Genomic DNA, 56,973 nt, shown 5'->3' with positions numbered 1-56,973 from the left:
CTGGGTGACCCGCTCGGCCATGCTCTTCTCGGCCACCTTGCCCCAGCTGCGCGGGTCGTAGGTCTTCTTGTTGCCGACCTCGCCGTCGACCTTCAGCACACCGTCGTAGTTGCGGAACATGTGGTCCGCGATCGGCCGGGTGAAGGCGTACTGGGTGTCGGTGTCGAGGTTCATCTTCACCACGCCGTTCTCCAGCGCCGTGAGGATCTCCTGCTCCGTGGAGCCGGAGCCGCCGTGGAAGACGAAGTCGAACGGGTCGGTCTTGCCGGACTTCGCGGCGATGCCGTCCTGGAGCTGACGCAGCAGCTCCGGGCGCAGCACGACGTTGCCCGGCTTGTAGACGCCGTGGACGTTGCCGAAGGAGGCGGCCAGCAGGTAGCGGCCCTTCTCACCCAGGCCCAGCGCCTCGGCCGTGCGCTCGACGTCCGCGACGGTGGTGTACAGCTCGTCGTTGATCTCGTGCGAGACGCCGTCCTCCTCGCCACCGGTCGGGGTGATCTCGACCTCAAGGATGATCTTCGCCTTGACGGCCTCGGCCAGCAGCTCCTGCGCGATGCGCAGGTTGTCGTCCAGCGTCTCGGCGGAGCCGTCCCACATGTGGGACTGGAACAGCGGGTTCTGGCCGCTCGCGACGCGCTCCTGGGAGACCGCGAGCAGCGGACGCACGTAGCCGTCCAGCTTGTCCTTCGGGCAGTGGTCGGTGTGCAGCGCGATGTTGACCGGGTACTTCTTGGCGACGACGTGCGCGAACTCGGCGAGCGCGACCGCGCCGGACACCATGTCCTTGTCGTACTGGCCACCCAGGAACTCGGCACCACCGGTGGAGATCTGGACGATGCCGTCGCTTTCCGCCTCGGCGAAGCCCCGCAGCGCGGCGTGCAGCGTCTGCGTCGAGGTCACATTGATCGCCGGGTAGGCGAACTTGCCTGCCTTCGCCCGGTCGAGCATCTCGTTGTAGATCTCAGGGGATGCGATGGGCATCTGTCCGCTCCTTGTGATGTGCGGGTGAGGTTCTTGGCCCTGACCTAGGGGGAGTCCTGCGGCGACGACATCGTCGCGGCCATCTTCCCAGACTCCGTCGATTGCTCCACACGGCGCACGCGAGGACCACACGGACGGGGGTGGATGGTTTCACGTGAAACACCCACGCGATTACTCCAGGTCAGCTCAGCCGGTCGGCTCAGCTGGCCAGGTCAGATGGGCCCGGGTCAGCTCAGGCCGAGGTCGGCGAGCGAGAACGCCGGTACGTAACGCAGCCCGGCCTCCGCGATCGCGGGCGCGGCCCCGCGCTCGACGATCGTGGCGACCGCGACGACCTCGGCGCCCGCCTCACGCGCCGCCTCGACTGCGGTCAGCGGCGAGCCGCCGGTGGTGGAGGTGTCCTCGACCACCAGCACCCGCCGTCCCGCGATGTCCGGGCCCTCGATCCGCCGCTGCAGACCGTGGGTCTTCTGCGCCTTGCGGACGACGAAGGCGTCCAGCTTGCGCCCGCGCCCGGCGGCCGCGTGCAGCATGGACGTGGCCACCGGGTCGGCGCCCAGGGTCAGGCCGCCCACCGCGTCGTAGTCCAGGTCGGCCGTGGCGTCGAGCATGACCTGCCCGACCAGGGGCGCGGCCTCGGCGTCCAGGGTGATCCGGCGCAGGTCGATGTAGTAGTCGGCCTCCTTGCCGGAGGAGAGGGTCACCTTGCCGTGGACCACGGCCTTGTCCTTGATCTGCTGCAGCAGGGCGTCACGCGCTTCGCTCATGCGCACGAGCTTAGGCGGTGTCCGTACCGGCACCCACGGGCCCCTTACGCGAGCTCCCGCCACCTCCACGTCATGGAGATCTCCAGCGGATCGATGGGCGTGACCAGGCGGGGAAGGGTGTTCAGGCCGTTCGGCGGCCCGGACTGCGGCTCGACGCACACCGCCTCCGCCTGCTCGTCGTAGATCACGACCCATTCGCTGCGGCTGGTGACCTTGAGTTCGAGCCGTTCCGGCCAGGTCAGCGTGACGTCCACGCCGTCCGGCATGCCGAAGCAGTCGTCCCACGGGCCGGGGCGCGGCTGGATGCGGCGGCCGGTGGGGAGGTGGTTCTCGCCGCGCTCCTCCTGCCATTCCGCGGCGAAGGACAGCTCGACGTCGGCGCCGCCCTCGCCCAGGTTGCGCAGGAACCACGGGTGCCACCCGGCCTGCGCCGGGAACGAGTCGCCCTCCGTCTCCACGCTCATGGTGACGGTCAGAGCGTCCGCCGCCAGGTCGAAGCTCTGGGTGACCCGGCCCTCGTACGGCCAGGGGTCGGCGAGGTCGTAGGTGAAGGCCGCGCTGTCCAGCGCGGTGCGGACCGTGCGCCAGGCGAGGTCCCGGCCGGTGCCGTGGATCGCGTGGGGCGGGGAGTTGACGGGCAACTGATGGCTCCGGCCGCCGTCGCGGAACCGTCCCAGCTCGACCCGGCCGCACCAGGGCACCATCGGGAAGGACCCGTACCGCGGGCCCTGCCGCAGCAGCTCCGTGCCACCGATGCGCAGCGAGCCGATGCGGCAGCCGTTGTCGGACGAAACGGTCAGCTCGGCGTCCCCGGCGGTGAGCCGGACGCCCTTGGTCTCCGTAGTCTCTTCGGTCACGCCCCGACCCTATGCGCAGCCGCTCAGGCGCGGCGAGCAATCACCGGCGCCGACCACCTCACCGCACGCCGACCGCCTCACCGGCGGCGGCGCAGGACGCGTCGTCCGACGACGACGGCCGACGCGAGCACCACGGCCGCGGCGGGCGCTGCCCAGCGCAGCGCGGCGCTGGTGGACCCGGCCTCGGGCGCCGGTACGGGGGCGTAGCGGCCGCGCGGCGGGGCGTGGTCGACCTCCTCCGTCGAGCGGCCGATCATGGTGCGGCGGGCGTGCGCGGCCTCGGCCGGGGGCTCGTCGTCGTCCAGCCCGCCCAGCTCGGCGAGGGCGGCGACGTCGTCCACCTGGTCGACGTCGTCGAGGTCTCCGATGTCGTCCACGTCGACGTCCTCGGCCTCCTCGACGCCCTCGGCCCGGTCGGCCTCATCGGCGACGGCTGCCTCATCGGCGTTGTCGGCGCGCAGCGGCAGGTCTGCCTCGGTGAGCGGGTCGTGGTCGGCGAGCGGGGTGATCGGGGACGCCTCAAGACCGGCCGCCAGCGACGACCCGAAGCGGTCCAGCAGTCGGCGGGCCACCGTCTCGGTCGCGTGCGCGTCGAACTCGGCCAACCGCCCCTCGCTGCGTACGGTCCCGGAGCAGCGCAGCCCCGTACCGCCGCCGTCCACGGCCCGGGGCGTCAGGGTCAGCGCGAGCTTCACCGAGCCGCTGCCCCGCGCCTCCGTGCCCTCGCCCTCGGCCTCGAAGCCGCCGCCGCGCTCGGTGACGCGCAGCGAGCCGCGGTAGGTGATGGTGGATCCGCCGATGCGCAGCCGCAGCCGCCCGGCGAGCGGACCCGCGTCCTCATCAGCATCCTGCTGGAGCCCGGGGACGCAACGGGCGATGCGGTCGGGCTCCGAGAGCGCCTGCCGGACGGTGTCGACGGGAAACGGAACGAACACCTCATGCTCCATAGCTCAAAACACTACCCATCGCGCGTTGGCTGAGACCCGTTCCCACGCAACTTTCGTCCCATGAGCCCACGAGACCACGAGAACACGAGCCCGCGCGAACATCAGTCCCCGTACCGCGGGTGCATGAGGGTCGACGGCGGCAGATGCGGCTCCCGGCTCCGGTCGGCCGCGCGCCGCGCCGCGTCCAGACCGGCCGGGGTGAGCGAGCGCGGGCGGGGGGCGCCCGGGGCGAGGCCCAGCGGGACCGGGGTGCGGGCCGCGAGCAGGAACCCCCAGTCGCGCGGCCCGTCGCCCGCCGGCCCCTCGGCCGTACGCCCCTCGCCCGTACGCCCGTCGCCCGGCGATCCGCCGCCCGGCGGGCGCGCCGCCACCACGTACGGCACCGTCCGCAGCCCGACCGACCGCATCGTCGCGTCCACCGTCCAGTACGCGCGGGGCCGCGGGCCCGCCTCCCCCGCGTGCACGGCGAGCCGCCCGCCGGGGGCCAGCACCCGTTCCGCCAGGCCGTAGAACTCCTGCGAGTACAGCTTGGTGCTCGGGGTCAGGCCGGGGTCGGGCAGATCGCACACCACCACGTCGTACGCCGCGCTCCGCCGCAGCCAGTCGAAGGCGTCCGCGGTGATCACGCGGACCCGCGGATCGCGGTAGGCGCCCGCGTTGAGGGCGGACAGCGCGGGGTCGCGGCGGGCCAGCCGCACCACCCCGGGGTCGCGCTCGACGACGGTCACCGAGCGGACCCCGTCGTACCGCAGGACCTCGCGGGCCGCGAGCCCGTCGCCGCCGCCGAGCACCAGGACCCGGCGGTGCGGTCCGGCCGCCATCGCCGGGTGGATCAGCGCCTCGTGATAGCGCAGCTCGTCGTCCCCGCTGACCTCCAGCCGCCCGTCGAGGAACAGCGACAGCGGACGCCCCCGGGTCCGGCCGCCGGTCAGCACGACCTCCTGGACCCCCGTGCGCAGCGCGACGCGCACCTCCGGCCCGTACACGGCCTGCCGGGCGGCCCGTTCGAAGGACGGGGTGAGCACGGCGCCCGCGGCCAGCAGGGCGAGCACCAGGGCGTTGACGACGATCAGCGCCCACCGGGACCGCGCGCTCAGATCGCGCCGGAACAGCCACAGCACCAGCGCCCCGCCCGCGACCGCGTTGACCGCGCCCGTCACCAGCGCGCCGGTCAGCTGGCCGAACGCGGGCAGCAGCAGGAACGGGAAGGCGAGCCCGCCGACCAGCGCGCCCACATAGTCCGCGGCGAACAGATCGGCGACCGCGCCGCCCGGGTCCTGCCGCCGCACCCGCTGGATGAGCGTCATCAGCAGCGGCACCTCGGCACCGATCAGCACGCCGATCGCGAACGAGAAGCCGACCAGCGCGGAGCGCGACTGCCCGCACCACGCGAAGCACGCGTACAGGGCCATCGCCGAGCAGCCGCCGAGGAGCGCGAGCACCGCCTCGACGGCGCCGAAGCCGACCGCGGCGCGGCAGCGCAGCCGCTTGGCGAGCAGGGAGCCGACGCCCATGGCGAAGACCATCACCGACAGGACGACGGAGGCCTGGGTGACCGAGTCGCCCACCAAGTAGGAGGCGAGGGCGACGAGTTCGAGTTCGTAGACCAGTCCGCACGCGGCGCAGACGAAGACGGTGACGAGGATGAGGAAGCGGCCGAACCCGGCCCGCACGGGCAGCCGCACCGGACTCTCAGGCTCCGGCGCGGGCATCGGGGATTCGGTCACGAACGGAACGCTACGTTACAAATCACCCACACCTTGTCACCCACAAGGGTGCACTGACTGCCGCTCATCCGTACACCGCATCATCCGGACACCAGATCGGCGGGCGGCGGATCGGCGGGAGGGCGGAGCGGCATCGGTATGGACGTCACCCCCAGGCAGGTACGGGTGGTGACCAGCCGCCCCTCCTGCGGGTACGCGTGCCAGGTGCGCCACCCCACGGTGCCCTCGTGCCACTGCGCGAGCAGCGCGGTGAACGCGTGCGGGCTGCCGGGGAACGTCCCGGCCAGGCCGTGCGGATGGTCGGCGACCAGGGCGAGTAACTCCTGGGCCCGCCCGGCGAACGAGCCCTGCGACAACTCCTCGACGCGCGCCGCGAATTCGTACTCACGGCCGTCGACGAGGGTGGAAACCCCCAGCGGAAGCGGGGTGCTGCTGCCGGACATACAGGCCACGGTCTCCGAGCAGCGCCCGTCCTCCGCTTCGAGGAGGACCTGGTGCGAGGCCCCGAGAAGCCTCAGCTGCACGGCGAAACCGCGAAGGCGGAGGTCGAGCACGGCCAGCGCCGGAAGCGGTTCCCGCCCCAGGGACCAGGCCAGATCGTCGGCGCGGGTGTCGGTGTAGGCGGTCTTCAGGGTCGTGAGCATGGGTCGGCTCCGCAAGCACGCAGGGGAAAGGTGGACCGGCTCGCCCCGCGGATGGTCCAGGGGTATGCGGATACGCCGGCTCGTGCCCACGTGGGGTCCGTAGGGCGGTGGTATACGGAATCATGAAATGGTCGACGCCACATCGTTTTTACCCACCTTCGCCGGGTTTCCACCCCCTAGGGCGGTCCCCAGTTCAAGTGTTCAACACACGTGCGCCCGGCGCACGTTGGCGCGCCGGGCGCTATGACGGGACGGTTCCCCGAGGGGCGGCTCAGGCGCCTCCCCCGCAGCCACCGCCGCCACCGCCGCCGCAGCCTCCTCCGCCGCCGCAGCCGCTACCACCACCGCAGCCGCCACCACCGTGATGGCCCCCGCCGCCACCGCAGCCACCGCCGCCCGAACCGCCACTGCCGAGCCACCAGCCACCGCCGGCCGCTCCGCCGGACGACCCCGCCCGGTACGCCCCCCGGCGACCGCCGCCCCGCTTCCTGGCCTTCCCCGCGCTCAGCGCCGCCGCCGCCATGATCACAAAGACGCCGACGACGAAAAAGATGACAAAACCCATGGGGTCCTCACTCCTTCCATCCCCCGTAGCGAGCCATCCCCCGTAGCGAGGCACCGCTCTGTCGTGTCTGCCGGGCTCATGCCCGACTTTGTCCCCCTCAAAAGCGGAGTTGAGGAAGTCCAGAGGTTCGACGGAGGATGGGCCCATGGGACGACCGCTGCTCAACCGCCGGCTGGCCGGATTCGGCACCACGATCTTCGCTGAGATGTCCGCCCTAGCCGTGCGCACCGGTGCCATCAACCTGGGCCAGGGATTCCCCGACACCGACGGCCCCGAAGAGGTGCGCGAAGCCGCGGTGCGCGCCCTGCGCGACGGCCGCGGCAACCAGTACCCGCCCGGCCCCGGCATCCCCGAGCTGCGCACCGCCGTCGCCGAGCACCAGCGGCGCTTCCACGGGCTGTCCTACGACCCCGACACCGAGGTGCTGGTCACCGCGGGCGCCACCGAGGCCATCGCCGCCTCGCTGCTGGCCCTGCTGGAGCCGGGCGACGAGGTGATCGCGCTGGAGCCGTACTACGACTCGTACGCGGCGTGCATCGCGATGGCGGGCGGCACCCGCGTCCCCGTCACCCTCCGCCCGCACGACGGCGCCTTCCGCCTCGACCTGGACGAGCTGCGCGCCGCGGTCACCGACCGCACCCGCCTCATCCTGCTCAACACCCCGCACAACCCCACCGGCACCGTCCTCACCCACGACGAACTGGCCGCTGTCGCCGCCCTCGCCGTCGAGCGCGATCTGCTGGTGATCACGGACGAGGTCTACGAACACCTCGTCTTCGGCACCGCCCACACCCCGCTCGCCGGCTTCCCCGGCATGCGCGAGCGCACCGTCACCATCAGCAGTGCCGGCAAGACGTTCTCCTTCACCGGCTGGAAGGTCGGGTGGATCACCGCCACCCCGGAGCTGATCACCGCGGTCCGCTCCGCCAAGCAGTACCTCACCTATGTCTCCGCCGGCCCCTTCCAGTACGCCGTCGCCGAGGCCCTCCGCCTCCCGGACGCCTACTTCCACACCCTCCGCGAGGACCTGCGCACCAAGCGCGACCTGCTCGCCGACGGCCTCACCGACGCGGGTTTCACGGTCTTCCGCCCCTCGGGCACGTACTTCATCACCACCGACATCCGCCCCCTCGGCGAGACCGACGGCTTCGCCTTCTGCCGCTCCCTCCCCGAGCGCTGCGGCGTCGTGGCCGTCCCCAATGCCGTCTTCTACGACCACCAGTCCCAGGGCGCCCCCTTCGTCCGCTTCGCCTTCTGCAAGCGCGAGGACGTCCTCACCGACGCCGCGGCCCGGCTCAAAGCCCTCACCGGGTGAAGCCGGTGAGGGCTATTCGGCGCCCCGCAGTGCGTCGGTCGGCCCTTGCCGCAGCGCGATACGCGTCGTCAGCACCCCGGTGACGAACGCGAGCGCGCCCGCACCGCCCACGATGAGGGCGATCGTGGCCCCGGGGAGCGAGGGGTACGGGGAGCCGGTCAGGGCCTTGCTGAACACGGTCAGGACCATCCCCGCCACCGTCGACCCGACCAGCAGTGCCGCGAGCACGGTCACGGCGTTCTCGGCCCGCATCATGCGGGCCACTTGGGTGCGGGTCGAGCCGACGAGCCGCAGCAGCGCGAACTCGCCCGTACGCTCCATGGTCGTCATCACCAGGGTGTTCACGACTGAGATCGACGTGAACACTGTCACGACGGCCAGCAGCAGGTAGGTGGCGGTCATCGAGGCATCCTGCTGACGACGGGCCTCGGCCCGGTGGGCGGAGCGGTCCAGGAACTGCCAGGACGGCCGGTCCTTGGCCATGGCCGTCAGTCGATCGGCCACTTCCCGCTGCCGGCCCGGCAGGGCGCGTACGTACACCATGTCCAGGGTGGACGGTTCACCCGCCAGACGGTGGGCAGCGGCCATGCGCTGCGGGACGACCAGGTCCCCGAAGCCCAGGTCACGGGTGTACACGGCGGCCACCCGGGACCGTTCGGTGCGGTCGTCGTCCAGGGCCAGCCACACCGTGTCGCCCACGTCGGCACGAGCCTCGCGGGCCAGGGACCGGCTCAAGGCGATGTCGTGCGGCCCGAGCCGGTCGAAACCGCCGTGGGCGGGGGCCAGGTCGAGCACCTGGTCCAACGGGCCGTCCGTGACCGCCTGGGCGATACCACTCGGTCCTTCGCCCGTGGGGTCGTCGCTGGTAAGCACCGTGGCATGGGTGCCCAGGGTGCCGATGGCCGCGGCGACGCCCGGCAGGTCACCGACCGTACCGGCGGCCGAGTCGGGCAGGTCCTCCTGCCCTGTGGTCCGCACCAGATAGTCGGCGGCCAACCGCTCCCGGTCCTGCCGCTCTTGTTCGTGCCACTTCATCTGCGGCACGAACAGGAGGACGGCCGCGAAGGCGACGGTGAGCGCGAGCGGGGTGGCGGCCGCGCCCAGCCGACGGTGTCCCACGGTCAGGTTCGCCCGGACCAGCGATCCGGTCACCGGCAGGAGCACCAGGCACGCGATGCCGAACACCGCGCCGGCCAGTTTCCCGATCCACGGGGCGAGCAGCCCCACCGCGATCATGAACACCATGACCATGCCGGCCGCGGTATTGGCGGCGTCGGACCCTCCCGAGTCGTCGATGGCCGTCAGTCCCCAGATGCCGCCGACCAGCACCGCCAGCCCCAGGGAGGTACGTACCACGCCCACCCGCCGGGACGGCACCGCCGCTTCCTCCAGTGCCTGCGCGGGCCGCACCCGCGAGGCTCGTCTAGCACTGCCCCGGACGGCGAGCTGGGCGGTCACCGCGCAGATCGCCACCGCGATCAACAGGCTCCAGGGGCCGAAGTCCAAGGGGAAGGCGTCCGGCACCCAGCCCTGAGCGACCATCCAGGCCCGCAGCGCGGCGGCGAGCAGGATACCCAGACCGCATCCCGGGACCGCCGCCACGGCGGCGACCACGAACGCTTCGTACGCGATCAGCCGGCGCACCTGGCCGGGGGTCGCGGCGACGGCGCGCAGCAGGGCGATTTCCCGGGTGCGCTGCTGGACGGAGAGGGAGAACGCCCCGGCCACCGCGAAGGCGGAGACGAACAAGCAGATGAAGCCGAACGGTACGGCGAAGGACATCGCCTCTTCCCCGCCCTGCGCCGGTGCCGCCCTCGCACCCGCGTCGAGAACTACCGCGAACATCGTCACCAGGGCCTGGGCGCTCGCCATCGCCACGAAGGACCCGGCGAAGGAAGCCTTCCGGTGGCGCACGGTCGACCAGGCCAGCCGAAGCAGCATGTCCTCATGCCCCCCGTCCGGCGGGCCACACGGCCCTGGCCTGCCCAACCGGTGGGGCGTCAGCACGCTCCCGTAATCGATCCGCTTCCGTTCCGGTGTGCTCGTTCACCCTGCGGCCCTTCCCGCTGCATGACCCTGGACACGGCAAGAACCCGGCCCCGCGCCGTCGCCCCCTGTGGGGGCCGGCGCGTCGGCCGGGCTCTGGGACTCTTCGGCTCAGACCTCGTCGTCGCCCGGCTTCTCGTCGTCGCCGGACTCGACGTCGGTCTCCAGACCGAGCTGTTCGACCAGCCAGCGGTCGAACTCGATCGAAGCCCGCACCCAGCTGACCGTGCTGGATACGAAGTGCTCCAGGCTCACGCCGGTGCCGATCAGCATCTGCGCTTCGCCGATCAACCGGACCGTGCCGTCGTCATTGGTGTGGCTGTAGACCTTGGGCCACAGGGTGCGGCGGTTCCAGTCGTCGATCACCTCGAGCAGCTGCGGCTTCACTTCGATGCCGTGCGGCCGGTCGTAGAACGTCCGGACGGAGAAGACCTGCTGCTCCTCCTCACCGCGGAACATGAAGTAGGTGCGGAACTGCTCCCACGGCGCCGCGAGGTCTCCCTCCTCGTCGACGACGTACTTCAGCTCCATCTGCTCCAGAAGCTGCTTGACCAGGTCCTGGTCGGGCAGCACGGGGCCACTCGGACCCGCCGGTTCGGGCTCGGGCTGGCCCCCGAAATTCGGAATCGAGGACGGGTCGATGCTCACCGTGGATTTCCCTTCGTATGGATACCGCCATCCTCCCTCACATCGGCCCCCGCCGTGCAACCCCGGCCGTACCTTTGCGCGATCAAGACGGACCCGGGCGCGTCACCCCGCCGGGCCCACCAGAAGACCGTCACCGGTGCGGTCGACGCGGACCGTGTCGCCGTCCCGGACCTCGCCGGAGAGGATCTCCCTGGCCAGCCGGTCGCCGATCGCGGTCTGCACCAGACGGCGCAGCGGGCGCGCCCCGTACGCCGGGTCGTTGCCCTCCTCGGCGAGCCAGGCCAGCGCCTCCGGGGTGACCTCCAGGGTCAGCCGCCGTTCGGCCAGGCGCCGGGCGAGCGAGGCGATCTGCAGCTCGGCGATGCGGGCCAGCTCGTGCTGGCTGAGCGCGGAGAAGACGACCAGGTCGTCCAGCCGGTTCAGGAACTCCGGCTTGAAGGAGCTGCGCACGGTCTCCAGGACGCTCTGCTTCTTCTCCTCCTCGCCGAGCAGCGGGTCCATCAGGTACTGGCTGCCCAGGTTGGAGGTGAGGACCAGGATGGTGTTGCGGAAGTCCACCGTCCGGCCCTGGCCGTCGGTGAGCCGGCCGTCGTCCAAGACCTGGAGCAGGATGTCGAAGACCTCGGGGTGGGCCTTCTCCACCTCGTCCAGCAGCACCACGCTGTACGGGCGGCGGCGCACCGCCTCGGTGAGCTGGCCGCCCTCCTCGTAGCCGACGTAGCCGGGCGGGGCGCCGACCAGCCGGGCGACGCTGTGCTTCTCGCCGTACTCGCTCATGTCGATGCGGACCATGGCCCGCTCGTCGTCGAAGAGGAAGTCGGCGAGCGCCTTGGCCAGCTCGGTCTTGCCGACGCCGGTGGGGCCGAGGAAGAGGAACGATCCGGTGGGCCGGTCCGGGTCGGCGATTCCGGCCCGGGTGCGGCGCACGGCGTCGGAGACCGCCCGTACGGCCTCGATCTGGCCGATCAGCCGCTTGCCCAGCTCGTCCTCCATGCGCAGCAGCTTCTGGGTCTCGCCCTCCAGCAGCCGACCGGCCGGGATGCCGGTCCAGGAGGCGACCACGTCGGCCACGTCGTCCGGGCCGACCTCCTCCTTGACCATGGTGCCGCGGTCCTCCTGCTGCACCTCCGCCTCGGCCTCCGACGCCTCGGCCAGCTCGCGCTCCAGGGCCGGGATCTCCCCGTACAGCAGCTTGGAGGCGGTGCCGAAGTCGCCGTCGCGCTGGGCGCGCTCGGCCTGGCCGCGCAGCTCGTCCAGCTTCTCCTTCAGCTCACCGACCCGGTTGAGGCCCTGCTTCTCCTTCTCCCAGCGGGCGGTCAGGCCGCGCAGCTCCTCCTCCTTGTCGGCGAGGTCGCGGCGCAGCTTCTCCAGCCGCAGCTTGCTGGCCTCGTCGGTCTCCTTGGCGAGCGCCATCTCCTCCATCTTCATCCGGTCGACGGAGCGCTGGAGCTCGTCGATCTCCACGGGTGAGGAGTCGATCTCCATGCGGAGCCGGGAGGCCGCCTCGTCCACCAGGTCGATGGCCTTGTCGGGGAGGAAGCGGGAGGTGATGTACCGGTCGGAGAGGGTCGCGGCGGCCACCAGCGCGCCGTCCGCGATCTGCACCTTGTGGTGGGCCTCGTACCGGCCCTTGAGCCCGCGCAGGATCGCCACGGTGTCCTCGACGGTCGGCTCGGCGACCAGCACCTGCTGGAAGCGGCGCTCCAGCGCGGCGTCCTTCTCGATCCGCTCGCGGTACTCGTCGAGGGTGGTGGCGCCGACCATGCGCAGCTCGCCGCGGGCCAGCATGGGCTTGAGCATGTTGCCCGCGTCCATGGACGAATCGCCGCCGGCGCCCGCGCCGACCACGGTGTGCAGCTCGTCGATGAAGGTGATGATCTGGCCGTCGCTGGACTTGATCTCGGCGAGGACGGTCTTCAGCCGCTCCTCGAACTCGCCCCGGTACTTCGCGCCCGCGACCATCGCGCCGAGGTCGAGGGCGACCAGCCGCTTGTCGCGCAGGCTCTCCGGCACATCGCCCTTGACGATGCGCTGGGCCAGCCCTTCCACCACGGCGGTCTTGCCGACGCCCGGGTCGCCGATCAGCACCGGGTTGTTCTTCGTACGGCGCGAGAGCACCTGCACCACGCGCCGGATCTCCTGGTCCCGGCCGATGACCGGGTCCAGCTTGCCCTCGCGGGCGGCGGCGGTGAAGTCCGTGCCGAACTTCTCCAGCGCCTTGTACGTGCCCTCCGGATCGGGAGTCGTCACCCGCTGTCCACCCCTGGCCTTCTCGAACGCGGCGAGCAGCGCCTTGGCGCTCGCCCCCTGCTGGTCGAGCAGTTCCCCGGCCTGGCCGCCCTTGGCGGCGATGCCGATCAGAAGGTGCTCGGTGGAGATGTAGTCGTCGCCGAGGTCCTTCGCGCGCTGCGCGGCGTCCACGAGGACGGCCTGCAGCTCGCGGCTGGCCTGCGGCGGGGCCACGGTGGAGCCCTGCACGCTGGGCAGGGCGGCGAGCAGCCGGTCGGCCCCGTTCCGTACGACGGCCGCGTCGGTGTCGACGGCGGCCAGCAGATCCATGATGTTCTCGTTGTCCTGCCCTGCGAGCAGGGCGAGCAACACATGGGCCGGGGTCAGATCGGCGTGCCCGGCGGACACCGCCCGGTCGTTGGCTGCGCTCAGCGCGGCCCGGCTCTTGTTGGTCAGCTCGGCGTCCACGTCCTGTGCTCCTCCTCGTCGCGCGGCGGCGCCCACAATCCTGCTCTGCACAACATGCGTAAAGTTGAGTCTATTCCACTCAACTGTGTCTCCGCCAGCGTTCTGGCCATAGGTTCGCGGTCATGGCCCTCGATCCTCGCAACCCGGACCCCGCGTACCTCGCCTTCTGGCGCGAACGCCACGTGTGCACCCTCACCACCCTCCGCCCCAACGGCACCCCGCACGTCGTCCCGGTCGGCGTCACCTACGACCCCGACGCCGGGCTCGCCCGCGTCATCGCGAGCGGCCACAGCCGCAAGGTCGCCCACGTCCGGGCGGCGGACCGCCCGGCGGACGGCGCCCGCGTCGCCGTCTGCCAGATGGCGGGCAGGCGGTGGGCCACCCTGGAGGGGATCGCGCGGGTACGTACCGAACCCGAGCTGATCGCCGACGCCGAACGCCGCTACGCCGAACGCTACGAGCGGACCCCCCGCCCCAACCCGCAGCGCGTCCTGATCGAGATCACCCTCACCCGTGCGATGGGCCGGGCCTGAGGAGCGTGGGGCTCACTGCTGGTGGTGGCCCCACGGGTGACGCACCCTGATCCAGATGTCGCGCGCCCCGCGCCCGGCCTCGGTGCGGCTCTCCGCCACCGCCGTACGGGCCTCCTCCTCGGTCTCCACCATCGGGCCCGAACCGCGCAGCGGCTTCCCGGCCGTCTCGTACAGGAACAGGGCCGAGATCAGACCCACCACACCGGCCCCCATCAGGTAGTACGCGGGCACCAGCGGATCACCCGTCGACTCGACCAGCGACGACACGACCAGCGGTGTCGTGCCGCCGAACAGCGACACGGAGATGTTGAACGCGATCGACAGCGCCCCGTAGCGCAGCCGGGTCGGGAACAGCGCCGGCAGCGTGGCGGCGCTCGTGCCCGCGAAGGTGACCAGCAGCAGCCCCAGCACCAGACAGCCGATCGCGGGCAGCAGGATGCCGCCCTCCTGGATCAGCAGGAACGCCGGGATCGCCAGCAGGATCATGGCCCCGCTCCCGGCCATGAACATCGGCCGGCGCCCCCAGCGGTCGGAGGACCGCCCGACCACGGTGATCGTCAGCGCCACGACCAGCATGGTGGCGAGCACCAGCAGCTGGGCGGTGGTGGCGTTCTCGCCGAGCGTGGAGGTCATGTACGTCGGCAGATAGGACGTCACCATGTAGTTGGTGACGTTGTAGAGCAGCACAAGACCCATGCAGATCAGCACGGCCTGCCAGTGCCGGGTGAAGATCTCCTTCAGCCGCCCCTTGCCGGACTGCCGCGCGTCCTCCACGGGCGCGGTGCCGCCACCGGCCGCCGCGGCCTTCGCCGCCTCGGCCGCCCGTTCCGCCTCCTGCTGGAACGCCGGGCTCTCCTCCAGCCGCAGCCGCATGTACAGGCCGATCGCCCCGAGCGGCCCGGCGACCAGGAACGGAATCCGCCAGCCCCAGTTCACCATGCCGTCGTCCCCGAGCACCGCGGTGAGCACCGTGACCACCCCGGAGCCCAGCGAATAGCCGACGAACGTGCCGAAGTCGAGCCAGCTGCCCAGGAAGCCGCGCCGCCGGTCGGGCGCGAACTCCGCGATGTACGTGGTGGCCCCCGCGTACTCACCGCCGGTCGAGAAGCCCTGCACCACCCGGCACGCCAGCAGCAGCAGCGGCGCGGCGAAGCCGATCGAGTCGTAAGCGGGCAGCAGCCCCACCGCGAAGGTGCTGACCGCCATCATGATCATGGTGGTGGACAGCACCCGTCGCCGCCCGATGCGGTCCCCCAGCGGCCCGAAGACCAGCCCGCCGAGCGGACGCACCAGAAACGCGACCGCGAAGGTGGCGAACGTCGACACCACCTGCGCGGCCGGGGAACTGGACGGGAAGAAGACCTTGCCGAGGGTGACCGCGACGTACGCGTAGACGCCGAAGTCGAACCACTCCATGGTGTTGCCGACCGCGGTCGCCGTCACCGCGCGCCGCAGCCGCGGCCGGTCGACGACCGTGACGTCCTCGTAGCTCAGTGCCTTCTTGCGGCGGCGGAGCAGCGTCCGCAGCATGCGGTCGGTGCGTTCGCTGCCGCCGCCTCTGGCCGGGCGGCCGCCCTTGTGCGGTGGTGTGGGGCCGGTGCTCATCTCATCCCTGCCGACGGATCCGGGCTGCTACGCGTTACCGCACCCCACCGGACGAAACCCGTGGCTCAGGCTTCGGCCAGCCGCGCGTAGGCCTCGGCCATCTCACCGCCGGTGTCGTACACCACGCACTGCTCGTCACCGACCACCCACGCATCGTGGCCGGGCGGCACCACGTACACATCGCCGGGCCCCACCTCGGACTCGGCACCGTCGTCCATGCGCAGCCGCATCCGCCCCTGCATGACGACCCCGGTGTGCCGGACATGGCAGCTCTCGGTCCCGGCCAGCGGCCGGATCGACTCCCGCCAGCGCCAGCCGGGCTCGAAGGTGCCCACGGCGAAGTCGTATCCCGTCAGGTGCACCGTTTCCAGATGTCCACCGGGAAAGTCCCGCCGCTCATCCGGCTTGTCCAGCGTCTTGATCTCCAACATGAGTTACCTCCTCCCACACCTCCATGGTGCGCCCACTACGAAGCGGACCGAACACCGACCAGCTGCGCCAGGCCGCCCCGGATGAGCGTGGTCAGCGGCTCCCCACGCCGCCTCCCGCCCCGTACCGGCTGGGCCGCCCGCTCACCGCCGACTCCACCGCCACCAGCGCGTCGTCGCGCGGCCCGGCCCGTAAGAGGTCAGCCATGGTGCGCACCACGGTGGTCGTCCTCAGCCCACCCACCGTCGTGGTTTCCTCCGGGCCGAGCCGCATTTTGTGCAGCACCCCACCGTGGACAGTCGTGCTGACCCCGCGCGGGGCTGTGAACTCCACACGCTGTGTACGGGTTTCGACGTCATGCAGCACCGCTGCGGCGGTATGGCTCACCACCAGGTGCGGACGCCCCACTTGGTCGGCGTGCAACAGCGCCATCTCGTTCAGCTCCCGCCCCGGCTCAAGCCAAGCCCCGGTACGGATCCGCGTCCACCCGTCGCTCACCGGACGCCGGTTCAGCCTCCGTTGCGGCCATCCGCAGGCCATGGCTTGCGTGGTCAGCAGGACCCCGCTGTGCGCGCCGGCCAGCGCGGTCAGCGAGACCGCGTCCCCCGTTTTCGCCATGCCCCCAGGGTGCCGTCGATCGCCCGTCGGCGCTCGGGCCTGTGGATAACGCGGTTGAGGTGGCTTACGGACAGCGGTACGCCGCCGGATCGGCGTACCGCTGTCCGGGAGTCACCTCAACCGGGTACGCAGAAGGGCGCGGTAGTGGTCCAGTTGCGCCTCCGCGTGCAGGAAGTCGATGACCGCCTCAAGGTGGTCTGAGATCACCAGGAAGCCGCCCGCCACCTGGGCGTAGGCCGTTCGGTCAGGGCGCCATGAGGGCGACGCGGCGGAGCTCCACGGACTCGATGGTGACGCCGGGGGCCGAGCCGCCGAGCAGCGGCACGGCCGCGCGGGCCAGCTCCCCGTCCTCGAACGTCAGGATCGACATGCCGCGGCCGTCCACGGGCTCCAGCCACTGGCCGGACACGAAACCTGGCGCCGCGGTGAGCCTCGGCAGGACGTCGTTCATGAGCGCGGCGGCGGCCGCGGGGGCCCGGGCCGGGTCGATGGCGAGGGTGACGAGGACTGCGTGCATCGAGGTCTCCTGCGGTGGAATGCTCCGTTCAGCAGGTAGGACCGTCCAGCGGCCCGGAACTCATCGCGCCCAGGTCACTCCCCCCTGGCGCGGGCCGGTGATCTCCACCGTGGTGCCGTACGGGACACCTCATGGCCGGGAGAGACCACCTCGACGACGAGGCACACGCTACGAACGCGAGTGGCCCGGCGGCCGAAGGTCGGTCGCCGGGCCACTCGATCAGGTGAACGGTCCGCTAGTCCCTGCGCCTGGGCTTCGGCCGCCACACGACCAGCGCGCTGCTCTGCTGGACGTCCTGGTAGGGGACCAGGTCGCGGCGGTACGAGGCGTGGACCTGGGCCTCGCGCTGCTGCATCGCGGCGGCCGCGCCCTCGACGGCCGACTGCAGCTCGGCGACGCGCGACTGGAGCGCGGCGACCTGGTTCTCCAGTTCGATGATGCGCTTGATCCCCGCGAGGTTGATGCCCTCGTCCTGGGACAGCTGCTGCACCTGGCGCAGCAGGTCGATGTCGCGTGCGGAATACCTCCGGCCGCGGCCGGGGGTACGGTCCGGGGAGACCAGACCGAGACGGTCGTACTGACGCAGGGTCTGCGGATGCAGGCCGGAGAGCTGAGCGGCGACCGAGATGACGTACACCGGCGATTCGTCGGTCAGCTCGTACGGATTGCGGGATCGGCCGGTTCCCCTGCTTCCAAGGCCCCCTCGGCCGTGGGTCTCCATTGGGTCATGCTCCCTTCGCGGCCTGGAACAGCTCCGCCCGCGGGTCCTCGTCCGCGGTCGCCTCCCGGTAGGACTCCAGCGCCTCGCGTGCCGAGTCGCTGAGGTCCTTCGGCACCGTGACCTCGACGGTGACCAGCAGGTCGCCGTGGGTCCCGTCCTTGCGCACCGCTCCCTTGCCGCGGGCGCGCATCGTCCGGCCGTTGGGCGTGCCGGCCGGCAGCTTCAGGGTGACCGGTGGGCCGCCCAGCGTCGGGACCTTGATCTCGCCGCCGAGCGCAGCCTCCGGAAGGGTGACGGGGACGGTGACGGTCAGGTTGTCGCCGCGCCGGCCGAAGACCGGATGCGGGTCCACATGGACGATGACGTAGAGGTCACCGGCCGGACCGCCGGTCTCGCCCGGGGCGCCCTTGCCGCGCAGCCGGATCCGCTGGCTGTCGCTGACGCCCGCGGGGATGCGGACCTGCATGGTGCGGGCGGAACGGGCCCGTCCGCTGCCCTTGCAGGTCTCGCACGGGTCCTGCGCGATCAGACCGCGGCCCCGGCACTCCACGCACGGGTCGGTGAGCGAGAAGCCGCCACCGCCGCCCCGGCTGACCTGTCCGGTGCCGACGCAGGTCGGGCAGACCCGCGGGGTGCCGTTCTTGTCGCCGGTGCCGGAGCACGTCTTGCACGGGGCCTGGCTGGACATCCGCAGCGGAACGGTGGCCCCTTCGACGGCCTCGGTGAAGCTGAGCGTCACCTCGGACTCGATGTCCTGGCCGCGCCGCGGCTGGGTACGGGTGGCGCCGCCGCGGTTGAAGAGACCGCCGAACACGTCGCCGAGCCCGCCGCCGAAGCCGCCCGCGCCGCCTGCCCCACCGGGGCCGCCATGGGCGCCGCCGAAGAGGTCGCCCAGGTCGAAGTTGAAGCTTCCGGTGGAGCCCGCCCCGCCCGGCCCGGGGCGGAAGCCCCCGTTGCCGAACAGGGAGCGGGCCTCGTCGTACTCCTTGCGCCGCTTGGGGTCGCCGAGGATGTCGTTCGCCTCGGAGATCTCCTTGAAGCGCTCCTCGGCCTTGACGTCGCCCTTGTTGGCGTCCGGGTGGTACTCGCGGGCGAGCTTCCGGTACGCCTTCTTGATCTCCGCCTCGGTGGCGTCCTTGGGGACGCCGAGAACCTTGTAGTAGTCCTTCTCGACGAAGTCCTTGGTGCTCATCCCCGACGTCCCTCCTCTCCTGATGGTCCTGCTATCACCGTCGCGTCAGCCCTCTTCCGGGCCACCGCTCTCCTCGTCCGGCGCCGTGCCGTCGCCTTCGCCCGGGCCCTTGGGCGAGGCACCCGGCTGGGGCTCGGCGACCGCGACCCGCGCCGGGCGAATCGTTCGTTCGCCGATTCGATACCCCGGCTGGAGAATCTGCACGCACGTCGTCTCGGTGACGTCCGGCGCGTACGAGTGCATGAGCGCCTCGTGCACCAGCGGGTCGAAGGGCTCGCCCTCCTTGCCGAACTGCTGCAGGCCCAGCTTCGCCGCCACCGTCTCCAGCGATTCGGCGACGGACTTGAAGCCGCCGACGAGTTCGCCGTGCTCACGCGCCCGGCCGATGTCGTCGAGCACGGGAAGCAGCTCGGTCAGGAGGTTCGCGACGGCGACCTCCTTGACCTGCACCCGGTCCCGCTCGACCCGGCGCCGGTAGTTCTGGTACTCGGCCTGAAGTCGCTGGAGGTCGGTGGTCCGCTCGTTGAGCGCGGTACGCACCTGGTCCAGCTGCGCCTGAATGGCTACCTGCTCGAGGTCCCCGGCCGGGGCACCCGGGCCCGCCTTGTCGGCGGACCCGGCGCCCTTCGCCGCGTCGTCGGGGGTCTGCGCGGCTTCGGAGGGGACGTCGGGCTGCTCCTCGAAGCCCGGGGTCTCCTCCGTCACGCGGCACCACCCTGGCCCTTGTCGGCCTTCTCGTCGTCGACGATCTCGGCGTCCACCACATCGTCGTCGGCCTTGGCCTGAGCGCCCTCGGCACCGGCCCCGCCGGCGGCACCGGCCTCGCCCGCGCCGGCGGCGTCGGAGTTGGCGTACATCGCCTGGCCCAGCTTCTGGCTGACCGCGGCGACCTTCTCGGTCGCGGTGCGGATCTCGGCGGTGTCCTCGCCCTTGAGCTTCTCCTTGAGGTCGGTGAGCGCTTCCTCGACCTCGGTCTTGACCTCGCCCGGGACCTTGTCCTCGTTGTCCTTGAGGAACTTCTCGGTCTGGTAGACCAGCTGCTCGGCCTGGTTGCGGGTCTCGGCGGCCTCGCGGCGCTTGTGGTCCTCCTCCGCGTACTGCTCGGCCTCGCGCATCATGCGGTCGATGTCGTCCTTCGGCAGCGCGGAGCCGCCGGTGACGGTCATCTTCTGCTCCTTGCCGGTGCCCAGGTCCTTCGCCGCGACGTGCATGATGCCGTTCGCGTCGATGTCGAAGGTGACCTCGATCTGCGGCACGCCGCGCGGGGCCGGGGGCAGGCCGGTCAGCTCGAACATCCCGAGCTTCTTGTTGTACGCGGCGATCTCGCGCTCGCCCTGGTAGACCTGGATCTGCACGGACGGCTGGTTGTCCTCGGCCGTCGTGAAGATCTCCGAGCGCTTGGTCGGAATGGTCGTGTTGCGCTCGATCAGCTTGGTCATGATGCCGCCCTTGGTCTCGATACCGAGGGACAGCGGGGTGACGTCCAGCAGCAGGACGTCCTTGACCTCACCCTTGAGGACACCGGCCTGGAGGGACGCGCCGATGGCGACGACCTCGTCCGGGTTGACGCCCTTGTTGGCGTCCTTGCCGCCGGTCAGCTCCTTGACCAGCTCGGCGACGGCGGGCATCCGGGTCGAGCCGCCGACCAGGACCACGTGGTCGATCTCGGACAGCGAGATGCCCGCGTCCTTGATGACGTTGTGGAACGGGGTCTTGCAGCGCTCCAGCAGGTCCGAGGTCAGCTGCTGGAACTGCGAGCGGCTGAGCTTCTCGTCCAGGTGCAGCGGACCCTCGGCGGAGGCCGTGATGTAGGGCAGGTTGATGGTGGTCTCGGTCGAGCTGGACAGCTCGATCTTCGCCTTCTCAGCGGCCTCACGGAGGCGCTGGAGGGCCATCTTGTCCTTGGACAGGTCCACGCCGTTGGCGTTGTTGAACTGCTTCACCAGGTAGTCGACGACGCGCTGGTCCCAGTCGTCACCACCGAGGTGGTTGTCACCGTTGGTGGCCTTGACCTCCACCACGCCGTCGCCGATCTCCAGCAGCGAGACGTCGAAGGTGCCGCCGCCGAGGTCGAAGACCAGGATGGTCTGGTCGTCCTTCTCCAGCCCGTACGCGAGCGCGGCAGCAGTAGGCTCGTTGACGATACGCAGGACGTTGAGGCCCGCGATCTCACCGGCTTCCTTGGTCGCCTGGCGCTCGGCGTCGTTGAAGTACGCCGGGACGGTGATGACCGCGTCCGCGACCTTCTCACCCAGGTACGCCTCCGCATCCCGCTTCAGCTTCTGCAGGATGAAGGCGCTCATCTGCTGCGGGTTGAAGTCCTTGCCGTCGAGGTTGACCTTCCAGTCGGTGCCCATGTGGCGCTTGACCGACCGGATGGTGCGATCCACGTTGGTGACCGCCTGGCGCTTGGCGACCTCGCCTACCAGAACCTCGCCGTTCTTCGCGAAGGCGACGACGGAAGGCGTGGTCCTGGCGCCCTCGGCGTTGGTGATGACGGTGGGCTCACCGCCTTCGAGAACACTGACGACGGAGTTCGTCGTACCCAGGTCGATGCCGACCGCACGTGCCATTTCGGGATCCTCCAGCTACAGCATTGAGTGGAACAGACTCAAGCGTGCATGATCGAGTTTTCGCTGTCAACAGACCTGAGTCGTCAGGGCTCAACTTTTATATGGGCCTTATACCCAAGGGGACTCGCCAGGGGGCCTGCCGGGTGCCCGTCGGGCGACGCAAATCACCGGCCGGTCGACTACATGGGGGTGCACCCGGACGGGTAATGTCAGTCAAGACCAATTAAGTTACTGCTTAGTAATGCCCGCATTCGCAGGTTCGAGGAGCCTCCATGCAACTCGCCGCGATCATCGTGTCGCTGGTCCTCACCGCGGTCGGCGTTGCCCTGCTCGGCCGGGCCGTCGCGCAATTCGTACGGTTCTTCAAGCTCGGCGCGCCGGTCCCGGCGGGCACCCGGACCGACAACCCCTGGCAGCGCAGCGTGACGCTGGTCCGGGAGTTCCTCGCGCACACCCGGATGAACAAGTGGGGCGTCATCGGCGTCGCCCACTGGTTCGTCGCGGTGGGCTTCCTGACCCTGCCGCCGACCATCATCAACGCCTACGGTCAGCTCTTCCAGGCGGACTGGACGCTGCCGCTCGTCGGCGGCTTCCTCCCGTACGAGCTCTACATCGAGTTCATCGGCACGATGACCACGCTGGGCATCGCGACCCTGATGGTGATCCGGCTGCTGAACCTGCCCAGCCGGGCCGGCCGCAAGTCGCGGTTCACGGGCTCCACGGCCTGGCAGGCGTACTTCGTCGAGTACGTCATCCTCATCATCGGCCTGGCCATCATGGCGCTGCGCGGCCTCGAGGGTGCCCTGCACGGGGTCGACCACTACGAGCCGGCGTATTTCGCCTCGTACCCGCTGGTGCTGCTCTTCAAGGGCCTGGGGCTCGGCACGCTGCAGAACCTGACCTACCTCTTCGCGATGATCAAGCTGGGCACCACCATGATCTGGATGATCGTGGTCAGCACGAACATCGACATGAGCATCGCCTGGCACCGCTTCCTGGCCTTCCCGAACATCTGGTTCAAGCGCGAGGCCGACGGGGACGTGGCGCTCGGCGCGCTCCAGCCGATGACCTCCGAGGGCGAGCCGATCGACTTCGAGGACCCGGACGAGGACGCCCAGTTCGGCGTCTCGCAGGTCGAGCACTTCTCCTGGAAGGGCATCCTCGACTTCTCCACCTGCACCGAATGCGGCCGCTGCCAGTCGCAGTGCCCGGCCTGGAACACCGGCAAGCCGCTCTCGCCGAAGCTGCTGATCATGGCGCTGCGCGACCACAGCCACGCCAAGGCCCCGTATCTGCTGGCGGGCGGCGGCAAGGATGCCGAGGGCGAGGAGAAGGCGACCGAGGCACAGCTGAAGGACGTGCCGGCGAGCGCGCTGGCGGAGGCCGAGCGCCCGCTGATCGGCACCCTGGAGGAGAACGGGGTCATCGACCCGGACGTCCTGTGGTCCTGCACCACCTGCGGCGCCTGTGTCGAGCAGTGCCCGGTGGACATCGAGCACGTCGACCACATCGTCGACATGCGCCGCTACCAGGTCATGATCGAGTCGTCCTTCCCCAGCGAGGCCGGGACGATGCTGAAGAACCTGGAGAAGAAGGGCAACCCCTGGGGGCTGGCGAAGAAGCAGCGCCTGGCGTGGACCAAGGAGGTCGAGTTCGAGGTCCCGGTCGTCGGCAAGGACATCGAGGACCTGACCGAGGTCGACTACCTGTACTGGGTCGGCTGCGCCGGGGCCCTGGAGGACCGGGCGAAGAAGACCACCAAGGCCTTCGCGGAGCTGCTGCACATCGCGGGCGTCAAGTTCGCGATCATGGGCGGCGACGAGGCGTGCACCGGTGACTCCGCCCGCCGCCTGGGCAACGAGTTCCTCTTCCAGCAGCTCGGCCAGCAGAACGTCGAGATGCTGAACATGGCATTCGGTGAGTCCGCCGAAGGTGAGGAGGGGGCCGAGGGCGTGGTGGTCGAGAAGGCGAAGAAGAAGATCGTCGCGACCTGCCCCCACTGCTTCAACACCATCGCCAACGAATACCCCCAGCTGGGCGGCCACTTCGAGGTCATCCATCACACCCAGCTGCTCCAGCACCTCATCGACGAGGGCAAGCTGATCCCCGTCACCCCGGTCGAGGGTCTGATCACCTATCACGACCCCTGCTACCTGGGCCGCCACAACAAGGTCTACACCCCGCCGCGCGAGATCATCGCCAAGGTGCCGGGCCTGCGGAACGAGGAGATGCACCGCCACAAGGAGCGCGGCTTCTGCTGCGGCGCCGGCGGCGCCCGCATGTGGATGGAGGAGCGGATCGGCAAGCGCATCAACAACGAGCGCGTCGACGAGGCCCTGTCGCTCAACCCCGACATCGTCTCCACCGCCTGCCCGTTCTGCCTGGTCATGCTGACCGACTCGGTCAACGGCAAGAAGAACGATGGCAAGGTCAGCGAGGCGCTCCAGGTCGTGGACGTGGCGCAGCTGCTGCTCGACTCGGTGAAGACCCCCGCCGAACCGGAGGGCGACGGCGAGTCGACCGAGGCCCCGGAGCCCGCTCCGGTGAAGTGACGCCCTCCTTGTACCGGCGATACCGACCATGACGAGGCCCGCCCGCGCACCGCGCGAGCGGGCCTCGTGTCGTACCGGCTACGGCCTCGGCTTGCCGTTCTTGGGCAGCGGCAGCGTCTGCTCGGTCCAGATGACCTTGCCCTCCGCCGTGTACCGCGTCCCCCACCGGTCGGCGAACTGCGAGACCAGGAACAGCCCGCGGCCGCCCTCGTCCGTCGTCGCCGCGTACCGCAGATGCGGCGAGGTGCTGCTGGTGTCGGACACCTCGCAGATCAGGCTGCGGTCGCACAGCAGCCGCACCCGGATCGGGCCCGTGGCGTAGCGGATCGCGTTGGTGATCAGCTCGCTGAGGATCAGCTCGGTCGTGAACGCCACGTCCCCCAGCTCCCACTCCGTGAGCTGCCGGGCCACCGCCGCCCGCACCTCGGCGACCTGGGCCGGGTCGGACGGCACCTCCCAGTCGGCGATCCGCCCCGGCTCCAGCACCCTCGTACGGGCGACGATCAGCGCGATGTCGTCGCTGGGGCGCTCGGGCAGCAGCGCGTCCAGCACCGCCGTACAGGTCTGCTCCGGGGTGCGCCCCGGGTGGGACAGGGCGTCGCGCAGCAGCTCAAGGCCCGTATCGATGTCCCGGTCGCGCTTCTCGATCAGCCCGTCCGTGTAGAGCACCAGATGGCTGCCCTCGGGCAGCTCCAGCTGCTCCGTCTCGAACGGCAGCCCGCCCAGGCCCAGCGGCGGGCCCACGGGCAGGTCCGTCAGGAGCTCGACCGTGCCGTCCGGGCTCACCACCGCGGGCGGCGGATGACCGGCCCGGGCCATGGTGCAGCGCCGGGTCACCGGATCGTAGATCGCGTACAGACAGGTGGCCCCGATGATCACCTCACCGCCGCCGTCGCCTTCCGCCAGGACACTGTGGCCCTCGTCCTGGTCGATGCGGGCGATCAGATCGTCCAGATGGGACAGGATCTCGTCCGGTGGCAGATCGAGGGTGGAGAAGTTGTGCACCGCGGTCCGCAGCCGCCCCATCGTGGCCGCCGCGTGCAGCCCATGGCCGACGACATCGCCCACCACCAGCGCCACCCGCGCGCCCGGCAGCGGGATGACATCGAACCAGTCGCCGCCGACGCCCGACTCGGCGGGCAGATAGCGGTACGCCACGTCCAGCGCGTTCTGCTCGGGCAGCACCCGCGGCAGCAGACTGCGCTGGAGCGTCACCGCCATGGTGTGCTCGCGGGTGTAGCGCCGGGCGTTGTCGATGCTGACGGCGGCCCGGGTGACCAGTTCCTCGGCGAGCGAGATGTCGTCGTCCTCGAACGGCTCGGGCTTCTCCGCGCGCAGGAAGCTGGCCACGCCCAGCACCACGCCCCGGGCCCGTAACGGGACCGTGATCATCGAGTGGATGCCGGAGTCGACGATCTTCTGCGCCTGGTCGCGGTCCTGCTCCTGCCAGCCCTCGTGATCGCTCAGCACCGGGACGACCGTGACGACGCCGGTGCGGTACCCGCGGGCCTGCGGCGCGTTCGGGGTGAACCGGATCAGCTTGCCGAGCGGGTAGAGCGGCACGTCGTCGCGGATGCCGCTGAGCGCCGTACGCCGCAGGGGCGTGGGGCGGCCGTCCGCGCTCCCCCCGCCCCCCGTCGTACCGGCGGCGCCCTCCTGCGGCTCCTCGCCGCGCAGGACCGAGTCCGCGAGGTCGACGGAGACGTAGTCGGCGAAGCGGGCCACCGCGTACTCGGCCAGCTCCTGCGCGGTGCGCACCACGTCGAGTGTGGTGCCGATGGACACGCCCGCGTCGTACAGCAGCTTCAGGCGGTTGCGGGCCAGATCGACCTTGCCGGTCAGCGCGCGCAGCTCGGTGGTGTCGCGCAGGGTCGCGACGCTGCCGGGCGGGCCGCCGTTGCGGTCGGTGGGGCGGTGGCTGACCGACAGCAGCCGCTCCCCGGCCGTGTGCACCTCGTCGGTGGCCTGGCGCCCCGAGACCAGCAGCTCGGCCGTGTGCGGGTCGAAGCCCAGCTCGGCGACGAGACGGCCCTCCGCGTCCGGCGGCAGGGCGAACAGGCGGCGCGCCTCGTCGTTGGCCAGCACCAGACGGCCGTCGCCGCTGACGATCAGCACGCCCTCCCGCACGGCGTGCAGCACCGCGTCGTGGTGCTCGTACATCCGCGTCATCTCGGCCGGGTCCAGGCCGTGGGTCTGGCGGCGCAGCCGCCTGCTGACCATGGCAGTGCCGCCGGTGGCCAGGGCGAGCGCGGCCACGGCGGCGGCGACCAGCAGCGGCAGCTGGTGGTCGGCCGCGCCGCTCACCTTCTTGATCGTGATCCCGGCCGAGACCAGGCCCACGACCTTCCCGTGGCCGCTTCCCCGGCCGGTCCCCGGGTGCTCGAAGACGGGCACCACGGACCGCACGGAGAGGCCGAGCGTGCCGGTGAAGGTCTCCGTGACCGTCCGGCCCTTCACCGCGTCCGCGATGCTGCCCATGAAGTGCTTCCCGATCCGGTTCGGATTGGGGTGGGTGTAGCGGATCCCGTGGGGCGACATCGCCACGACGAAGTCGACGCCGGAGCCCTTGCGGGCCCGCTCGGCGAGCGGCTGCAGCGCGGCGGTCGGATCGGCGCCGCGCAGCGCGGCGGCCATGCCCGGCGCGTTCGCGAAGCTCTCGGCGACGGCCATCGAGCGGTTACGGGCCTCGCGCTCGCTGTCGTAGCGGGACTGCAGGACGAGCGCCACCACGGCGGCGACGACCAGCAGCAGCACGACGACCACCTGGAGCACGAACACCTGGCCCGCGACCGTACGCACACCACGGCCCTGGCGGCGCGACCGCCCGCCACGGCGGCCCGGGGGGCCCTGCCCCTCGTACCGCTCGTGCGCCCGGTGTGCCTGCCGCGCCCGGATCGTCCCGTGCCCCCCGAACTCGTGCCCGCCGGACTCCTGCCCTCCGGACTCGTACACCGCGGACTCGTGCACCGCGGACTCGTACGCCGCGGGCCGCTGATGGCGGGGGCCCTGCCGGCCCTGCCGACCACGCTGATTCCGCCAGTCGGTCACCGTCCGGGCCAAGGGAATCCGTGATCGACCGAAAAGTCCGGCCATGTCGATGTTTTTAGCACCCTCGCGCCGGGGCGGGCGAGCGGCATTCGCCGCTGCCGGCCGGCCACTCCCGTCCGACATCGCGCCTACACCCCGCTCGCACCCTCCGTGGGTCTCGGTGCCTCACCCGTCACTGATGCATCGTGCGATACGCACATGGCTGCCCCCGGTCGCCCTCTTCGAACATGAACCGATCCTGGCCGTGAAGTATCCCTTCTCACAACAAGGTTGTGGATCCCTGTGAATCCCTACAGGATCATGCCCCACTCATGGGTAGGTAAATGTCCTGGACAGCCCTTGTGCACCAAAGGTCATCTTTACAGTCAAGCAGACTGATCACTCCCGGAACCTCCGAGAACCCCTTGGTTGCCGTGACCGTGCCGCATGGGTTAGGGGTGACCGATGACGCCCGCGCCCCGCCCCACGAGACCCCCCGGTCGCACCGGCCGCACCGCCCTCGCCGCCTGCGCGGCCTGGGCCGGCGTGCTCGCGCTGCTCGCCGGATGCGGCGCCGGCGCCTCCGGCGACGGGCCACGGCACGAGGGCGCGGCGGCCCCCGGCGGAGCCTCCTCCCAGGGAGCCGCCACCCACGGAGCCAACTCCCGCGAGGCCGGGTCCGGCGCGACCGCTCCCGTCCCGCGCGGCAAGGGGAGCAAGCTGCCCGACGACGTCAACGGCGACCGCTACCCGGACCTCCAGCTTCCGGTTCCGCCCCGCAAGCGGGGCCTGCCCAGCCGGATCGCGTTCGTCCACGGCTCGGACGACGGCCTCCGCACCGCCACCCGCACCGTCCTCCGGCGCTCGGACCTGGGCCTGCCCGCCGGCGACGTCGCCGTCGCGGGCGCGACCGAGGTGGCCACCGCCGACCTCGACGGCGACGGCTACGCCGACGTGACCACCACCGGCGGCGAGCAGCTGAGCGCCGCCGAGGCCAGGCGCACCCACTCCACGGTCCGGACCGCCCCGTACATCGCCTGGGGCAGCGCGGGCGGCCCGTCGGGCGCCCGCTCCGCCGCCCGCGTCCGGCTCACCGGCCCCGCCGACTCCGTCGACCCGGCGCGCCCGACCGTCGGCGACTTCAACGGCGACGGCCACCACGACCTGGCGTTGATCCGCGCGGACCGCCGCTCGTTCCTCGTCCTGTACGGGCCGTTCAACCGCGCCGGCCAGGCCGCCAGGACCGTGCCGTACCGCAGCCCGTTCCACGGCGGCGGCGCCGAAATCGGCGACCTCGTCGCCGACCGGATCCGCGGCGACCGCCCCACCGATCTGGTCGTGCACGGGATCAGCGCCGCCGCCCAGTCCGGCTCCACCCTCCTGGCCGCGGGCCCGCGCGGGCTGCGCCACACCGGGCGCCCGCTGCGCAAGGGCAACTCGATCACCTTCGGCGACTTCAACGGGGACCGCCGCCGCGACGTCGCGGTCGGCGCCAGCGGCACCCGCGCCGACGAGGGCGGCGACGCGACGGAGAAGCCGGACATCGGCCGCACGGTGAGCGTCTACTACGGAACCGCCACGGGTCGCGTCGTCCGCTCCTCCCCGTCGCTCGCGGTGCCGGGCATGTCGGGGACGATGGTGGCCGCCGACACCGACGGCGACGGCGCCGACGAGCTGGCCGTCCCGCTCGGCTCCGGCGGCGCCGCGCTGCTGACCCCGCGCCCCGGCCGTACCGCCGCCACCGCCCACCCCACCCTCACCCGCACCGTCCCGGCCCGGGTGGACGGCAAGCCCGTACGCCCCGACGAACGCGCCGCCCGGCTCTACGGCGCGGCGGACTTCGATCGCGACGGCAAGGACGAGATCGTGCTCGCCTGGGGCCCCGGCATCTCCTTCTCCCTGTACGGCGAGCGGCCCGAGCGATGGTGGATCACGAACGGCGCCTCCGACAAGATCAAATTCTCCAGCAGGCCCTTCGCGGCGGGGGGTTAACCCCCCGGGGACCCCCTAGGGGATGTCACAGCTCGGCAGCAATGCCGGGCCTGTCCCCCTGCTCCGGCACCCCACCCTCCGCGACCGGGTACGTTCGAATGGTGGCTGGATTCAGGATCGGACGCGGACGGGACTCCCACTCCGCGCAACAAGGGCAGCAGCAGCGACCGCAGCAGCCGCCGCACGGGTCGCAGGACCCGTACGGCCGGACGCAGCCGCAGTGGCAGCGGCCCGCTACACAGGGAGAGCCGGAGTACTTCGGCAGCCAGGACCCGTACTACGGACCGGGCCCCGACCAGGGCGGCGGTCAGGGCGGCGCGTACAGACCGGGCCCCGGGGGCCCCGGGGGGTACGCCGACAACAACGCCGGGCACACGCAGGCGTTCAGCGTGGGCGAGGCGCCCGACGCGTACGACCCGTACGGCCAGGGCCCCGGTTCGTACGACGGCTCGTACGACGGCAGCACCTACCGCGCCGGCTCCTCCACCGCCCCGCCCGCCGGCCCCCGGCTGCACTGGAAGCAGCTGCTGAGCGGCATCGTGCTGCGCCCGGCGCCCACCTTCTGGCAGATGCGCGACTACACGGTGTGGGGCCCGGCCCTCATCGTGACCTTCGTCTACGGCCTGCTGGCGGTCTTCGGCTTCGACGACGCCCGTAAGGACGTCCTGAACGCCCCGATGGCCAACAGCATCCCGTGGATCCTCAGCGCGGGCGTCGCCATGGTGATCAGCGCCCTGGTGCTCGGTGCGGTCACCCACACCGTCGCCCGTCAGCTGGGCGGCGACGGCACCTGGGGACCGACGATCGGCCTCTCCATGCTGATCATGTCGATCACCGACGCGCCGCGCCTGGTGTTCGCGCTCTTCCTGGGCGGCGACAGCCCCCTGGTGCAGGTGCTGGGCTGGGCGACCTGGCTGGCGTCGGGCTTCCTGTTCACGTCCATGGTGAGCAAGTCGCACGACCTGCCGTGGCAGAAGGCGCTGGGGGCGTCGGCGATCCAGCTGATCGCGCTGCTGTCGCTGCTGAAGCTGGGCACCCTGTAGGCAAGGGGCCCGCGAGGGCCCCTCATACCTTCCTACGCGTCTACGCGTCTACGCGCCTACGCGCCTACGCGTCGAGCACCTGCCCGTCACGCCGCACGACGGGCGGCTCGACGCTCCAGGGGAAGTTGATCCACTGCTCGGTGCGCTTCCACACGTACTCGCACTTCACCAGCGACTGCGACTTCTCGTAGATCACGGCGCTGCGCACCTCGGCGACGGTCTCGCGGCAGAAGTCGCGCACCAGCTTCAGCGTCTTTCCGGTATCCGCGACATCGTCGGCGATCAGCACCTTCTTGTCGGAGAAGTCGATCGCGTTGGGCACGGGCGCGAGCATCACCGGCATGTCGAGCGTGGTCCCCACGCCCGTGTAGAACTCCACGTTCACCAGGTGGATGTTCTTGCAGTCCAACGCGTACGCCAGCCCTCCCGCGACGAAGACCCCGCCGCGGGCTATGGACAGCACGATGTCCGGCTCGTACCCGTCGTCCACGACGGCCTGCGCCAGCTCGCGGACCGCCGCGCCGAACCGCTCGTACGTAAGGTTCTCGCGCTCCTCGCTCGCCACCGCGCTCACACCTTCGTCCGATGAAAGTTCTGGAACGAACGCGAAGGCGTCGGCCCCCTCTGCCCCTGGTAACGGGAGCCGTACCGCGCCGAACCGTACGGATGCTCGGCGGGCGAGGTCAGCCGGAACATGCACAGCTGCCCGATCTTCATCCCCGGCCACAGCTTTATCGGCAGCGTCGCCACGTTCGACAGCTCGAGCGTCACATGCCCCGAGAACCCCGGGTCGATGAAGCCGGCCGTCGAATGCGTCAGCAGCCCCAGCCGCCCCAGGCTCGACTTCCCCTCCAGCCGCGAAGCGAGGTCATCCGGCAGCGTGACCACCTCGTACGTCGAGGCGAGCACGAACTCCCCCGGATGCAGGATGAACGCCTCATCCCCCTCCGGCTCCACCAGCCGCGTCAGATCCGGCTGCTCCACCGCCGGATCGATATGCGGATACCGGTGGTTCTCGAACACCCGGAAGAACCGGTCCAACCTGACGTCGATGCTCGACGGCTGCACCATCGCCGGGTCATACGGATCGATCCGCACCCGTCCGGCGTCGATCTCCGTCCGGATGTCCTTGTCTGAGAGAAGCACGGAACGAGGATACGCAAACCACCCCCACCCCATGGCGCGGGCCCGGCCCCAAGGGACCGGGCCCGCGCCCACGATCTTCGTTCGACTACCGCAACTACCCGCTGCCCCTACGGTTCCTACCGCTCCTCGCGCGCCACCGGCACCGCATGCCGGAGCCTGGCGCAACGAGGACACCGCAGCAGCCGCCCGGGACCGATGCGGTCGACCGTGAGGTGCCGCATCGGGAACGACGAGGTGCTGAACACATGCCCTTCGGCACAACGGACGACGGTGCGCTCCATTGAGTCTCTTCCCCATGAACGTGGACGACGCGGACGACAAAAGCCACATTAGGGGATCAACCGCGCACCTCTAAACACGGCACTCCGCACCCCCACGGTACGCCCCAACTCCCGCACCCCCGCAGCACCTTCCGCACCCCGAGCCCCTCCCATCACCCCCGAAAAGCGCGAAAACCCCACAGCGCATGCACTGGGGGTCAACCATGGGGTAAAGTGAGCGACGATGCGGCACCGAGCGATCGGGCCTCATGCGCGGGTGTAGTTTAATGGTAGAACATGAGCTTCCCAAGCTCAGAGCGCGAGTTCGATTCTCGTCACCCGCTCCAGCACAAAGCCCCAGGCCAGCGGCCCGGGGCTTCTTTGTTGTCTAGACCTCTCTAAGCCTTGCACCAGATGCGCACCACCTGTGGAGTCCTCGGCGGCCTTCTCGACCGAGCGCTATCGTGACAGCAGAGACGGCCGACAGGGAGAGTCTGATGACTGCCGCCCATGACTACAGCGATCTGCACGACATCATCGAACGACTTGAGCCCGAGCAGGTCGAAGAGCTGCGCCGACATGCCCTGCGACTGGTGAAGACGCCTCCGCCGAGCCGGTTCCGCGTCCTGCGAAGCTTCGACGGGCCGTCGGACGATCTTGGAGCTCGCGCCAAGGACATCGCTCGCGAGGAGCTCGGCGAGGCCGATGCTGATCGTTGACACCGGCCCCATCGTCGCTCTACTGAACCGCAACGACCCCGACCATAAGGGCTGTGCCGAGCTGCTGGAGTCCCACAACGGCGAACTACTCATCACGCCGTACGTACTCACCGAAGCCTGCTACCTGCTCGCCAAGTACGTCGGGCCCGATGCAGAGATCAACCTCATCGAGGCCGTTGCCGCAGAGGATCTCGTCCAAGCACCCACCGCCCGGGACGACCTTTCCCGCATGGCCGAACTCATGCAGCAGTACCGCGGGTTCCCTCTTGGTGTTGCCGATGCCTCGGTGGTCGCCCTTGCGGAGCGCCTCAAGGCGTCCACGGTCGCCACACTGGATCATCGCCACTTCCATGCCATCAAGCCCCTCCACGTGCCGGCGCTGACACTCCTGCCGTGAGGCTGCGCCGTGCCAGATGCATGCCAGAACGGCCGGATAGCCGCAGTCACCAGCGGTCACTCAGATGCTGGTATCGATGTCGGTTGCAGAGAGATTTCCGCAGGTCACGACCACAGGGTCGGCCAAGCGGAACGGTGATTCCCAAGCTCAGAGCGCGAGTTCGATTCTCGTCACCCGCTCCACAGCAAAGGCCCAGGTCACAGACCCGGACCTTGTTTGTTGTCTAGACCTCTCCGGGGCCGCCATGCCCTCCGCATGCCCCATCTGCGACGCCCAACGGCTCAAATGGACTCAGCCCACCCCCAGGGCGAATGCATGAGCATGCCATTCTCAAATGGCGAGACGAATTTTGCGTGATCTGCAACACATGACAACCAAAGAGTGCAAAGTCGCAAGTGCGATGCGCGTTGCTCGTACAGGGCCGCCGGCACCGACCTCTGTCTCGCTGCCGACGGCGAGTTCGCCGCTTCGTTCCAAGTCGCTGCGACGTAGACGATCTGAGCGTGAGCGGCAAGTGGGGCCACCCACCGAAGTGCGGGTGGCCCCACCACAGCGCGTCATGGGCGAGTGTCCACACCTGCCGTCGAGCGGTGGTGCGGGCGCCGTGGATCGCCTCCAGCGCTTTCGGCCCTGCGGGAGCCAAGGTGTCGATGAGCCGGGAGACGGTCGGGGCAGAGGCGACAGGCCCGAAGACGCCGGGCTCGGCCCGCAGCATGCCGATGTCCGCCAGGCAGTTCCCGCCGAGAACGACCGCGAGGGCAAGGTCCAGCAGGACCTTGCCCGGATCGTGCACCGCCTGTGGTTTGCGCCACGGTGCGAGCGCCGCTGAAAGTGCCGCGTCCAGCCCGCTTTTGCGGGCTGTCTCGACCAGCAGCACCCCGCCGGCCTGGGAGACCACTCCGCTGGAGTCACCCGATATCCGCACACGCGGGTAGGGCCCGCTACGATTCTTCACTTGAAAGGTGCCTCTTGCTCGGCGACGTACTGGACCCTCGACAAGTCCTGTCGTCCCAGGTAAGAGGCCCTTTCTGTTTCCTGACCATCCGTTGGACAGTCAGCTCCGTGAAGCGCGAGGTCAGAGCTGAAGGGGACGACCTCCGGACCAACCGAACCATCGATCGATCGCTACGTGGACCGTCACGAGCGGTGCTCTCTGGCAGGGTAGTCCTTGCAGAGGAAGTGCCTTGAGAGTCGATCGATGTCGGCGAGTCCCTCATCGGGCTTGATGGACACGACGTGTCCCTGGACGGATACATGCGTGCCGAAGTCGTCCGCTCCCAGCACAGTCAGCGACACGTGGCCGTTGTTCTGCAGGTGTTTCAGGCGGGCGCGGTCGGCGTTCATGCATAGCATGAGAAGTCCGTCATCTTCGATGAGGTACCAGGTCGCTACCGATACAGGGCGACCTGTCGCCGTGACCGTCGCTATGACGGCCGGGTTCGGCTTCCGGAGAAAGGCCAGGGCGGCCTCTGGCAACGGAGCATCAGACATAGATCCATGACACGGGTCCCGGGACGCGGCACCCTACGCCGGTCAAATCGCAGACCAACCGCACTGTGCGGTCAGGCTGTTGTCACGCCGCTGCGCGTTCGACCGCCGGCCGACGCCTCAATTGCCGCTGGAGGACGGACGGCGGCTGGTGGGCCACGTCGAGTGTGCCCGTGTCCGTGCCGAGCGGCACGATGGCGTCGATCCGGTCCAGGACGTCGTCGGACAGCGTGACCTCGGCGCCCGCGAGCAGATCGTCCAGATGTGCCAGGGACCGCGGTCCGAGGAGCGCGGATGTGACGCCGGGGTGAGCGAGCACGAAGCCCACGGCCAGATGGGTCAGCGGCATGCCCGCCTCTTCGGCGAGCGGGATGAGCTGTTCGACGGCGTCGAGCCGCCGTTCGTCCTTGAGGTGCGAGAAGTCGTATGAGGGACAGATGAGCGTTACTGCGCCACCGGCGCGAAGTAGCAGCGCAACAAGCCCACTGCGAAGTCGTCCGGCCGTTCGCCGCTTCCTGGGCGCATCCCGACGACTGCCCGGCCCGGACCATCGTGTCCCGGCTCACGCCGTGGACCTCGGCTGTCCTCAGCCATGAGGCTGTTGCCCCCTCGGAACCGCGGACCGCTGCATGCGCTTGAGGAGTTGGCTCGTCTCCGGTTTCCAGAGGTCGTCGACGATGTGGCCGTCGGCGAGGAAGACCACTCGGTCCGCGTAGGCCGCGGCCACCGGGTCATGCGTGACCATCACGATGGTCTGGCCCATGTGATGGACCATCTGGCCGAGCAGGGACAGGACTTCGGCCCCCGACCGGGTGTCGAGGTTCCCCGTCGGCTCGTCGGCGAAGACGATCTCCGGGCGGCCCGCCAACGCCCGGGCGCAGGCGACGCGTTGCTGCTGCCCTCCGGAGAGTTCCCCCGGCCTGTGGGTGAGCCGGTCCGTGAGCCCGAGTGTGGTGACGACCTGGTCCAGCCACTGTGGGTCGGGGCGCCGACCCGCGATTCCCAGGGGGAGGGTGATGTTCTCCGCCACGGTCAGTGTGGGCAGGAGATGGAACGACTGGAAGATGAACCCGATCCGCTCGCGGCGCAGCCGGGTCAGCTGACGGTCCGAGAGCCGGGACAGCTCCATCGCGCCGATACGCGCCGATCCGGAGGTGGGCGCGTCCAGGCCCGCCAGGCACTGCATCAAGGTGGATTTCCCGGATCCTGACGGACCCATGATCGCGGTGAACTGGCCTCGCTGGAAGGCGACGGAGACCCGGTCGAGGGCGATGACCCGGCGTGCGCCCGTGCCGTGCACCTTGGTGAGTTCCAGGCCGGAGGCCGCGGGCGGCAACCCGTGCTGCGGTTCGGCCGTGTGGTGGGGGAACTGAGCCGAGGTCATGCGGAACTCCTCAAGGGCGTTTCATCTGATGGGGACCGAGGGCCCCCGGGTGCGCTCAGGCCGGTGCGGGTGGCGAGCAGGTACAGGACGCGGGCGCTCAGAGTGCGCGCGTCGTCCCCCGCCCGTCCGTAATGCCCGGTGTTCTCCTGGTGGTCCAGGAGGATGGGGGCGTCGGCTGCAGTGGCCTTCCGCAGGGCGGCGCAGAGCTTCCAGCCATGCCAGGGGCGGACGCGGGCGTCGTTGCCTCCGGTGACGAGGAGCGTGGCCGGGTAGCGGACACCTTCGTTCACGTGGTGGTACGGGGAGTACGACAGCAGCGACCGGAGGGCACCGGGGTCAGTCGGGTCTCCATATTCTTCGCGCCAGAGCTTGCCGATGCCGCCCTGGTCGTAGCGCGCCATGTCGGTGAGCGGGGCGGCGCAGGTCACCGCGGCGAAGAGGTTCGGGGCGCGCGTCATCGCCGCCGCCAGAACCAGGCCGCCGTTGCTGGCGGCGAGGCCGGCGAGTTGGCCGGGGTGCGCCTCCCCGTCCGACAGGAGGAGGCGGGCCGCCGCGCACAGGTCGTCCACAGCGGCGGACTTGCCCGGTCCACGGCCGGCCGACGCCCACTCGGGCCCGAACTCGCCGCCGCCTCGGGTGTGCACCCACGCGATACGTCCGCCGGCGGCGAGCCACGTCGCGAAGAGTGGGTCCCAGGACGGTTCGAGGGGAACACAGAAGCCTCCGTAGACCGTGACCAGCGTGGGCACGGGGCGGCATGCGGCTGCGGGAGTGGGGTCGCAGACCGTGACAGGCACAGTGGTCCCGTCGGGGCTGGTGGCCGTGAGGGTGCGCAGCGCGGACCGACGGGCGGCGGCAGGAGACGGAGTGTGTGACGTGGCGCGATGGCTCAGCGCGCCGTGGCGGGGGTCGTCGGCCAGGAGCCAGACGGCACCGGCGAGGCGGCCATCATGGTCGTACGCGGCCGGGCCGAGGCGCAGACGCGCGTGCCAGCCGAATCCGGGTGCCGCCGGTCCCGGTCCGGTCTCGGTCCGGGAGGTGTGCAGGAGGTCGAGTCGGCGCGTGGTGCCGGACTGCCGCAGGATCGCCAGTCGTGGCACCGGTCCGGAATCCAGGACCCGGAGAGCCTTGATGTCGCCGACGCTGTTTCCCGTTTCGTACGCCGGCGGGCCGGGAGGCGCCGCCCGTCCTCGGGCAACGGCGGCCAGGTCCAGTACTCGGACGCCCTGTCCCCGCACAGCGACGTAGAGGGCGTCCGTCCCCAGTGCGAACGCGCTGATCGGCAGGCCGTTCAGGTCGAGCGGCTGCCAGTCCGGCGTGCCGTGTCCCTTCCAGGCCGTGTACCACCAGCGGGCGGGAGCCCCGTCGGGTGTCCGGGTCCGCAGCAGTACCTGGTCGCCGGGGCCGGTGTACGGCGACATCCGTGCGGGACCGGGCACCGGGCTCGGCACGGTGCGGGTGGTGCCGTCCGCCAGTCGGTAGGCGCGCAGCACGTGCTCGGTCCGGGTACCGGCGCCGTACAACAGCTGTGAGTCGGTGAAGGCGACCGTCGTGTGCGGTGCGGCGTCGTCGATGCGCCGTGTCTCCCGGTCCGCGGCGACGGGTATCAGATGCAGGCCGCCGTTCTCCCGGCCGTCGCGGTGCAGCTGGGCGACGATCACGTGTCCACGGGGTGCGGGCTGCCATCCGGCCAGGCGGCCGACCGCGCTGCGGTCCCCGATGCCGAGGAGAACGCGACTGCGGCCGTCCGTCTCCACCACACGCACCGACTCCCCGCCTTGGTCGGTCAGTTCGTGGGTGAACAGCAACCCGCCGGCCTCGGCGTTCGGGCTGAGCGGTCGGCCGGTGGCCGCGGCCTCGATCTCTGTGACCGAGTCCTCCCACACCGCCACCTCAGCACGTCGACCCGAGAAGTGATCTTCCAGCAGGGCGTGTTGACCGGACAGCCACGCGCGCGTGCGCGCGGAGTCCTCGTCCTCCAGCCAGCGGTACGGATCATCCACGATGCACCTCCACAAGTTCCGCCTCGAACTCTCCGGATTTCTCGACCGCCCGGGCATGACGTGCCGCGACGAACCCACCGGACAGCGCGAGTACGAGCACAACGGCAGCGGCCCCGGTCACCGTCGCAGTCAGACCGAAGGCGTGCGCGCAGGCACCCGCCAGCAGCGGGCCGAGCGGGGCGATCGCCTGGGAGAGAAAGCCACTGGCGCTGTACACGCGTCCTTGGAGCTGCGGCGGGGTGATGCGTACTTGGGTGGTGGAGATGACCACCGTGATCACCGGGCCTGCTGCCGTGGCGACCGCGAGCAGCAGGGCCGCTCCCCAGGTACTGGGGACGGTGGCGAAACCCAGGAGCGCGGCGGCGATCAGCGCGGTGGCTCCCGCGATTCCGGTAGCCGGCGGCAGCCGCCGCGCCACGGGAGCGGCGACGAGTGCGCCCGCCAGCGCGCCCGCTCCCAGGGATGCGGTCTGCACGCCGACCCCCAGCTCACCGGCCCCGGAGTCCTCGGCGGATGCGATGATGATGATCAGCAGGCCGTTGAAGACCAGGTTGAGCACGGTCGCGTTGAGTGCCCCGTACCGCAGGAAAGGGGACTGCCACAGGAAGCGCAGCCCTTCGGTGGTGGCCTTGAGGGGAGTCTGCTTCGCCTCGGCCATGAGCCCCGTGCCGACCGGGAGCAGGGCCGCGCATCCGGCGGCTGCCAGATACGTCGCGGCGTCGACGGCGAATACCCAGGCAGCGTCGGCCTTGAGCAGCGCCCCGCCAACGAGTGGTCCAGCGATCATCGCGATGGCCGCACGGCTCTGGATCAGCGCCAGGGCGCGGGGTAACAGCTCGGCGTCTACGAAGTTCCGTACGGCGACGCTCTCCGCGGGCGCCAGGGTGCTGCCGACGGCGCCGAGCAGGAACGCGGCGAGCACCAGTACAGCCGGTGGCGTCGCGTCCGATGTCTCCAGTACGGCGAGCGCCCCGAGTACCAGCGCGCCCACTGCGTTGCAGACGAGCAGCAGGGTCCGGCGTTGGTAGCGGTCGGCGAGAACCCCGGCGGGAAGCCGGGCCAGCACGATCCCCAACGACATCGCGGTACTGATGATGCCCGCCTGCCGGACGTCACCGCTGTGGTGCAAGGCGACCACCGGGAGCGCGATGACCGAGGCCGCGGTGCCCACCGCAGAGGCCGACTCGCCGAAGAACAGCAGCCAGAATCGCCGCCCCAGGCTCCGCTTCCTCCCCGCCTCCTGTGCCGCTCGCATCCACTTCATTCCGCTCTCCTCGCGAACTGTCTCTGGGCGTCGGACAGCGGGTGCGCCGTGAGCGCCGAGGGCACGGCGACCGCCAGGACCGCGGCGGCCAGGATGCCGACGGTCCAGGGGACGTCGACGGCCGGTACGGTGCCGGTGCCCAGGATCACGGCCAGGGGGACGAGACAGGTGACGGCTGTGACGGCGGCCAGCGCCACACCGACGACCGTCGCACCCGCGGCCTCGTACAGCACGCACAGCAGCATCTGGAAACGGCCGAGGCCCATGGCCCGCAGATGCGCTCGCTGCGCCCGCCGGTCGCGCTGGGCGAGGGAACTGGTGTTGGCGGCGGCCAGCAGCGCGTAGCCCGCGACGACGGCCACGATCAGCCGCGAGGCCAGGTCGTCAGCCGCGTCGCGCGTGCTGAAACCTTCCAGGTAATCGGCGCGGGAGGCCACCTGCTGGCCCTTCGCACGGGGCCAGTCGCTCGTCGACCCGGTGAGCAGGATCCGGTCGGCGTAGGCGGACGGGGTGTGGCGCAGGGCGGTCGACCGCGGGATCACGAACTCAGGGAAGGCGAGGTCTCGTTCGTAAATGGCCACCAGGGTCAGCCTCTGCGCGGAGCCGTCCGCCATGGCCAGCCTGACCTTCTGGCCCAGACGCCAGTGATGCCCGTCGGCCTGCATGGCACCCGCCGCGAAGGTTCCCCCGCGGACGGCGGACATACGGCCTTCCCGCACCTTGAGGTCGAGCACCTTGGACAGCGGGCCTCCGTCGGCGCCCCACGCGCCGGTGGTCACCGGCTGGTCGTCGTACCACGTGGGCGGGGCGGTTACTTCCGCCATCACCATCGCGGTAGCGCTCCCCCCAGGGAAGGAGGGTGCTGTCGCCGGGAGTTGGGTGCCGGGCGCGGCGGTGACGACCGCGTCGGCGCGCAGCCCTTCATCGGTCTGCCGCCGCACGGCCTCCCCCATGGTGGCCCCGGCACCGAGCAGGGACACGGCGATGCCGACCGAGAGGAGCACCGGCACAGCCATCGCCGTCGTACGTGCGGGTGTCGCGCGCAGCCCCGCTGCCGCGATACGCCCGACACGACGGTCGAGGAGCCGCAGCACCGCGGCCGTCGGGCGAATGAGGGGCGGCACGATCCAGGGGGCGAGCACGGCCAGCGCGGGGATCACCATCAGCGCGACCCCGGGCGCCATCGCGGCGCGAATGGTCGCCGGAAAGTCCATGAACACCATGACCAGCAGCAGTGGCGCGCACATCGTCCCGAGCAGCACCAAGCCGGTCACCAGGCGCGCGTTGCTCCGGGAAGAGGCCACGGACAGCTCCGCGTCCCGCAGCAGGGTGCCCGGGCTGACTCGTCCGGCGGCGAGCACGCTCGCCAGAGCGGCGAGTACCCCGACCCCTGCCGTGGTGAGGCAGACAGCCACCCCCGTCGACCAGGTCTGCCCCGGCGAGGGGAGCGGGGCTCCTTGGGGGAACAGTTGCCGGTCGAGGAGAATACGCTGCCCCAGCCGCGCCATCGGGATCATCCCCACCGCAGCCCCCAGGACCGCCGAGACGAGGCCGAGCCGTGCCACGTCGAAGGCGACGAGGCCGCGCAGCCGGTTCGCGGTGACGCCGAGGGCGCGCAACACGGCGAACTGGGGGAGGCGCTGGCCGGTCCACAGCGAGACGGTGGACCCGATCACCATCACCGCGCACATCAGCAGCATGGACATCAGGACCGACAACAGGTTCCGCGCGTCCTGTGCGGCAGCTTCCGCCACCGAGTTCTCGGGGTAGTGCGGAATGCTCGCCGCGATGAACAGCAGTGCGCAGGCCCCCAGCCCGGCCGCGGTCGCGGCGCATGCCAGTGCGGCGCCCGCCACTCTGCCGGGATAGGTCCGGATCTCGGCAACGAACAGTCGGCGCATGCTCGTCGAACGGACGAGGAGACTGGTAGGTGCGGACACGTTTGCTGTCCTCCACGGGGAGCATAAGCTGGAAGGAACCGGGGAGGCCGCCCACATCGCGGCCTCCCCGGACTCACATCCTTGGAGCGGTGTTGCTCATCGGCCAGCTGTACGTCAGTGGCAGACGACGTAGCTGATGGTGCTGATCGGGGCGTCGGTCACGACGTCCTCCTCCAGCTCCTGAAGTGCCAGGATGTTCAGCATGTGAAAACACCTCCCTGCGGGGCTCGTTCGGACAGGACACCGGGAACTATCGGGTCGGCCGGGGGCCACTCGTGGGAGGAGTGGGCTCCGGGGAGCAGACGGCTACCGGGGGTCTGTGCGGCTTTCAGCGCGAGGACCGCGCCGGCGGAGCCGGTCGCCAGGTCCGTCGAAAGACGGACCAGTTGATCTCCGTGCAGCACCTGGGCGTCGCCATGTGGCGCGATGTGAAGGGCCAGTGCCCGGAGGTGATCGTCGAGCTCGTCTCTCCAGCCAGGTAGGCGCAGGAGGGCATGGGAGAGCACATATGCGAGTCCGGACCGGCCATTGAACAGCCCTCCCTGTATCACCACTTGAACGGCTCCGGCGCGGACGGCGCCCGTCACGACGGCCTCGGCGTCGACCGCCTCCGCCTGCGCCTGCGGTAACGCCATGGCCGCCAGGGCGACACCACCGGATCCTTCGGCCAGGTACGGCAACAGGCGGTTCGAGCTGTGCATCTGGAGCATGCCGTCGACGTCCCGCGCATGTCTCAGGTCACACCGGACCGCACGTTCCGCGGCCTGGGCCCACTCCATATTCCCGGTCATCTCGGCACAGCGGGCGAACAGGACAGCGGGCCCGGACCAGCCGTGCATCAGGCCCGGCCGGTCCAACAGACCCTGCCTGCCGACCATCTGACGCGCCTGCTCGGCGAGGCCGATGCCCTCGTCCTTCATACCGGCGTCCAGGAAGAGGTGGGCGATCCCGGTCAGCCCACCGAACAGGCCGGGCGAGGCGGGCAGCGGTCCGGCCATCAGCCGGTCGATCGTGTTCGCCGCCTCCGGGTGACCGAGCCTGTGCAGCAGCCAAGCAGCGCCGCCGAGCCCGTCGTAGAGGCCGACAGGGCTGTCCGAAGGAGCCCGCCCCACGGCACGCACCAGCCACTCCACATGCTCGGCAGCCGGTTCGGCACCGGCGGCCAGCTGCGCCAGCAGGACACCCGGAGCGCCGTGGGCGAGACCGAGCGAGGCGCCGTGCCGATGTCCTGCCGCATCGGTCGGAAAGAGCCGATCCGTACGGCCGAGGTCGGCCACGGCGGACATACCGCGCAACAGCCCTCCTGCAGAGGGAACCGCGGGGACCGCCACGGCCACGGCCGGCGCGGAGGACGGCAGATGGGGCCGCAGGGCCGGCGACAGGGCCAGCCGGTCCAGCATCCGCCGGGCGAACTCCGGTGGGAGCGTCGGGAAGGACGCGGTGGCCAGGTCGATGAGCGACGCGACCGCCGCCGGGTTGCGCAGGGTCAGCACGGTGAGCGGGGCGAGCGCCGCGAGTTGGCAGCACCCGAGGGCGAACAGATCCGCGTCCCGTGGGTCCGTGATCGCCGGGTCGGTGAATCCGGGTGCCCCGAGCGCGACGGACCGGACGGAGTCGATCGGCATCGCCAGCTCGAAATCCACGAGCGCGACCGTTCCATCAGGGCGGATCAGGATGTTGCGGTGGTGCAGGTCGCCGAAGGCGATGCCCGCCTCGTGCAGGGCGCCCACATGCGCCTCGACCTGGTCGAGCCGCTCGACGGCGCGCGCGGCGAACTGTCGGCGGGCTTCGTCCGACGGCTGGTACCGGGTGAGCGGGTACTCCCGCCCCAGCCAGGCGTTGAACGACTCCCCCTCGACGTACTCCATGGCCAGGTAGTGGTGTTCCCAGGCAGTGAAGGAGCCGTGGTGCCGTGGGACGAACGGGAGATGTCCGAGCTCGGCGAGCACCGACTCCTCGACGCGCAGCCGGGTCACGGCGTCGGCGCCCAGCCCGTCGAGCCCCGTGTGCGGGCGGGCCTCCTTGAGCACGACCGCTCGGCCTTCGCGGTCCTCCGCGAGGTATACGCCTCCGCCGTTGGAGAAGTGGAGCGCCTTACGGACCCGGTATCCGCCGAGGGTCCCGTCGCCGCTCTCCGCGCCGGATGCCAGCCGCTCGGCCAGGAAGTCCGGCACTTCGGCCCAGTCGGGTTTGGTGAACACGGGGCGACGATGGTCCGGTACGAGACGGCCCTGGGGATCACGCAGCGCCGGGACCCGGGTGCCGTCCGCGAGTTCGCACCACATCAGGACGAAGGCTCCGTAGCGCACGGATACGGGACCTTCGTTCCACCGGTGGTCGGACAGCGCGTACGGACCGGGGCGTCCGCCGATGGCCCTGTCGAGTTCTTCAAGGGCCGTGCGCAGCTCACCCTCGGTGCGCGGGTAGACCGTCACGGTCTTGCCGCTGGTGGCCCGGTTGGCGTACTTGGTGTTCATCGCGGTGACGATCTGCCGGCTCCGCAGGAACTTCCAGGGCAAGGCCAGCCGCCGGCACACCTCCCAGGCCGCCCCGATGGTCGATTCCGCGTTCTCCGGGGTGGCGCTGACGTGGATCTTCCAGCCCTGTTCGGGTAGTTCGTCGGCGCCGACCGGCGTGAGGAACTCCCAGACGCCTTGTTCCTGGCGTCGCCAGTCGGGCGGAATATCACCGTCGGCCAGAGAGAATCGGGATGCCGAGTCCGCGCATCGGTTCAGTGGTTCGTACCAGACGGGATCGGCGATGGTGAACGCCTCGTACCTAGGGTCCATACGCCCCCTCCTTCCTGATGACCCACACCTCGGCTACAGATTTCGACAATTGCGACCCCGAAGAATGCCCAGAGCATGAACAGGCGTTCCACTAAGGTCCACTACTTTCTCTTCTGCTGCGCTCAATTCTTCCTTCGCGACCGGCCGCCCGACAACACAAGAAAGTCAGAACTTAAGTGGAGGATTGATCTCCGGTAGGCATTTTGTGCGCGCGCCCACATGGAGTTGGTCACCCCTACTCCCGCCCACCGCATTCGACCTGGAAATTCTCATCGATTCCTGCTTCCCTAGGGGCGCCTCTGAATCCGGACAGTCCCCTCGCGGGTTGCGGCGCTGATGGCCCGCCAGGCTGACGGCACGTTCGGCACGTCTTCGAGGCCGGCGTGCGCGCCGCCTCTCCCCCGCCCCGCGGACGAAACCCGATACGTGGCAGGAGCGTCCGGTAACTCCACGCTGACGTCACCCACATCGGATGCGGCGACGACCCGGCTCGGAGGGGCGGCGAAGGACAGGGAAACGGGGGCCTTCGCTGTCGTGGCCAGCACATCGGCCGAGCGGGCTTCGCGTATGCGGATGGGCCCGCTTCCCGAACGGAGGCGGAGAGTCCCGAGGGAACCCTCCACCGTCACGTCGCCCGCCTGGGTGGTGATCTGAAGCAGACAGCACAACCCCACCGCGGTCACGGCTCCCGGAGCCGTGACGGACACCTCGACCCGCGGAGGTACCCGAACGACGTAGTCGCCGCGGCAGTTGAGGGAGATGCCGGTGCACCGCGCCGCCAGGCGCAACGTGCTGCCCGTCAGCTCCCAGGAGGAGTGACCGGCCTTCGCGGCCGAGCCGGCGAGTTTCCTGGAAGCACTGAGGTCCCCCCCGTGCCCGAGCTCCAGCCGCACCCGGCTGTCACCGCTCGAGGCAATGGTCAGTCGTGTGCCCTCGAAGGCGAACTGGCGACGGTCCTCCCGGGGCGCGGCGTCAAGGTCGTCCAGCGCCCGCACGCTCAGGATCACCAGTGCGGCACACGTCAACAGCGACGCCAAAACGACTCGTCCCCCCGCTCGCCCAGACATACCGATCACACTTCCAGGCAATCGCCGCCGGCGGTATCAGCCGTTCGGCAGATTGATCGTCCCTGGCTCGTGCGCAGTGTCGACGGGCAACACCAACGCGACCTGCCACCCGCCCGGCTGCCGGGGACCCGCGCTGAGCGCACCACCGAGTTCCTCGGCGCGTGCGGAGAGACCGCTGATGCCCGTCCCGCCGGCCCCCGACGGACGCTCCACGGCGAGCCCGGGCTGGGGGTGGGGCGCGTCGTCGGTGACCGTCAGGCGGAGCACCGACCTGCCCGCGGACGTCTCACGGCATATCCGGATCACCACCCGGGAAGCCGTGGCCGCATGCCGACGGACGTTGGTGAGTGCCTCCACGATCACCCTGTACCCCATCTTGCTGACGTCGCGCGGGACCACTTCCATCCCCTCCGCGGCAACGTCCAGCACGGCCTGGGGGGAACCCGTGCGGTTGAACCGCTCCACCAGCGACGCCAGTTCGCTCAGGTCCCGACGTGCGGCACCGGACTGCCGGGGAATCGCGCCATCCGCCGGCTCCGGCTGCCGCACCGCGTCGAGGGCGCGGTTCCGCTCCTCGGCCGCGGGGGATTCGGTCAGCAACTGCACCGTGTGGTCCATCGCCTCGAGGGCGTGCGCACCGGCAGCACCGATCTCGGGCAGAAGCTCCAGCGCCCGCTGGGGGTCTTCCTTGGCCAGCACCTGCGCCGCCTCCACGAGCACAACGACCGCGGTGACGTCATGAGCCGCGTAGTCGTGCAAGTCCCGGGCCAGATTCATACGTTCGGCGCGCCGCTCGGCCACCAGGGCGGCGCGACCGCGCGCGTCGAGCCCTCGCAGGTAGGAGCCGATCCCTATGGCGACGATGGCCAGGATCGCCCAGACCAGACAGAGTTGCAGGGTCTCACTGTTGCTGGACGGCGGTACGACGGTCAGCGCGATACGCAGAGGCGACAGCGTGATCGTCACCGCGAGGACCACGGCCAGGGCCGCAGCGGTCCACGCCTTCGGCCGACGTATTCCGACGACCACGAGAATCATCAGCGCCAGCGTCTCGGCGGTCCACCAATTCGCCGCCGCGGACCGTGCGGGCCCTTGATAGGTGAAGGTGACGAGCAGAGACACCCCAGCCGAAACAGGGACCGCGGCAAACAGGAGCTTCGACTGCGGAGCCCAGACAGTCAGAGCTATGGCGGAGATGACGGCGGCTGCGCCGGACAGACTGATGAGCGGACCGACGGAATCGGCGGTGATCCCGGCGATCACCGCTGTCGCGGCCACGAGAACCGTGCACAGGAACCTGCGTAACCATGCCCGCTTCCGGCTGTCCGCGTACCTCTGCGTCATCACGTGGGGAAAGGCTAGCGGCCACGGCCCCCCGGCGCGCACAAACATCACCCGGTGTGATATACTCAACGCAGACCGTGAGGCGTCCGGGCTCCGACCCCTGCCCTCCGTGGAGAGCGTGAGCCGGAAGCGGCCGGGGAGGCCGCCCACATCGCGGCCTCCCCGACCCCGTTCCTCGGAACGGGTGGCTCTCGTCGACGTCGTGCGTCAGTGACACACGACAACGCTGACGGTGCTCACGGGAGCGTCGACGACGACCTCCTCGTCCAGCTCCTGAAGGGCCAGAACGTTCACCATGGAAAAACACCTCCTTCCACGCCTCGTCGGGGCGCCTGGCGTTCGACCGGGGCCGAACGTGGGCCTCAGTGGCAGCCGCCGAGGCTGATCGTGCTGATCGGCGCGTCGACGACGATTTCCTCGTCGAGCTCCTGCAAGGCCAGAACGTTCACCATTCGGTTCACCTCCCTCCTCAACTCATCGAGCGGGCGCGGGTTTGTGGCGCGCGGGCCGAGGAGCGCCGGCGCACCAGGGTCGGCCATGCGGAATTCCCGGCGATGGCGAACACGGCGTGCCCGGGATTCGCACCCCGACTCAGATCGCTTTCCCACTCACGGGATCTCATCTTTCATTCCCCCGCACCGATGGGCAATTCAGAAAAGGCAAGCCTTAATCGGAATCTTTCCCGCCGGTTGCCAACGAAATTTCGAACGCCGACCCCTGCGGCACCTCGGCGGCGAGATCAACAGCCGGACAGATTTTGCGGGTGACGGCCGGCCGGGAACGCCGAATGGCCGAATTCATCCACCCGTGAAGCGTGTTTCGGCCATGCCATCATGTCAGCATGACGACGCGCATTGTCCTGGCTGATGATCAAGCCAGCATACGGATGGGTTTTCGAAGCATTCTGGAAGCCCAGCCCGACCTGAAGATCGTCGGAGAGGCGGACAACGGAGTCGCGGCCCTGCGAGCGGCCCACTCCCTGAAGCCAGATGTGCTGCTCGCGGACATCCGTATGCCGGAGATGGACGGACTGGAGCTGACGCGCGAGATCGCCCGCTCCATGCCTTCCGTGCGCGTAGTGGTAGTCACCACCTTCGACCTCGACGAGTACGTGCACACCGCTCTGCGCGAGGGGGCCTGTGGCTTCCTCCTGAAGCGCTCCCGATCCGCCGTACTCGTCGAGGCCGTGCGCGCCGCCGCCAGCGGCGACTCCATGATCAGTCCTGAGATCACCACCCGGTTGCTCAGCCGCTTCCGGCGTGAACGTCGCACGGTCCGCCAGGTGAGCGAGCCGCTGACGTCACGGGAAGAGGAGGTGGCCCGGCTCGTAGCGGAAGGACTGACCAACTCCGAGATCGGTGCCGAGCTCTTCATCTCGGTGGGAACGGTCAAGACCCATCTGGCCCGGCTCCAGAAGAAGTTGGGAGTCCAGAACCGCGTGGGCATCGCCGCCTGGGCCTGGGAGTCCGGAATGATGGCTCAGGCGTAGGTCCCGCTGCTGCGTAGGGGCCAGGGGTCTGCCGAACGGCCGATACCGCTGGGCCCCTACCCCGCGACAGTATGGGGATCATGCCGAGACCATCAGGGAGCCATGCTTCGGGAGGGCCGGCCGGCGCCCGTCACGCGGGGGCCGGCTGCCCCGCGATGCCTATGGCCGACAACACGTGTCGCGACGCGACGCCGTTGCCCTGGAGCAGCAGACGGCCCAAGTGCGTCACCGTGTGGACGGCACGGCTCCCGCTCCGGTGCGTGGAGATCAACCCGGCCGCTCGCAGGACTGTGGTGTGCTGGCTCACCGCCGCGGTGGTCACTCCGAGCCGTTCGGCGAGTGCGGCGTTGCCGCAGCCTTCCCGCACCGCACGCAGCGCGGCCGCCCGCGTTCTCCCCATGAGCGCGGCCAGGTTGTCAGTGTCCTCACGCTGGTCGCCGCGCAGAGCGTTGGTGTCCGCCAGCAGGTCGGGAACGTCCTCCGAGCGTGGTCGAACGGGGATCGCCAGGAGAGGCGGTCTCTCCGGGGTGCTCCGACCGGCCCGCGCTATATGGCCAGGGCGTTGGAGGAACAGCGAAGGCGCCAACATGAGACCCCGTCCGTCCAGTCTCAGTTCGCCCGGGCGCACTCCCACGATCTCCAGCACGGGTGCCTTCCAACGGATCTGGGGCCCAAGGCTGTCGAGTAGTGCTCCGACTCCGTCTCGGGACATCGTGTCCCGCAGCGATTCCCGTGCGCAGTCCAGATGGACGCGAATCCGCTCCCGATGGGGTATCACGGCCAGCGCGGAGAAGTCCCGCACGGCGGAGAGGAGCTGAGCATGAGACGTGCTCCCGTCGATGCCGGGCGTCGCGTGCGGACGCTCCGCGTCGATACAGAGGTCCAGCATCTCTGCCACGCTGCTGACCACGCGTGTCAGTTTGGCGAGGCGCGCCGACCTCGGGGCCGGGTTTCCTAGGTATCTGCGTATCCGGCAGCGCCATTCATGAAAGCCGTCTTCGCCGGTCACATGCAGGGCTTCCATGGCGAAGAGAGCTTCCGTGAACGGAACGTCGCTTTCGCTGATTCTGATACGTGTCAGATCGTCAGCGGACAAGATGATGCGGTACATGGAGATGCGGCTCCCAACGAGGTGAGCATCGAATCGTGCTACGACCGATGCAGAGCGGTGGCTTGGGTCTCACTGCGCATTTCCTGGTTGTCAGGTGCTCTTCTTCGCTGTGCTTCTCGGATAGCTGACGCGACCGGCACTGAGGGCCGCGTCGAGGAGAGCGGGAGCGGTGCTCGACGAGGAGCGGCGGCGACGTGCGCCGAACCGGCATCCGCGGGGCGACTCCGCCTTCATGGTCCGATCGAGGCCAAGTGTTCCGGAGGCCCGCTCCAGCCTCATGTCGTCAGCACCAGTGGAGAGGCGCGGCGCGCAACGCGGGCCGGGAAGAACCGTGGCACGGCCACTTGGCACACGGTCACGTCGAGACCGTCCGGCACCCGCGGCCCGTGCTCAGCACGGCAGCTGGCGACGATGCCCGTGCAGCCAGAGGAGAGGCCGAGCGTGTCCCCGGCGGGTTTCCAGGCCACCTCGCCTTGTCCGTCCGCAACTCCAGCGCGTTCGCCGGTGACGGTGATCCCGTGCCCTGCTCCGGCTGTGGTCTGCCGCCTCCGCGTACGACGAGGGAGACCCACGCCCTGGCGAGGCCGAACCGGAGCTGATCATCACGAAGGCGAGTACCGAGATCGTCCAACCTGCCGGTACTCGAAAAGCCAGCACGCAGCACGTCCCCAGCCACGCCAGAAAGATTCTCCCCGCTCGTTCAAACACGCGGATCATGCTCTCAGGAGAGCGCTCCCACCGGTATCAGCCTTTCGGCAGATTGCGCTGCCCGGGCAGCTCGGGCGCTCGGCGCTGCGCAGGCGCCGAGGACGACGCCGGAGTCCGGGCGGCCGAGCGTCACCGCGCCGGTCATCGTCAGCGGTTGCGGCGACCACCACCAGTATCCGGAAGGATTCACTCTGTACACGGGCACGCTGTTCGCGCCGACGGCCGACCGCGACGAGCCCGGCCAGGGCTTCACCCACGAAGCCGGAGACTCCGTGCGCATCAGCAGCGCCCGGTTGGGCTCGCTCGTGAACACCGTCGGGGTTGCCGAAGAGCTGCCGCGCTGGGAGTTCGGCATCGCGCATCTGTTCCGGCACCTGATCGGGCGTTCCGGCGCCTGAGCGCGAACGGCGCCAACCACGCGCACGACACGAACGGACCCACCACGAGCGGCGTTGCCGACGCCGCTGGAGAGGAACCGCACATGTGCTACTTCTGGGCGCTGAACACGAATGGCCTCTCGCTGCGAGATGCCAGCGCCGACAGGCCCACCCAGGCGTCTTAACGGGTTGCCCTGGTACGCAGAAGGACACGTCCCTTGTGGATCATGGAGGAATCCAGGCGTCAAGACCTGCAAAGATGCCGTGTCCGTACCTCCAACGGTGGACTGGTCACGACTGCAACGCAGTGAGTTAAACCACGACGCGTCGCGCGCCGCTTTCCTCACCAGCGCCCGATGCTCGGCAGCCCGGGCGCGCGTGCCCTAACCGTGCCCTTCAGGGAAGCGAATGGGGGTCACCAGCGGTGCCATGAAACCACACCGACAGCACCTCTCAGCGTGCATATGCGCAGGTCAGAAGAGCTGAATGCCTTCAAGTCCTCGGTGATTCCCAAGCTCAGAGCGCGAGTTCGATTCTCGTCACCCGCTCCATAGCAAAGGCCCAGGTCACAGACCCGGGCCTTGTTTGTTGTCTAGACCTCTCTTTTGCCCCCGTGCCCGTTGCGTGCCAGATGCCGTCCCCCACCCCAGGGGCCGCGTTCACTCCCTCGTGCGCTCATCTCTCACTGCCCATGCGCTCAGCAGTCCCCATCAGGCATGCTGGACCCATGAGCAGGTATGCAGCGGCGAAGCCGTACGTACTGCCGGAATCGCTCGCCGAACTGAACGGGCCGACGGTCGGCAGCGTCACGCTGCCGCGCCACATCGACTGGGGACCACGCTACGTCTACGACCTGGCCGACGAAGCAGACTTCCGGCTGATGTACGAGCGCGTCATCCGCGAGGCCCAGACGCGCGACGACCTCAAGGTCTACCTGCATACCACGTCTCTGCGACAGGTATGGCAGGACCTGTTCCTGCCTTCCCCGGTCCGGACCGCCTGGGAAGCTCGCTTCCCCGAACTCCGCGGGTCCAGCACGACGGCTGCCGCCTAGTGGACGAACTGCACCGCCAACTGATCCGCATCGGCCTGGACGCGCTCGCCAAGGACTACGGATATGCCCTCGCTGGCGGCTACGCCGTCCAGGCTCACCACATCGTCAACCGTGTCAGTGACGACGTGGACCTCTTCGCACCGTTCGAGAGAGCGAGTCGTGAGATGAGCCAGGCCGCGGAGCGGATCACCACTGCGTACGAAGCCGTCGGCTACACCGTCGAGCAAGCCCACCTGACCCCCACCTACACCAGGTTGAACGTCACCGACCCAGCCTCGGGCGCACAGAGCAAGGTGGAGCTCGTCGCCGAATTCCTGCACCACACACCGGTCCACTCCGAGCTGGGCCCGGTCCTGCACCGCGACGATGTCGCCGCAGGCAAGACGAGCGCGCTGTTCACCCGGGCCGAGGTCCGCGACGCCATCGACGTCGCGGGGCTGTTGAAGGTCGGCTACACCCGCCAACGGCTCATGGAGCTCGCCGCGCAGAACGACGCCGGCTTCGACCGCCGCATGTTCGCCGACTCACTCGGCCGCATCCAGCGGTACAGCGACAAACAGTTCGCCGCCTACGGTCTCGACGCCGACCAAGCCGCCACGATCCGCGCCATCTTTGCCGACTGGCAGCACAAATTGCTCTGACCCCGCATGCCTCTCGCCGCAGGACAAGGGCTCGTCCACGAGTCTGGCACCGCTCGACGGGCACCCCGCGTCAGGCAGAGCGTGGACGCGGGGATAGCGGCGGTAGTCGCGACAGCAGTTGGAGCTTGGGTGTGAGAAGCTCCACCGCTTGTTCCCATCGGAACCGGTCACGGCCTCCACCCGCCTTCGGCTGGTTCGGCTCGTAGTCGGCGACGAGGACCCTCATCTCGCGCAGCCGGTCCAGGCTCTGCGAGTCGGCGGGATGCGCGGCCTGTTTCCTGAGCCGCGTTGATCAGCTTGCCGACGTCATCGGCGATCCCGGCCGCGCAGACGACGACATACAGGAACGGCTTTCTTCCGCTCGCTCACGCGGGTACTCCCAGTTCTCGGCTGAAGTGGTGCAGCTCGGGCAGGGTTCGACGGCGGTCACGGGCGACCATGCCAGCGACCAGCTCACGTACGGCCGGGCGCCGGATGTCTTGGGCCGCGCTCCCGCAGACGCGATCGCCGTCGCCCCGGCAACGTTCAACACGATCAACAAGTGGGCCGCCGGGATCGCGGACACCCTGCCCGGCTCTCGGTGCGCAGCGTTGAGGTAGGGCAGGACAGCAGTCGGGATGCCCATGCCGTACGCCTCGCACAGGACGGCTTGCCGGCGGAAGCGCGGCCACACTCGATGCGGCCGCGCGTCCAAGGGGCGATCAAGACGGGGTGAACTCGTACTGAAGCTCGTAGAGATGACCGGCCTTGGCCATCACCGTGGCCTCGATGGGGCGCTCGTCGTCGCTGTAGACCACCCGGAGCGTGCGCAGCACGGGCAGATTCCCCGGCAGGTCGAGCACCTTGTACTGCTCCTGAGTCGGTACGCGGGCGGACACCTTGTCGACGCTGAGGCGGGGCGGGTAGCCCAGCTCAGCCAGGAGGGCCGGGGTGCCGCCCTTGATCTTGCGGCGGTCCATCATCGTCGTTCCGCGGGCCAACTCCAGCGGGTAGTACGACTTCACCAGTTCCACCGGCTCGTCATCCATGAGCAGCACCTGCGTCCGCAGCAGGGCCGTGCCGTCCTCCGGGAGCCGCAGCGCCTCCGCCACATCGGCGGGCGGCCGGACCTCGGCCACGTCGAGGAGCCGACTGCTCCCGCGCGTCTGGTGACTGGCGGCCTCGCTGATCCACCGATACGGCTGGCCGGGCGCGGCCGGGGCCATGTACGAGGCGGGGCGCATGGTGCGCTGCCGATGCTCCCGTACAGTGACGGCCGCTCCGGCGCGGCCCACGGCCAGACCCTCGTCCTTCAGCAGCTGCAACGCCTTCTGGACGGTCGCGTTCGACGCGGTGAACCGCTCCTTGAGCTGCGCGGTCGAGGGCAGACTCGCGCCGGGGCGAAGGTCGCCCGACATGATCTCGTCGCGCAGGTCGGCGGCGATCCGCTCGTGCAGTGACCGCCGGTCGGCTGCGTCCTGTTCGGCTTTGGGCACGGTCATCCCATCGTGAGTTCGTAGCGCAGACGCTGCCGGTGGGCGGGCATGGTGATCAGATCGGCCTGGATCGGGCGCTCATCCCCGTCGAGGACAACACGCTCCAACCGCAGGACCGGCTCGTCGTCGGCGGTCTCCAACAGCTCCCGCTCTTCCTCGCTCGGCATCCGGGCCGTCACATCCTCCTGCACCCGCCGCCCCACGTACCCCAGCGCGGCAAGCAACGCCACCGCCCCGCCGCGGATCTTCGCGGTGCCCGCGAGGGCGGTCCCTGCTGCGATGTGTGCCGGGTAGTAGGAGTCGGTCAGTTCACACGGCTGCTCGTCCAGGTACATGATCCGCCGCCGCACGACGACCTGATCCCCCTCCGCAATCCCGAGCAACCGGGCCGCCACGTCCGGCGCGGGCACCTCCCCCGCCCCCACGATCCGCTGAGTGCCCCGACGCCCCCGCGCCGCGGTCTCCTGCCCCCACACATCACCCTGCCCTGCGGCAGCCGGCCGCAGGTAGGGCATCGAGGTGCTGATCCATGCGTCGCCGGGCATCGAACCCCTCCTCAAGCTTGATCGGACTCGCCAACCTTGCTGCTTTACACGGTAAGCGACCTCCTGGCCAGTGCCCTCGAGGCCACCTTGCCACCTTTCGCGAATGGCAATAAAGTGAGCTCCATCTCACAGCACGCTATGAGGCAGTGACTGACCGTGCGTCTGACGCATCAGCAGTTATTCACGCGGCGCAAGCCATCCATCCGGGCCAGCAGACAGTTCGTGACCCGAACGCTCTCCGAGTGGGGCTACGTCGACCGCTTAGACGAGATCCAGGTCTGCGTATCGGAACTCGCGACGAACGCGCTCCTCCACGGCGTGCCACCCGGCCGACTGTTCCGGGTCCGCGTCGAGGCGACGGAGGAAGAGGTACGCATCGAGGTACGCGACTCCGGCCCCAACCGCCCCGAACCCCAAGCCCCTCACTCCGACAGCGAACACGGCCGCGGTCTGCTCCTCGTCACCGAACTCGCGGACGCCTGGGGCCATATCGAGCACACCGTCGGCAAGACGGTCTGGTTCACCATGAAGCCGATGCCGACCACAGGACAGGCCGAGTGACACCCCGGCCCGAGAACAGCGGCGCCCGGAACCTGGACCAGCTCTACCGCGACGAAATCACCATGGCCATGAACTGGGTGATCCGCACCTGCCAGGACATTGTCCGCGAGTACAGCCACAAGTCGTTCTGGATCCCCACCGGACCCCCGGCCGGCACCGCGCCGACCACGGACCACCTCATCCACTCGGCCCGCACCGACGTGCTCAACAAGCTCCGTCACCAGATCGACGGCGCCGAGGCCATCATCAGCATTGCCGAGCACGAACGCGCCAAGCGCCAGCAGTGAGTTACGACCTCCTCTACGGGTTTTCAAGGCCCGCGCACGGCGCGGGCGCGCGCCGCCTCTGCGGCGCGGCCTGCCTCCTGTCTGCGCCCCGGCTGGCCGCGCCCGGCGGCGCGCAACGTGCAAGCGAGCAACGGTCGAGAAGTCACCCGCGGGCGCAAGATGATGCCTCCGGCGGGGGATCGGCCGACACCGGGAGCATCGGGGCACCATCGCCGAGTGCAAGTCCTTGGGTGGTGACAGGTGGTGGGCTTCCGTCCCGCACACCATCGACCCAGGCAGAGCCGAGCAGACACGGCCCAGCGGCGTCAAGGTCGTTCGTACAGTGGCGCGCTCCACTTTGACGCCCCTGAACCACGCCCGCTCCACGGTGTGTGGGTCGACGGCGTACGGGACGGAAGCTGGGTGGTATATCGCTTGATCGTGTACGCAACTTCTGAGCTTCCGGGTTACTCCCCAACGACCCTGGACCATTTTCCGAGGGCAGCAGTTTTTCGAAGTACACCCTCAACCGTCTTCGGGGCCGGGCGCCATAAACCGCGATGATTTACGCGAATTTTATTGCCATACGGTTTATCGCCTGCGCTGAAATTTCGCCACGTTCCATTCTGCCGCCGCCCCCGGGACGGAAGTACGTCGACTAGCCCGTAAGCAGCAAGTGCCTGTGTAGTGTCATACACATCACGCGATAAGCCGAATAGTCCAGCCCGCTGCCGCCAGAGGCCGGCAACCCATTCACTCTCCGCGCTCAGACTGAGCCACATAAAATAGGCTGCAATCTCGCTCTTGGTAAGCAGATGCACCCAGCCGCGGGTGAAAAACTGAAATGGGACCTTAATAATGGATTCGTGTTCTTGCGGCACGCGATACTCCACGAAACTTGCAGCTGAGCTGGCGGCGTCCTCGGAGAGTAGCTTGAACCCTTCATACCTATTCCTCACTCCCGGATCCCCGATATCGACCAGTCTGTGATTTGACAGCAGGTTCAGCGATGCGCGGAGTTGTCGAGTCTTGTTCGCTGTGTATGACGAGGGGCGCCCTCCTCCAGTGCTTGATTTCGCCGACACTGCCATCAAATCAACCCACGCGATCCCCTTGCTTCGTTTGGTGATCGGTATTTGATTTTCCCATCTCGCGCCTGAGCGAGCTTGAGCCTGCGCCACAAATAGCGCCACCAGGTGGAATTCCAGCGCCACTCCTTGCGGCAGAAGGAGCTTGGCCAGTGGTGGAAGGATGCGCTCTGCCGGGCGGCGCCTTTCGTCGAATTCAATGAACGATGGAAGTGCGTGCGGTGACCATAGGTCGCCGTAAGGCATCACACTGTTCCGGATGTAAGGAGTTCGGATTCGCACTGAAGGGCCGGAATTTCCGTCGGAATGCAGCTCTTCTAACGCCGCGAGCACATCCAGCAGTCCTCTTTGCTTTACGAGTTCCCTGACTGTATCTGCCCGCTTCAGGGCTCTCTCTTGGGTCTGTGTCGCAACCATCTGCTCCTACCCCCATCTGTGACGTCTTGGTCCGTCCCCTTGAAGATGTGTGCACACACGCGCGCGGACTAGGCGGACCAAGACGTCACAACGCAGTCCGCCCGCGCCCGCTGCAAGGTGCTCAGATTGACCTCAGCCGCAGACCGGCGGCTGAGGAGTGAAGGCGGCAGCGCCTCTACGCATCCACCGCCTCCACTCACCCAGCAACAGCAACCTCGGAGGAAACTGTGCCTACCCAGCCTCAGCACCTTGGCTCTGACACCAGCGCGTTCGTCGCTGTCGTCTTCGTCGGAGTCGTGCTCATCATGAGCCGCAGCGCAAGCGTCACTGAGCTGACGTCGCTCGGTGGGCTCTATGTCGCCTGGATCAGCCGCCCGCGTCGCAGCCAGCACCGGCTCTCCTGCTCGGCCGGGAACCGCTGGTGGAGCGCAAGGCTCGAGATGACCGGCTGGACGAGCACGGACGCGAGGTGGGGACGCGCAGCTGACATCCATCGCTGACATCAACGACAGCGGACAGCAGCAGAGGCGGTCGCACCCACGCGGCCGCCTCCTACTCTGTTGGATCAGTCCTGCTTGGGCAGGAACTAGCCGTTGTTCGAACTCCTAAGGCGGTGCTCAGTGAGTGCTGTACAGCAGCCATCGTGACCACAGAGGACCGCCACCGCGCGGCAGCGACTCTCCACCAGTTCAGCAGTCCCAACCAACCGCCCTGTCGTTCACATGGAGCCGCCAACCGTGTTTACATCTGCCGTGGGTCCGGTCCCATGATGACCGGGTCTTCGGCGCGTAGCCGAAATGGTACAGAGACCCCCAAGCTTTTCCGGGCGGAGATGTAGAAGACATCACGGGCCTCCTGGAACTCCCTATATGCACCCGTCCAGTCCTCAGCAGAACCGGAACGGATACCCCGAGCAAATTGCTCAAGAACCCAGGCCCGGCGCTGCATGGCCCTAGCTGCGGATATGGTCTCCGAATCACCCGTGAGTAGTACCGATTCAAACGCGTAACCTCGGTCCAGCTCAGCTTGCGCGAGCTCCTCCAGGCCGGATTCTTCGCCAACTGGTTGTGGCAGATTAAACAGCCCTTTCTCTGCCGCCAACCGTCCAGCCACTGACACGAATCTCTTAATCGCGTCGGCGTACCGGAGATACGATTCCAAACGGTGTTGATCCCAGCGCGTTGCCAACTCTCTGTTCCAGCGTGCCCGCTCGGTCAAGGCCGTGACTACATAAGAGCCTACCGCGCCGACGAGCACACCAATCAATGTGAATACTTGTCCCGACATACCCCGCCTCCCGGCCAACATGACCCTTGCCGCAGACCATACGACTACATGACTCGCGCAAGGCGCGCCCCGCGTCGGAGTACAGCAACCACCGCACCGGCCGCGGACTGCACGTCTTCGCGACAGCAGGCCAGGACGTGAGCGAGAACTTCGGCCT

49 protein-coding genes, 1 tRNA gene and 5 pseudogenes (2 of these 55 running past the window's edge) are annotated in these 56,973 nt (G+C 69.5%); 16 read left to right on the top strand and 39 right to left on the bottom strand.

Going from position 1 to position 56,973, the window contains the following annotated elements; translation table 11 throughout:
• From fbaA to ACH4SI_RS14035, 7 genes are all read right to left on the bottom strand, one after another.
• On the bottom strand, positions 1-981 hold the 5' portion of the coding sequence (fbaA, locus tag ACH4SI_RS14065; protein ID WP_398295950.1) for a class II fructose-bisphosphate aldolase. Its footprint begins 42 nt before the window's first position; only the first 981 of its 1,023 coding nucleotides appear in the window; it begins with the start codon at positions 979-981; its stop codon lies off the left edge, out of view.
• A gap of 227 nt (positions 982-1,208) precedes the next feature.
• A complete protein-coding gene (gene pyrE, locus ACH4SI_RS14060; protein WP_398295949.1) occupies positions 1,209-1,748 on the bottom strand; it encodes an orotate phosphoribosyltransferase in 540 nt (179 codons plus the stop codon).
• A 44-nt stretch (positions 1,749-1,792) separates the two neighbouring features.
• The gene (locus ACH4SI_RS14055) at positions 1,793-2,605 is read right to left on the bottom strand and encodes an aldose 1-epimerase (RefSeq protein WP_398295948.1); all 813 of its coding nucleotides are present in this window, start codon (positions 2,603-2,605) and stop codon (positions 1,793-1,795) included.
• A gap of 77 nt (positions 2,606-2,682) precedes the next feature.
• A complete protein-coding gene (locus tag ACH4SI_RS14050; RefSeq protein WP_398295947.1) occupies positions 2,683-3,552 on the bottom strand; it encodes an SRPBCC domain-containing protein in 870 nt (289 codons plus the stop codon).
• Between the two features lie 101 nt (positions 3,553-3,653).
• A complete protein-coding gene (locus tag ACH4SI_RS14045) occupies positions 3,654-5,264 on the bottom strand; it encodes a polyamine aminopropyltransferase (RefSeq protein ID WP_398296062.1) in 1,611 nt (536 codons plus the stop codon).
• A 95-nt stretch (positions 5,265-5,359) separates the two neighbouring features.
• Positions 5,360-5,923, bottom strand: a complete 564-nt coding sequence (locus tag ACH4SI_RS14040; protein WP_398295946.1) for a DUF2617 family protein — start codon at positions 5,921-5,923, stop codon at positions 5,360-5,362.
• A 271-nt stretch (positions 5,924-6,194) separates the two neighbouring features.
• Positions 6,195-6,488 carry a hypothetical protein gene (locus tag ACH4SI_RS14035; protein WP_398295945.1) on the bottom strand — a complete coding sequence of 98 codons (294 nt, stop codon included), beginning with the start codon at positions 6,486-6,488 and terminating at the stop codon, positions 6,195-6,197.
• A 145-nt stretch (positions 6,489-6,633) separates the two neighbouring features.
• Between ACH4SI_RS14035 and ACH4SI_RS14030 the strand changes: the two genes are divergently transcribed.
• A complete protein-coding gene (locus ACH4SI_RS14030; protein ID WP_398295944.1) occupies positions 6,634-7,803 on the top strand; it encodes a pyridoxal phosphate-dependent aminotransferase in 1,170 nt (389 codons plus the stop codon).
• A gap of 12 nt (positions 7,804-7,815) precedes the next feature.
• Here ACH4SI_RS14030 and ACH4SI_RS14025 read toward each other — a convergent pair whose 3' ends face one another.
• From ACH4SI_RS14025 to clpB, 3 genes are all read right to left on the bottom strand, one after another.
• On the bottom strand, positions 7,816-9,744 hold the full coding sequence (locus ACH4SI_RS14025) for an FtsX-like permease family protein (RefSeq protein WP_398295943.1): 1,929 nt from the start codon (positions 9,742-9,744) through the stop codon (positions 7,816-7,818).
• A gap of 216 nt (positions 9,745-9,960) precedes the next feature.
• The gene (locus tag ACH4SI_RS14020) at positions 9,961-10,497 is read right to left on the bottom strand and encodes a YbjN domain-containing protein (RefSeq protein WP_398295942.1); all 537 of its coding nucleotides are present in this window, start codon (positions 10,495-10,497) and stop codon (positions 9,961-9,963) included.
• 102 nt (positions 10,498-10,599) lie between these two features.
• The gene (clpB, locus tag ACH4SI_RS14015; protein WP_398295941.1) at positions 10,600-13,194 is read right to left on the bottom strand and encodes an ATP-dependent chaperone ClpB; all 2,595 of its coding nucleotides are present in this window, start codon (positions 13,192-13,194) and stop codon (positions 10,600-10,602) included.
• Between the two features lie 122 nt (positions 13,195-13,316).
• Between clpB and ACH4SI_RS14010 the strand changes: the two genes are divergently transcribed.
• Positions 13,317-13,727, top strand: a complete 411-nt coding sequence (locus ACH4SI_RS14010) for a pyridoxamine 5'-phosphate oxidase family protein (RefSeq protein WP_398295940.1) — start codon at positions 13,317-13,319, stop codon at positions 13,725-13,727.
• 12 nt (positions 13,728-13,739) lie between these two features.
• Here ACH4SI_RS14010 and proP read toward each other — a convergent pair whose 3' ends face one another.
• From proP to dnaK, 8 genes are all read right to left on the bottom strand, one after another.
• A complete protein-coding gene (proP, locus tag ACH4SI_RS14005; RefSeq protein WP_398296061.1) occupies positions 13,740-15,257 on the bottom strand; it encodes a glycine betaine/L-proline transporter ProP in 1,518 nt (505 codons plus the stop codon).
• Between the two features lie 140 nt (positions 15,258-15,397).
• The gene (locus ACH4SI_RS14000) at positions 15,398-15,763 is read right to left on the bottom strand and encodes a cupin domain-containing protein (protein ID WP_398295939.1); all 366 of its coding nucleotides are present in this window, start codon (positions 15,761-15,763) and stop codon (positions 15,398-15,400) included.
• Positions 15,764-15,854: 91 nt separating this feature from the next.
• Positions 15,855-16,379, bottom strand: coding sequence for a hypothetical protein (locus ACH4SI_RS13995; protein WP_398295938.1), 525 nt, complete (start codon positions 16,377-16,379; stop codon positions 15,855-15,857).
• A gap of 244 nt (positions 16,380-16,623) precedes the next feature.
• Positions 16,624-16,896, bottom strand: a complete 273-nt coding sequence (locus ACH4SI_RS13990; RefSeq protein WP_398295937.1) for a hypothetical protein — start codon at positions 16,894-16,896, stop codon at positions 16,624-16,626.
• 235 nt (positions 16,897-17,131) lie between these two features.
• Complete coding sequence (locus tag ACH4SI_RS13985; protein WP_398295936.1) at positions 17,132-17,617, bottom strand: heat shock protein transcriptional repressor HspR; 486 nt, start codon at positions 17,615-17,617, stop codon at positions 17,132-17,134.
• A 4-nt stretch (positions 17,618-17,621) separates the two neighbouring features.
• Positions 17,622-18,809 carry a molecular chaperone DnaJ gene (dnaJ, locus tag ACH4SI_RS13980; protein WP_398295935.1) on the bottom strand — a complete coding sequence of 396 codons (1,188 nt, stop codon included), beginning with the start codon at positions 18,807-18,809 and terminating at the stop codon, positions 17,622-17,624.
• A 45-nt stretch (positions 18,810-18,854) separates the two neighbouring features.
• The gene (gene grpE / locus ACH4SI_RS13975) at positions 18,855-19,514 is read right to left on the bottom strand and encodes a nucleotide exchange factor GrpE (protein WP_398295934.1); all 660 of its coding nucleotides are present in this window, start codon (positions 19,512-19,514) and stop codon (positions 18,855-18,857) included.
• Positions 19,511-21,382, bottom strand: coding sequence for a molecular chaperone DnaK (gene dnaK / locus ACH4SI_RS13970; protein WP_398295933.1), 1,872 nt, complete (start codon positions 21,380-21,382; stop codon positions 19,511-19,513). Before dnaK ends, grpE begins: the two co-directional genes overlap by 4 nt.
• 272 nt (positions 21,383-21,654) lie before the next feature.
• Here dnaK and ACH4SI_RS13965 point away from each other — a divergent pair, with 272 nt between their 5' ends.
• A complete protein-coding gene (locus ACH4SI_RS13965; RefSeq protein ID WP_398295932.1) occupies positions 21,655-23,934 on the top strand; it encodes a (Fe-S)-binding protein in 2,280 nt (759 codons plus the stop codon).
• Positions 23,935-24,012: 78 nt separating this feature from the next.
• Here ACH4SI_RS13965 and ACH4SI_RS13960 read toward each other — a convergent pair whose 3' ends face one another.
• Positions 24,013-26,733 carry a SpoIIE family protein phosphatase gene (locus ACH4SI_RS13960; RefSeq protein WP_398296060.1) on the bottom strand — a complete coding sequence of 907 codons (2,721 nt, stop codon included), beginning with the start codon at positions 26,731-26,733 and terminating at the stop codon, positions 24,013-24,015.
• 693 nt (positions 26,734-27,426) lie between these two features.
• Between ACH4SI_RS13960 and ACH4SI_RS13955 the strand changes: the two genes are divergently transcribed.
• Positions 27,427-28,953 carry an FG-GAP repeat domain-containing protein gene (locus ACH4SI_RS13955; RefSeq protein WP_398295931.1) on the top strand — a complete coding sequence of 509 codons (1,527 nt, stop codon included), beginning with the start codon at positions 27,427-27,429 and terminating at the stop codon, positions 28,951-28,953.
• Positions 28,954-29,051: 98 nt separating this feature from the next.
• On the top strand, positions 29,052-29,996 hold the full coding sequence (locus tag ACH4SI_RS13950) for a Yip1 family protein (protein WP_398295930.1): 945 nt from the start codon (positions 29,052-29,054) through the stop codon (positions 29,994-29,996).
• Between the two features lie 64 nt (positions 29,997-30,060).
• Here ACH4SI_RS13950 and ACH4SI_RS13945 read toward each other — a convergent pair whose 3' ends face one another.
• Both ACH4SI_RS13945 and dcd read right to left on the bottom strand, forming a co-directional pair.
• Positions 30,061-30,561: a phosphoribosyltransferase gene (locus ACH4SI_RS13945; RefSeq protein ID WP_398295929.1), complete on the bottom strand. Its 501-nt coding sequence runs from the start codon at positions 30,559-30,561 to the stop codon at positions 30,061-30,063.
• A gap of 5 nt (positions 30,562-30,566) precedes the next feature.
• The gene (gene dcd, locus ACH4SI_RS13940; protein ID WP_398295928.1) at positions 30,567-31,142 is read right to left on the bottom strand and encodes a dCTP deaminase; all 576 of its coding nucleotides are present in this window, start codon (positions 31,140-31,142) and stop codon (positions 30,567-30,569) included.
• Positions 31,143-31,675: 533 nt separating this feature from the next.
• Between dcd and ACH4SI_RS13935 the strand changes: the two genes are divergently transcribed.
• From ACH4SI_RS13935 to ACH4SI_RS13925, 3 genes are all read left to right on the top strand, one after another.
• Positions 31,676-31,749 (top strand) — tRNA-Gly (locus ACH4SI_RS13935).
• Positions 31,750-31,899: 150 nt separating this feature from the next.
• Positions 31,900-32,121, top strand: a complete 222-nt coding sequence (locus tag ACH4SI_RS13930; RefSeq protein WP_037954114.1) for a hypothetical protein — start codon at positions 31,900-31,902, stop codon at positions 32,119-32,121.
• On the top strand, positions 32,108-32,518 hold the full coding sequence (locus ACH4SI_RS13925) for a type II toxin-antitoxin system VapC family toxin (RefSeq protein ID WP_398295927.1): 411 nt from the start codon (positions 32,108-32,110) through the stop codon (positions 32,516-32,518). Before ACH4SI_RS13930 ends, ACH4SI_RS13925 begins: the two co-directional genes overlap by 14 nt.
• A gap of 562 nt (positions 32,519-33,080) precedes the next feature.
• On the opposite strand, the pseudogene ACH4SI_RS13920 reads toward ACH4SI_RS13925, so the two are convergent.
• The 12 genes and pseudogenes from ACH4SI_RS13920 to ACH4SI_RS13865 form a co-directional block, all read right to left on the bottom strand.
• A pseudogene (locus ACH4SI_RS13920) lies at positions 33,081-33,473 on the bottom strand (transposase); the annotation flags it as partial.
• Between the two features lie 182 nt (positions 33,474-33,655).
• On the bottom strand, positions 33,656-34,009 hold the full coding sequence (locus ACH4SI_RS13915; RefSeq protein ID WP_398295926.1) for a pyridoxamine 5'-phosphate oxidase family protein: 354 nt from the start codon (positions 34,007-34,009) through the stop codon (positions 33,656-33,658).
• Positions 34,010-34,091: 82 nt separating this feature from the next.
• Positions 34,092-34,427, bottom strand: a pseudogene (locus tag ACH4SI_RS13910) (aldo/keto reductase); the annotation flags it as partial.
• Positions 34,428-34,592: 165 nt separating this feature from the next.
• Entirely contained in the window at positions 34,593-35,390 is a 798-nt protein-coding gene (locus tag ACH4SI_RS13905; protein WP_398295925.1) for an ABC transporter ATP-binding protein, read from the bottom strand.
• Positions 35,387-37,393, bottom strand: coding sequence for a prolyl oligopeptidase family serine peptidase (locus ACH4SI_RS13900; protein ID WP_398295924.1), 2,007 nt, complete (start codon positions 37,391-37,393; stop codon positions 35,387-35,389). The genes ACH4SI_RS13905 and ACH4SI_RS13900 overlap by 4 nt, the downstream gene beginning before the upstream one ends.
• Positions 37,386-38,657 carry an MFS transporter gene (locus ACH4SI_RS13895; protein ID WP_398295923.1) on the bottom strand — a complete coding sequence of 424 codons (1,272 nt, stop codon included), beginning with the start codon at positions 38,655-38,657 and terminating at the stop codon, positions 37,386-37,388. The genes ACH4SI_RS13900 and ACH4SI_RS13895 overlap by 8 nt, the downstream gene beginning before the upstream one ends.
• Positions 38,654-40,597, bottom strand: coding sequence for an FtsX-like permease family protein (locus tag ACH4SI_RS13890; protein WP_398295922.1), 1,944 nt, complete (start codon positions 40,595-40,597; stop codon positions 38,654-38,656). Before ACH4SI_RS13890 ends, ACH4SI_RS13895 begins: the two co-directional genes overlap by 4 nt.
• 114 nt (positions 40,598-40,711) lie before the next feature.
• Positions 40,712-40,801, bottom strand: coding sequence for a class III lanthipeptide (locus ACH4SI_RS13885; protein ID WP_398295921.1), 90 nt, complete (start codon positions 40,799-40,801; stop codon positions 40,712-40,714).
• A complete protein-coding gene (gene lanKC, locus ACH4SI_RS13880) occupies positions 40,795-43,386 on the bottom strand; it encodes a class III lanthionine synthetase LanKC (RefSeq protein ID WP_398295920.1) in 2,592 nt (863 codons plus the stop codon). Before lanKC ends, ACH4SI_RS13885 begins: the two co-directional genes overlap by 7 nt.
• A gap of 1,103 nt (positions 43,387-44,489) precedes the next feature.
• A complete protein-coding gene (locus ACH4SI_RS13875; RefSeq protein ID WP_398295919.1) occupies positions 44,490-45,731 on the bottom strand; it encodes a sensor histidine kinase in 1,242 nt (413 codons plus the stop codon).
• A gap of 273 nt (positions 45,732-46,004) precedes the next feature.
• Positions 46,005-46,094 (bottom strand): class III lanthipeptide, encoded by a 90-nt coding sequence (locus ACH4SI_RS13870; protein ID WP_398295918.1) that lies wholly within the window; start codon positions 46,092-46,094, stop codon positions 46,005-46,007.
• Between the two features lie 65 nt (positions 46,095-46,159).
• On the bottom strand, positions 46,160-46,336 hold the full coding sequence (locus ACH4SI_RS13865; protein WP_398295917.1) for a hypothetical protein: 177 nt from the start codon (positions 46,334-46,336) through the stop codon (positions 46,160-46,162).
• Positions 46,337-46,638: 302 nt separating this feature from the next.
• Between ACH4SI_RS13865 and ACH4SI_RS13860 the strand changes: the two genes are divergently transcribed.
• On the top strand, positions 46,639-47,286 hold the full coding sequence (locus ACH4SI_RS13860) for a response regulator (protein ID WP_398295916.1): 648 nt from the start codon (positions 46,639-46,641) through the stop codon (positions 47,284-47,286).
• Between the two features lie 130 nt (positions 47,287-47,416).
• Here ACH4SI_RS13860 and ACH4SI_RS13855 read toward each other — a convergent pair whose 3' ends face one another.
• Positions 47,417-48,397 carry an ArsR/SmtB family transcription factor gene (locus tag ACH4SI_RS13855; protein WP_398295915.1) on the bottom strand — a complete coding sequence of 327 codons (981 nt, stop codon included), beginning with the start codon at positions 48,395-48,397 and terminating at the stop codon, positions 47,417-47,419.
• A gap of 980 nt (positions 48,398-49,377) precedes the next feature.
• Here ACH4SI_RS13855 and ACH4SI_RS13850 point away from each other — a divergent pair.
• The 3 genes from ACH4SI_RS13850 to ACH4SI_RS13840 all read left to right on the top strand — a co-directional run bounded on the left by ACH4SI_RS13850 (position 49,378) and on the right by ACH4SI_RS13840 (position 51,177).
• On the top strand, positions 49,378-49,503 hold the full coding sequence (locus ACH4SI_RS13850) for a hypothetical protein (protein WP_398295914.1): 126 nt from the start codon (positions 49,378-49,380) through the stop codon (positions 49,501-49,503).
• A 706-nt stretch (positions 49,504-50,209) separates the two neighbouring features.
• Positions 50,210-50,536 carry a hypothetical protein gene (locus ACH4SI_RS13845; RefSeq protein ID WP_398295913.1) on the top strand — a complete coding sequence of 109 codons (327 nt, stop codon included), beginning with the start codon at positions 50,210-50,212 and terminating at the stop codon, positions 50,534-50,536.
• Positions 50,536-51,177, top strand: a complete 642-nt coding sequence (locus ACH4SI_RS13840; RefSeq protein ID WP_398295912.1) for a nucleotidyl transferase AbiEii/AbiGii toxin family protein — start codon at positions 50,536-50,538, stop codon at positions 51,175-51,177. The genes ACH4SI_RS13845 and ACH4SI_RS13840 overlap by 1 nt, the downstream gene beginning before the upstream one ends.
• Positions 51,178-51,247: 70 nt before the next feature.
• Here the strand turns inward: ACH4SI_RS13840 and ACH4SI_RS13835 are convergent.
• Both ACH4SI_RS13835 and ACH4SI_RS13830 read right to left on the bottom strand, forming a co-directional pair.
• A pseudogene (locus ACH4SI_RS13835) lies at positions 51,248-51,451 on the bottom strand (hypothetical protein); the annotation flags it as partial.
• Between the two features lie 91 nt (positions 51,452-51,542).
• A pseudogene (locus ACH4SI_RS13830) lies at positions 51,543-51,665 on the bottom strand (transcriptional regulator); the annotation flags it as partial.
• Between the two features lie 3 nt (positions 51,666-51,668).
• Here ACH4SI_RS13830 and ACH4SI_RS13825 point away from each other — a divergent pair.
• Positions 51,669-51,767 (top strand): annotated as a pseudogene (locus ACH4SI_RS13825) (flavoprotein); the annotation flags it as partial.
• Positions 51,768-51,878: 111 nt separating this feature from the next.
• Here the strand turns inward: ACH4SI_RS13825 and ACH4SI_RS13820 are convergent.
• Together ACH4SI_RS13820 and ACH4SI_RS13815 are read right to left on the bottom strand one after the other, a co-directional pair.
• On the bottom strand, positions 51,879-52,658 hold the full coding sequence (locus tag ACH4SI_RS13820) for a GntR family transcriptional regulator (protein WP_398295911.1): 780 nt from the start codon (positions 52,656-52,658) through the stop codon (positions 51,879-51,881).
• Positions 52,655-53,197 (bottom strand): GntR family transcriptional regulator, encoded by a 543-nt coding sequence (locus ACH4SI_RS13815; protein ID WP_398295909.1) that lies wholly within the window; start codon positions 53,195-53,197, stop codon positions 52,655-52,657. Before ACH4SI_RS13815 ends, ACH4SI_RS13820 begins: the two co-directional genes overlap by 4 nt.
• Before the next feature lie 156 nt (positions 53,198-53,353).
• Between ACH4SI_RS13815 and ACH4SI_RS13810 the strand changes: the two genes are divergently transcribed.
• Together ACH4SI_RS13810 and ACH4SI_RS13805 are read left to right on the top strand one after the other, a co-directional pair.
• A complete protein-coding gene (locus ACH4SI_RS13810; RefSeq protein ID WP_398295908.1) occupies positions 53,354-53,758 on the top strand; it encodes an ATP-binding protein in 405 nt (134 codons plus the stop codon).
• The gene (locus tag ACH4SI_RS13805; RefSeq protein ID WP_398295907.1) at positions 53,755-54,045 is read left to right on the top strand and encodes a hypothetical protein; all 291 of its coding nucleotides are present in this window, start codon (positions 53,755-53,757) and stop codon (positions 54,043-54,045) included. The genes ACH4SI_RS13810 and ACH4SI_RS13805 overlap by 4 nt, the downstream gene beginning before the upstream one ends.
• Positions 54,046-54,491: 446 nt before the next feature.
• On the opposite strand, the gene ACH4SI_RS13800 is transcribed toward ACH4SI_RS13805, so the two are convergent.
• Positions 54,492-55,529 carry a hypothetical protein gene (locus ACH4SI_RS13800; RefSeq protein WP_398295906.1) on the bottom strand — a complete coding sequence of 346 codons (1,038 nt, stop codon included), beginning with the start codon at positions 55,527-55,529 and terminating at the stop codon, positions 54,492-54,494.
• Positions 55,530-56,842: 1,313 nt separating this feature from the next.
• Between ACH4SI_RS13800 and ACH4SI_RS13795 the strand changes: the two genes are divergently transcribed.
• Positions 56,843-56,973, top strand: partial view of a hypothetical protein gene (locus ACH4SI_RS13795; RefSeq protein WP_398295905.1) — the 5' portion only. Its footprint extends 22 nt past the window's final position; only the first 131 of its 153 coding nucleotides appear in the window; its start codon is at positions 56,843-56,845; the stop codon falls past the right edge of the window.

The organism is Streptomyces sp. NPDC021212 (assembly GCF_044332925.1).
Lineage (GTDB): Bacteria > Actinomycetota > Actinomycetes > Streptomycetales > Streptomycetaceae > Streptomyces.
The sequence above is the reverse complement of the archived record's forward strand: the minus strand, read 5'-3'. Positions and strand labels throughout refer to the sequence as shown.

Coding starts and splice junctions, on each gene's coding strand:
- pyrE (WP_398295949.1), bottom strand. CDS start 1,748: ATGAGCGAAGCGCGTGACGCCCTGCTGCAGCAGATCAAGGACAAGGCC.
- ACH4SI_RS14050 (WP_398295947.1), bottom strand. CDS start 3,552: ATGGAGCATGAGGTGTTCGTTCCGTTTCCCGTCGACACCGTCCGGCAG.
- ACH4SI_RS14045 (WP_398296062.1), bottom strand. CDS start 5,264: ATGCCCGCGCCGGAGCCTGAGAGTCCGGTGCGGCTGCCCGTGCGGGCC.
- ACH4SI_RS14040 (WP_398295946.1), bottom strand. CDS start 5,923: ATGCTCACGACCCTGAAGACCGCCTACACCGACACCCGCGCCGACGAT.
- ACH4SI_RS14035 (WP_398295945.1), bottom strand. CDS start 6,488: ATGGGTTTTGTCATCTTTTTCGTCGTCGGCGTCTTTGTGATCATGGCG.
- ACH4SI_RS14030 (WP_398295944.1), top strand. CDS start 6,634: ATGGGACGACCGCTGCTCAACCGCCGGCTGGCCGGATTCGGCACCACG.
- ACH4SI_RS14025 (WP_398295943.1), bottom strand. CDS start 9,744: ATGCTGCTTCGGCTGGCCTGGTCGACCGTGCGCCACCGGAAGGCTTCC.
- ACH4SI_RS14010 (WP_398295940.1), top strand. CDS start 13,317: ATGGCCCTCGATCCTCGCAACCCGGACCCCGCGTACCTCGCCTTCTGG.
- proP (WP_398296061.1), bottom strand. CDS start 15,257: ATGCTGCGGACGCTGCTCCGCCGCCGCAAGAAGGCACTGAGCTACGAG.
- ACH4SI_RS14000 (WP_398295939.1), bottom strand. CDS start 15,763: ATGTTGGAGATCAAGACGCTGGACAAGCCGGATGAGCGGCGGGACTTT.
- ACH4SI_RS13995 (WP_398295938.1), bottom strand. CDS start 16,379: ATGGCGAAAACGGGGGACGCGGTCTCGCTGACCGCGCTGGCCGGCGCG.
- ACH4SI_RS13990 (WP_398295937.1), bottom strand. CDS start 16,896: ATGCACGCAGTCCTCGTCACCCTCGCCATCGACCCGGCCCGGGCCCCC.
- ACH4SI_RS13985 (WP_398295936.1), bottom strand. CDS start 17,617: ATGGAGACCCACGGCCGAGGGGGCCTTGGAAGCAGGGGAACCGGCCGA.
- dnaJ (WP_398295935.1), bottom strand. CDS start 18,809: ATGAGCACCAAGGACTTCGTCGAGAAGGACTACTACAAGGTTCTCGGC.
- dnaK (WP_398295933.1), bottom strand. CDS start 21,382: ATGGCACGTGCGGTCGGCATCGACCTGGGTACGACGAACTCCGTCGTC.
- ACH4SI_RS13965 (WP_398295932.1), top strand. CDS start 21,655: ATGCAACTCGCCGCGATCATCGTGTCGCTGGTCCTCACCGCGGTCGGC.
- ACH4SI_RS13955 (WP_398295931.1), top strand. CDS start 27,427: ATGACGCCCGCGCCCCGCCCCACGAGACCCCCCGGTCGCACCGGCCGC.
- ACH4SI_RS13950 (WP_398295930.1), top strand. CDS start 29,052: ATGGTGGCTGGATTCAGGATCGGACGCGGACGGGACTCCCACTCCGCG.
- ACH4SI_RS13930 (WP_037954114.1), top strand. CDS start 31,900: ATGACTGCCGCCCATGACTACAGCGATCTGCACGACATCATCGAACGA.
- ACH4SI_RS13925 (WP_398295927.1), top strand. CDS start 32,108: ATGCTGATCGTTGACACCGGCCCCATCGTCGCTCTACTGAACCGCAAC.
- ACH4SI_RS13915 (WP_398295926.1), bottom strand. CDS start 34,009: ATGTCTGATGCTCCGTTGCCAGAGGCCGCCCTGGCCTTTCTCCGGAAG.
- ACH4SI_RS13905 (WP_398295925.1), bottom strand. CDS start 35,390: ATGACCTCGGCTCAGTTCCCCCACCACACGGCCGAACCGCAGCACGGG.
- ACH4SI_RS13895 (WP_398295923.1), bottom strand. CDS start 38,657: ATGAAGTGGATGCGAGCGGCACAGGAGGCGGGGAGGAAGCGGAGCCTG.
- ACH4SI_RS13885 (WP_398295921.1), bottom strand. CDS start 40,801: ATGCTGAACATCCTGGCACTTCAGGAGCTGGAGGAGGACGTCGTGACC.
- lanKC (WP_398295920.1), bottom strand. CDS start 43,386: ATGGACCCTAGGTACGAGGCGTTCACCATCGCCGATCCCGTCTGGTAC.
- ACH4SI_RS13870 (WP_398295918.1), bottom strand. CDS start 46,094: ATGGTGAACGTTCTGGCCCTTCAGGAGCTGGACGAGGAGGTCGTCGTC.
- ACH4SI_RS13865 (WP_398295917.1), bottom strand. CDS start 46,336: ATGGCCGACCCTGGTGCGCCGGCGCTCCTCGGCCCGCGCGCCACAAAC.
- ACH4SI_RS13860 (WP_398295916.1), top strand. CDS start 46,639: ATGACGACGCGCATTGTCCTGGCTGATGATCAAGCCAGCATACGGATG.
- ACH4SI_RS13855 (WP_398295915.1), bottom strand. CDS start 48,397: ATGTACCGCATCATCTTGTCCGCTGACGATCTGACACGTATCAGAATC.
- ACH4SI_RS13845 (WP_398295913.1), top strand. CDS start 50,210: ATGAGCAGGTATGCAGCGGCGAAGCCGTACGTACTGCCGGAATCGCTC.
- ACH4SI_RS13820 (WP_398295911.1), bottom strand. CDS start 52,658: ATGACCGTGCCCAAAGCCGAACAGGACGCAGCCGACCGGCGGTCACTG.
- ACH4SI_RS13815 (WP_398295909.1), bottom strand. CDS start 53,197: ATGCCCGGCGACGCATGGATCAGCACCTCGATGCCCTACCTGCGGCCG.
- ACH4SI_RS13800 (WP_398295906.1), bottom strand. CDS start 55,529: ATGGTTGCGACACAGACCCAAGAGAGAGCCCTGAAGCGGGCAGATACA.